This window comes from Kitasatospora sp. NPDC001527 (assembly GCF_040298605.1).
Taxonomy (GTDB): Bacteria; Actinomycetota; Actinomycetes; order Streptomycetales; family Streptomycetaceae; genus Kitasatospora.
The window spans coordinates 1-56,834 of sequence record NZ_JBEPAM010000039.1 but is presented as its reverse complement, the minus strand read 5'-3'; the positions used below and the strand labels follow the sequence as shown (position 1 = coordinate 56,834).

Annotated in this window: 48 protein-coding genes, 1 tRNA gene and 1 pseudogene (1 of these 50 running past the window's edge); 27 read left to right on the top strand and 23 right to left on the bottom strand. The window is 72.8% G+C overall.

What is annotated here, in order from left to right; all coding sequences use genetic code 11:
• From ABT238_RS28460 to ABT238_RS28420, 9 genes are all read right to left on the bottom strand, one after another.
• Positions 1 to 1,304: the 5' portion of a hypothetical protein gene (locus ABT238_RS28460; protein WP_350797952.1), read on the bottom strand. The gene continues 154 nt to the left of window position 1, outside the view; 1,304 of the gene's 1,458 nt are visible here — the first part of the coding sequence; the start codon lies at positions 1,302 to 1,304; its stop codon lies beyond the left edge, outside the window.
• On the bottom strand, positions 1,301 to 1,990 hold the full coding sequence (locus ABT238_RS28455) for an RNA polymerase sigma factor (RefSeq protein WP_350797946.1): 690 nt from the start codon (positions 1,988 to 1,990) through the stop codon (positions 1,301 to 1,303). Before ABT238_RS28455 ends, ABT238_RS28460 begins: the two co-directional genes overlap by 4 nt.
• Before the next feature lie 121 nt (positions 1,991 to 2,111).
• A complete protein-coding gene (locus ABT238_RS28450; protein WP_350797934.1) occupies positions 2,112 to 3,380 on the bottom strand; it encodes a hypothetical protein in 1,269 nt (422 codons plus the stop codon).
• A 207-nt stretch (positions 3,381 to 3,587) separates the two neighbouring features.
• Positions 3,588 to 4,370: a MerR family transcriptional regulator gene (locus ABT238_RS28445; protein WP_350797925.1), complete on the bottom strand. Its 783-nt coding sequence runs from the start codon at positions 4,368 to 4,370 to the stop codon at positions 3,588 to 3,590.
• 54 nt (positions 4,371 to 4,424) lie between these two features.
• Positions 4,425 to 5,606 (bottom strand): hypothetical protein, encoded by a 1,182-nt coding sequence (locus tag ABT238_RS28440; protein WP_350798152.1) that lies wholly within the window; start codon positions 5,604 to 5,606, stop codon positions 4,425 to 4,427.
• Positions 5,607 to 5,852: 246 nt separating this feature from the next.
• Positions 5,853 to 7,175 (bottom strand): LPXTG cell wall anchor domain-containing protein, encoded by a 1,323-nt coding sequence (locus tag ABT238_RS28435; protein WP_350797916.1) that lies wholly within the window; start codon positions 7,173 to 7,175, stop codon positions 5,853 to 5,855.
• Between the two features lie 324 nt (positions 7,176 to 7,499).
• The gene (locus ABT238_RS28430) at positions 7,500 to 8,384 is read right to left on the bottom strand and encodes an NAD(P)-dependent oxidoreductase (RefSeq protein ID WP_350797879.1); all 885 of its coding nucleotides are present in this window, start codon (positions 8,382 to 8,384) and stop codon (positions 7,500 to 7,502) included.
• Positions 8,385 to 8,552: 168 nt separating this feature from the next.
• Positions 8,553 to 8,966, bottom strand: a complete 414-nt coding sequence (locus ABT238_RS28425) for a YunG family protein (RefSeq protein WP_350559062.1) — start codon at positions 8,964 to 8,966, stop codon at positions 8,553 to 8,555.
• Between the two features lie 242 nt (positions 8,967 to 9,208).
• On the bottom strand, positions 9,209 to 9,772 hold the full coding sequence (locus tag ABT238_RS28420; protein ID WP_350559065.1) for a GlcG/HbpS family heme-binding protein: 564 nt from the start codon (positions 9,770 to 9,772) through the stop codon (positions 9,209 to 9,211).
• Between the two features lie 245 nt (positions 9,773 to 10,017).
• Between ABT238_RS28420 and ABT238_RS28415 the strand changes: the two genes are divergently transcribed.
• The 5 genes from ABT238_RS28415 (at position 10,018) to ABT238_RS28395 (ending at position 15,714) form a co-directional block, all read left to right on the top strand.
• Positions 10,018 to 11,301 carry a sensor histidine kinase gene (locus tag ABT238_RS28415; RefSeq protein WP_350559068.1) on the top strand — a complete coding sequence of 428 codons (1,284 nt, stop codon included), beginning with the start codon at positions 10,018 to 10,020 and terminating at the stop codon, positions 11,299 to 11,301.
• A complete protein-coding gene (locus tag ABT238_RS28410; RefSeq protein ID WP_350559071.1) occupies positions 11,298 to 11,942 on the top strand; it encodes a response regulator in 645 nt (214 codons plus the stop codon). The genes ABT238_RS28415 and ABT238_RS28410 overlap by 4 nt, the downstream gene beginning before the upstream one ends.
• A gap of 491 nt (positions 11,943 to 12,433) precedes the next feature.
• Entirely contained in the window at positions 12,434 to 13,084 is a 651-nt protein-coding gene (locus ABT238_RS28405) for a TetR/AcrR family transcriptional regulator (protein WP_350559074.1), read from the top strand.
• Between the two features lie 153 nt (positions 13,085 to 13,237).
• Positions 13,238 to 13,540, top strand: coding sequence for a hypothetical protein (locus ABT238_RS28400; protein WP_350797815.1), 303 nt, complete (start codon positions 13,238 to 13,240; stop codon positions 13,538 to 13,540).
• Positions 13,541 to 14,217: 677 nt separating this feature from the next.
• Entirely contained in the window at positions 14,218 to 15,714 is a 1,497-nt protein-coding gene (locus tag ABT238_RS28395) for a hypothetical protein (RefSeq protein WP_350797805.1), read from the top strand.
• Between the two features lie 541 nt (positions 15,715 to 16,255).
• Here ABT238_RS28395 and ABT238_RS28390 read toward each other — a convergent pair.
• Genes ABT238_RS28390 through ABT238_RS28380 form a run of 3 tightly spaced genes read right to left on the bottom strand, consistent with a single transcriptional unit; the run spans position 16,256 to position 19,659 of the window.
• Positions 16,256 to 18,562: a hypothetical protein gene (locus ABT238_RS28390; RefSeq protein ID WP_350797794.1), complete on the bottom strand. Its 2,307-nt coding sequence runs from the start codon at positions 18,560 to 18,562 to the stop codon at positions 16,256 to 16,258.
• Positions 18,559 to 19,227 (bottom strand): ABC transporter ATP-binding protein, encoded by a 669-nt coding sequence (locus ABT238_RS28385; RefSeq protein ID WP_350797786.1) that lies wholly within the window; start codon positions 19,225 to 19,227, stop codon positions 18,559 to 18,561. Before ABT238_RS28385 ends, ABT238_RS28390 begins: the two co-directional genes overlap by 4 nt.
• Before the next feature lie 36 nt (positions 19,228 to 19,263).
• On the bottom strand, positions 19,264 to 19,659 hold the full coding sequence (locus ABT238_RS28380; RefSeq protein WP_350797773.1) for a hypothetical protein: 396 nt from the start codon (positions 19,657 to 19,659) through the stop codon (positions 19,264 to 19,266).
• A 514-nt stretch (positions 19,660 to 20,173) separates the two neighbouring features.
• On the opposite strand from ABT238_RS28380, the gene ABT238_RS28375 reads away from it, so the two are divergent.
• The 3 genes from ABT238_RS28375 to ABT238_RS28365 all read left to right on the top strand — a co-directional run bounded on the left by ABT238_RS28375 (position 20,174) and on the right by ABT238_RS28365 (position 22,707).
• On the top strand, positions 20,174 to 20,572 hold the full coding sequence (locus ABT238_RS28375) for a hypothetical protein (protein WP_350798145.1): 399 nt from the start codon (positions 20,174 to 20,176) through the stop codon (positions 20,570 to 20,572).
• Between the two features lie 478 nt (positions 20,573 to 21,050).
• On the top strand, positions 21,051 to 22,196 hold the full coding sequence (locus ABT238_RS28370) for a site-specific integrase (protein ID WP_350797762.1): 1,146 nt from the start codon (positions 21,051 to 21,053) through the stop codon (positions 22,194 to 22,196).
• The gene (locus ABT238_RS28365) at positions 22,162 to 22,707 is read left to right on the top strand and encodes a hypothetical protein (RefSeq protein WP_350797744.1); all 546 of its coding nucleotides are present in this window, start codon (positions 22,162 to 22,164) and stop codon (positions 22,705 to 22,707) included. Before ABT238_RS28370 ends, ABT238_RS28365 begins: the two co-directional genes overlap by 35 nt.
• Here the strand turns inward: ABT238_RS28365 and ABT238_RS28360 are convergent.
• Positions 22,664 to 23,455 carry an IS5 family transposase gene (locus ABT238_RS28360; RefSeq protein ID WP_350797733.1) on the bottom strand — a complete coding sequence of 264 codons (792 nt, stop codon included), beginning with the start codon at positions 23,453 to 23,455 and terminating at the stop codon, positions 22,664 to 22,666. The genes ABT238_RS28365 and ABT238_RS28360 overlap by 44 nt on opposite strands.
• Before the next feature lie 1,194 nt (positions 23,456 to 24,649).
• A tRNA-Gly gene (locus ABT238_RS28355) sits at positions 24,650 to 24,723 on the bottom strand.
• A gap of 261 nt (positions 24,724 to 24,984) precedes the next feature.
• On the opposite strand from ABT238_RS28355, the gene ABT238_RS28350 reads away from it, so the two are divergent.
• The gene (locus ABT238_RS28350) at positions 24,985 to 25,221 is read left to right on the top strand and encodes a hypothetical protein (protein ID WP_045938839.1); all 237 of its coding nucleotides are present in this window, start codon (positions 24,985 to 24,987) and stop codon (positions 25,219 to 25,221) included.
• An 82-nt stretch (positions 25,222 to 25,303) separates the two neighbouring features.
• Positions 25,304 to 25,879, top strand: a complete 576-nt coding sequence (gene dcd, locus ABT238_RS28345) for a dCTP deaminase (protein ID WP_350559081.1) — start codon at positions 25,304 to 25,306, stop codon at positions 25,877 to 25,879.
• A gap of 73 nt (positions 25,880 to 25,952) precedes the next feature.
• Here the strand turns inward: dcd and ABT238_RS28340 are convergent, their stop codons facing one another.
• From ABT238_RS28340 to ABT238_RS28325, 4 genes and pseudogenes are all read right to left on the bottom strand, one after another.
• Positions 25,953 to 26,843 carry an alanyl-tRNA editing protein gene (locus tag ABT238_RS28340; RefSeq protein WP_350797705.1) on the bottom strand — a complete coding sequence of 297 codons (891 nt, stop codon included), beginning with the start codon at positions 26,841 to 26,843 and terminating at the stop codon, positions 25,953 to 25,955.
• A 111-nt stretch (positions 26,844 to 26,954) separates the two neighbouring features.
• Positions 26,955 to 27,911, bottom strand: a complete 957-nt coding sequence (locus tag ABT238_RS28335; RefSeq protein ID WP_350559087.1) for a Yip1 family protein — start codon at positions 27,909 to 27,911, stop codon at positions 26,955 to 26,957.
• A gap of 148 nt (positions 27,912 to 28,059) precedes the next feature.
• A pseudogene (manB, locus tag ABT238_RS28330) lies at positions 28,060 to 29,133 on the bottom strand (mannose-1-phosphate guanylyltransferase); the annotation flags it as partial.
• 321 nt (positions 29,134 to 29,454) lie between these two features.
• Positions 29,455 to 31,677, bottom strand: a complete 2,223-nt coding sequence (locus ABT238_RS28325; protein ID WP_350797689.1) for a (Fe-S)-binding protein — start codon at positions 31,675 to 31,677, stop codon at positions 29,455 to 29,457.
• A gap of 300 nt (positions 31,678 to 31,977) precedes the next feature.
• Between ABT238_RS28325 and dnaK the strand changes: the two genes are divergently transcribed.
• From dnaK to ABT238_RS28300, 5 genes are all read left to right on the top strand, one after another.
• Positions 31,978 to 33,828, top strand: coding sequence for a molecular chaperone DnaK (gene dnaK / locus ABT238_RS28320; protein ID WP_350559093.1), 1,851 nt, complete (start codon positions 31,978 to 31,980; stop codon positions 33,826 to 33,828).
• Complete coding sequence (gene grpE / locus ABT238_RS28315; protein ID WP_350559096.1) at positions 33,825 to 34,463, top strand: nucleotide exchange factor GrpE; 639 nt, start codon at positions 33,825 to 33,827, stop codon at positions 34,461 to 34,463. The genes dnaK and grpE overlap by 4 nt, the downstream gene beginning before the upstream one ends.
• 158 nt (positions 34,464 to 34,621) lie before the next feature.
• Entirely contained in the window at positions 34,622 to 35,773 is a 1,152-nt protein-coding gene (gene dnaJ / locus ABT238_RS28310; protein WP_350559099.1) for a molecular chaperone DnaJ, read from the top strand.
• 7 nt (positions 35,774 to 35,780) lie between these two features.
• Complete coding sequence (locus ABT238_RS28305) at positions 35,781 to 36,296, top strand: heat shock protein transcriptional repressor HspR (protein ID WP_350559102.1); 516 nt, start codon at positions 35,781 to 35,783, stop codon at positions 36,294 to 36,296.
• A gap of 203 nt (positions 36,297 to 36,499) precedes the next feature.
• A complete protein-coding gene (locus ABT238_RS28300; RefSeq protein WP_350559105.1) occupies positions 36,500 to 37,558 on the top strand; it encodes a helix-turn-helix domain-containing protein in 1,059 nt (352 codons plus the stop codon).
• Here the strand turns inward: ABT238_RS28300 and ABT238_RS28295 are convergent.
• Positions 37,549 to 37,695, bottom strand: a complete 147-nt coding sequence (locus ABT238_RS28295) for a hypothetical protein (protein ID WP_350559108.1) — start codon at positions 37,693 to 37,695, stop codon at positions 37,549 to 37,551. The genes ABT238_RS28300 and ABT238_RS28295 overlap by 10 nt on opposite strands.
• Before the next feature lie 411 nt (positions 37,696 to 38,106).
• On the opposite strand from ABT238_RS28295, the gene ABT238_RS28290 reads away from it, so the two are divergent.
• Positions 38,107 to 38,733, top strand: coding sequence for a hypothetical protein (locus ABT238_RS28290; protein ID WP_350559111.1), 627 nt, complete (start codon positions 38,107 to 38,109; stop codon positions 38,731 to 38,733).
• A 113-nt stretch (positions 38,734 to 38,846) separates the two neighbouring features.
• On the opposite strand, the gene ABT238_RS28285 is transcribed toward ABT238_RS28290, so the two are convergent.
• The gene (locus ABT238_RS28285; RefSeq protein WP_350559114.1) at positions 38,847 to 39,869 is read right to left on the bottom strand and encodes a LuxR C-terminal-related transcriptional regulator; all 1,023 of its coding nucleotides are present in this window, start codon (positions 39,867 to 39,869) and stop codon (positions 38,847 to 38,849) included.
• A gap of 590 nt (positions 39,870 to 40,459) precedes the next feature.
• Entirely contained in the window at positions 40,460 to 41,572 is a 1,113-nt protein-coding gene (locus ABT238_RS28280; RefSeq protein WP_350797633.1) for a TDT family transporter, read from the bottom strand.
• Positions 41,573 to 41,643: 71 nt separating this feature from the next.
• Between ABT238_RS28280 and ABT238_RS28275 the strand changes: the two genes are divergently transcribed.
• The 8 genes from ABT238_RS28275 to pyrE all read left to right on the top strand — a co-directional run bounded on the left by ABT238_RS28275 (position 41,644) and on the right by pyrE (position 51,926).
• On the top strand, positions 41,644 to 42,672 hold the full coding sequence (locus ABT238_RS28275; RefSeq protein WP_350559120.1) for a LysR family transcriptional regulator: 1,029 nt from the start codon (positions 41,644 to 41,646) through the stop codon (positions 42,670 to 42,672).
• Between the two features lie 72 nt (positions 42,673 to 42,744).
• Positions 42,745 to 45,351: an ATP-dependent chaperone ClpB gene (gene clpB, locus ABT238_RS28270; RefSeq protein WP_350559123.1), complete on the top strand. Its 2,607-nt coding sequence runs from the start codon at positions 42,745 to 42,747 to the stop codon at positions 45,349 to 45,351.
• A gap of 182 nt (positions 45,352 to 45,533) precedes the next feature.
• Positions 45,534 to 46,097, top strand: a complete 564-nt coding sequence (locus tag ABT238_RS28265; protein WP_350559126.1) for a type III secretion system chaperone family protein — start codon at positions 45,534 to 45,536, stop codon at positions 46,095 to 46,097.
• A gap of 139 nt (positions 46,098 to 46,236) precedes the next feature.
• Positions 46,237 to 47,406, top strand: a complete 1,170-nt coding sequence (locus tag ABT238_RS28260; RefSeq protein WP_350797599.1) for a pyridoxal phosphate-dependent aminotransferase — start codon at positions 46,237 to 46,239, stop codon at positions 47,404 to 47,406.
• 466 nt (positions 47,407 to 47,872) lie between these two features.
• Positions 47,873 to 48,400, top strand: coding sequence for a DUF2617 family protein (locus ABT238_RS28255; RefSeq protein ID WP_350559132.1), 528 nt, complete (start codon positions 47,873 to 47,875; stop codon positions 48,398 to 48,400).
• Between the two features lie 136 nt (positions 48,401 to 48,536).
• Complete coding sequence (locus tag ABT238_RS28250) at positions 48,537 to 50,186, top strand: polyamine aminopropyltransferase (protein WP_350559135.1); 1,650 nt, start codon at positions 48,537 to 48,539, stop codon at positions 50,184 to 50,186.
• 105 nt (positions 50,187 to 50,291) lie between these two features.
• Positions 50,292 to 51,359 (top strand): SRPBCC family protein, encoded by a 1,068-nt coding sequence (locus tag ABT238_RS28245; protein ID WP_350797575.1) that lies wholly within the window; start codon positions 50,292 to 50,294, stop codon positions 51,357 to 51,359.
• 30 nt (positions 51,360 to 51,389) lie between these two features.
• Complete coding sequence (gene pyrE, locus ABT238_RS28240) at positions 51,390 to 51,926, top strand: orotate phosphoribosyltransferase (protein ID WP_030304482.1); 537 nt, start codon at positions 51,390 to 51,392, stop codon at positions 51,924 to 51,926.
• 98 nt (positions 51,927 to 52,024) lie between these two features.
• Here pyrE and ABT238_RS28235 read toward each other — a convergent pair whose 3' ends face one another.
• Positions 52,025 to 52,747, bottom strand: coding sequence for a DedA family protein (locus ABT238_RS28235; protein ID WP_350559141.1), 723 nt, complete (start codon positions 52,745 to 52,747; stop codon positions 52,025 to 52,027).
• Positions 52,748 to 53,172: 425 nt separating this feature from the next.
• Between ABT238_RS28235 and fbaA the strand changes: the two genes are divergently transcribed.
• The 3 genes from fbaA to ABT238_RS28220 all read left to right on the top strand — a co-directional run bounded on the left by fbaA (position 53,173) and on the right by ABT238_RS28220 (position 55,811).
• Complete coding sequence (gene fbaA, locus ABT238_RS28230; RefSeq protein WP_350559144.1) at positions 53,173 to 54,195, top strand: class II fructose-bisphosphate aldolase; 1,023 nt, start codon at positions 53,173 to 53,175, stop codon at positions 54,193 to 54,195.
• A gap of 57 nt (positions 54,196 to 54,252) precedes the next feature.
• Positions 54,253 to 54,666, top strand: coding sequence for a DUF3151 domain-containing protein (locus ABT238_RS28225; protein WP_350559147.1), 414 nt, complete (start codon positions 54,253 to 54,255; stop codon positions 54,664 to 54,666).
• Positions 54,667 to 54,995: 329 nt separating this feature from the next.
• On the top strand, positions 54,996 to 55,811 hold the full coding sequence (locus tag ABT238_RS28220; protein ID WP_350559150.1) for a DUF3152 domain-containing protein: 816 nt from the start codon (positions 54,996 to 54,998) through the stop codon (positions 55,809 to 55,811).
• Positions 55,812 to 55,925: 114 nt separating this feature from the next.
• Here the strand turns inward: ABT238_RS28220 and ABT238_RS28215 are convergent, their stop codons facing one another.
• Positions 55,926 to 56,738: a maleylpyruvate isomerase family mycothiol-dependent enzyme gene (locus ABT238_RS28215; protein ID WP_350559153.1), complete on the bottom strand. Its 813-nt coding sequence runs from the start codon at positions 56,736 to 56,738 to the stop codon at positions 55,926 to 55,928.
• Positions 56,739 to 56,834: the final 96 nt, after the last annotated feature.

The window sequence follows — 56,834 nt, the reverse complement described above, 5'->3', positions numbered from 1 at the left end:
GGCCGGACCAGCCGTTCCAGCAGGGAGGTGTCGACCACCCCCCGCCCCGCCTGGTTCCGGGTGACCGGCAGGCTGCGCCGCCCCTCGGTGCCGTACCCGGCCTGGACCATGATCTGGCTGCCCGCCTCCGTGCCGCTCAGCAGGACGGTCGGGAACACCGAGGCCAGCGGCGCCGCACCGGGATTGCGGACGGTCAGCGTGAAGGTGGCGGCCCGTCTGCCGGGCTCGGTGAAGTCCTCGAGGAGTTTGACCGTGAACTCGGGCGCCATCCGGGCGGCGGCGGGAGCCTTGGACAGCCGCAGGGCGGTCAGCACCGACGCCTCCACCAGGCGCTGCGGCGTGGCCGGTGTCAGGGCCAGGGCCTCGATCAACAGCGTCCCCTCCCCGCTGTCGATCGAGGGGTCCAGCCGGTAGCGGACCGTCCGGGAGGCCCCGGGGGCCAGGGGGAACGCCGCCTCGTCGCCCGATGCCAGGTAGTTGCCCGAGGCCTCGGTCAGCGGGACGTCCGTCCAGGCGCCGCCCTCGTCCTCGCGCTGCAGCCGGCCGCGCAGCGACCGGCCGTCGCCGTCCGCGTCGGCGAGCGAGCGGACCGCCACCACGGGGGCCACCTTCCCGTACGTGATCTCGGTGGTGTTGTGCCAGGTCACCGTGAAGGTCACCGGGCCGGCGCCCACCATCGCCTCCCTCCCGGCCAGGCCGTCGAAGCTCAGCTCGATGCCCTGGGGGGAACGGACCACGCCCCCGTTGCCCGCGGGCGGGTCGCCCGCCGCCCGCGTCGCGGCCGCCGTCCCGTCCGGCTGCGGGGAGGCCGCGCCGGTACCCGGCCGGGTACTGCCCGGACCTTGGCCGCCGGAGGAACCGGAGGTGCCGGGGGCGGGCGTTCCGGAGGCGTCGTCCGGGCCCTGCGAGGCGCCCTGGGCCGGGGCCCCGGCCGGGCGGCCGAGCACGTCGGTGGGCCCGTCGGTCGGGGACCTCGGGTCCGGGTCCCGGCTCGGGTCGGCGCTGGTGCTCATCGTGGCCGCCGGTGCGTCGTCGCCCTTGTCGGCGAGGGTGTCGCCGGGGACGGTGAGCACGCCGATGACCGTCGCCGCGGCCAGCCCCATCAGCGGCAGGCTCACCAGGTAGGCGGGCCGGCGGCGGATCCGGGGGCCGCTCGGCGGGTCGGCCGGGCGCAGGTCCTGGGCGGTGATCCGGACGGCGCGGGCCGCCATGGCCTCCCGGAGCAGGCGCTCCACCGGTGACTCGCCGCCGGGGCCCGTGCCGCGGCCCGCCCCGTCGGACGTGGGGCGCCGCTCCTCGCTCATCGGGCGTCCTCCAGCTTCTTCTCGAGGGCGTCCAGAGCCCGGCTGGCAGTGGACTTCACGGTGCCGCGGGACACCGAGAGGATCTCCGCGATCTGCGACTCCGACAGGTCCGACCAGTAGCGCAGCACCAGCACCTCCCGCTGGCGCGCGGTCAGCTCCTGCAGGGCCACCAGCACCCGGCGGTGCTCGTCGTGGAGCACCGCGTGGTCCTCCGCCGACGGCGCGTCCGCCTCGTGGGGCGGCACGTACTCGCGGGCCGTGCGGCGGCGGCGCAGCACCGACCGGGCGCCGTTGACCACGGCGGTGCGCAGATAGGCCAGCGCGTTGTCCAGGTCGTCCAGTTGCTCGCCGTGCCGTTGGTAGAGCTTGGCGAAAGCTTCCTGCACGACGTCCTCCGCCTGGTCCTGGTGGTCGACCAGCAGCACCGCGAGGCGGACCAGGCTGAGCCGGTGGGTGAGGTAGAGGTCGGTCAGCGACGGCCGGCCCTCGTGCGTCCGGCCGCCGCCGGGCAGCAGCAGGAACCCGGCGCGGCGCCGACCGGCCGACTGCGCGGCGACGGGGATGTCGAGCACCTCGCCCCCGCCCTGCGGCGCCTCCTGGGCGCCGAACAGCAGCGTCACCAGTCCGCGCAGGGTCGCCCCCCACCCCCGGCCGGACCCGGCGGCCGGCCCGATGGCCATGGACATCCGTCTTCGCTCTCCCCCCGACGGCGTTCCGGTTCCACGGCGGCGCGTCAGGACATCGTCTTCGGGTGGCCGGAGCGGTCGTGCTGAACGGCCCGGCCCTGCTCTCTCGGTTCTCCGCCCGCTACCAGCCGGCCCTGAGCAGCGGAACGATCGCCGCCCGGTCGGGCAGTGCCCGGCCGTCGACGCCGGCACCCGCCGTCATCAGGACGACCGCCTCGGGCATCCACCCCGACGGCACGTTGAGCCGGAACTCGTAGACCACGCTCTCCCCCGGCCCGAGCACCCGGGTGAGCCCCGTGGTGTCCAGCCGGACCCGGCCCTGCTCGTCGACGGATCCCTGGAGGCGGAGCCACTCGCCGTCGGCCAGCACCTCGGCGATCAGGTCGGCCGGCGACAGGTCGTGCTTGCCGTTCCAGGTCCCCCGGTCGGTCACCGTCAGCGCGGGGGTGACGGTGTGCTGGGCGAAGCCGTCCAGGTTGGCCAGCTCCACCTGTACCTCGGAGGGGAGCCGGCCCCTGGTCCCGTCGCTGGGCTTCGTCATCGAGAACTGGACCGGCTGGTCCACCTTCACGTTCACCTGGGCCTTCGCGCCGCCGGCCCGCACCGCCTTGGCGCTGCGGCCGATCCATCCCTCGGCCTGGACCGGCAGCCGGCCCGACGGGCTGCCGACGGACAGGGTCAGCCGGTAGCGGACCGTCCGGCTCTCTCCGGGGTCGAGCGCGAACGCGCCCGGCTGGGAGCCGCTGCCCACGCCCGGCTGGTCCAGCTTGACCTCGCGCCACTCGTCGAGGTCCTTGCGGTCCAGCATCCCCATGGCCGTCCTGCCGGGGCGGGCGAGCACGGCCGGGTAGTCGTACGGGAGCACCCGCACCACCGGGACGACCTCGTCGTAGCGCTGCCGGGTGGTGTTCCTCCAGGTCACCTCGAAGTCGAGGTAGCTGCCGCCGGCGTGGATCTCCCAGGCCCCGGAGAGCGGGAGCATGGAGACGTCGACGGCCTCGGCGACCGCGCCGGGCATCTCCTCGGGCCAGGACGGGGAGGTGCCGCGCGCCGTGCCGGACCCCGGCGTCGGCCCGGGCGCCGGCGTCCGGTCGGCCGCGGCGACCGGGGCGAACACCGGCGCGCCCCCCTCGGCCACCGGCGCGGTCAGCGCCGACCGCATCCGCGCCGGCCCGGCCGGTGCCGGCTCCCCCGGCACCGCCTCCACCAGTGCCGCACCGACCGGTGCCGTGCCTATGGACCCCGCCCCGGTGGACGCCGCCCCGACCGCCCGTGCCGGGCGGAGCTCCGCGCCGTCCTCGGCGGGGAGCAGCGCGTAGCCGGCCGCACCGGCGACAACGGCCGCCAGCGGAACGGTCCTGACGAGACGCCGGACAGTGGACGGGCGCATGGTGGTTTCCCCGTGGTAGTCGGACTCTGCCTGTGCGGCGAGGCCCGGAACCGGCGCGGTCGGACCCGCGCCGAATCGGCCCTCACCCTTTCAGACGCCCAAGTACCCGCGGGGTTGTGGGGTGTTCGAAGAAAATTTCGTCGTGGCCGGAACGACCCGCCTCCGACGGCGGTGCGGCCCGCCCCCGGGGGGCCGGGCCGCCGTCCGCTACTCCTGCCCGCCGGTGCGCAGCTCCGCGTTGGCGAGCATGGCGTCGTGCAGCCACTGGGCGAGGCCGGGGGCGAGATCCTCGTAGACCTTCGTGAAGCGGGGGTCGGCGAGGTACATCCCGGCGATGCCGCGGTGGATCTCGAAGGTGCAGTCGTAGAAGTTCTCGCGGATGTGCCGGCGGTGCTCCTCGGCGAGGTCCACGGCCCGGCCGCCGTCGGCGGGTTCGCCGGCGGTGAAGGCCTCCACCAGGCGGGCGTTGAGCGCGTCCGTCTCGGCCTTGATCCGCTCCCAGTCGGCCTTCTCGTAGCCGCCGGTGCGACGCTGGGACTCCGCCCAGGCCGCGGTGTCGCCCCAGCGCTGCTCGGCCTCGGTCTCCCACTCCTCGCGGTAGTGCTCGCCGAAGAGCTCGAACTTCTCCTCCGGGGTCAGCTGGATACCCATCTTCTCTGCCTCCATGGCGTGTTCGACGGCCGCGGCCAGTTTCTGGAGATGGGCGATGCGGTCGGTCAGCAACCGGTGCTGGCGCCGCAGGTGCTCCCTCGGACTCACCGAGTCGTCGTCCAGGACGGCCGCGATCTCCTCCAGGGGGAACCCGAGTTCGCGGTAGAACAGGATCCGCTGCAACCGGCCGAGGTCGGCCTCGTCGTACCGGCGGTAGCCGGCCGGCGTGCGTCCCCGGGGGGACAGCAGGCCGATCTCGTCGTAGTGGTGCAGGGCGCGGACGGTCACCTTGGCGATCCTCGCCACCGTGCCGACCGTGTACCCGTCGTCGGTGTTCATCCGGGTTCTCCCTCCGTGCTGACCACGACCCTCCCTCCTCCCGTTGCGTGAGGGTCAAGCCGGTTCCGGTACGGGTCGGTCGGCGGCCGGCCCGCGTTCGGCGCGCCGCCGCGCGCCGTCCTGACCGGCGACCCGTCGCGAGCCGCCGCCGCGCCCGCCGCGCCGCGGCCGGGTGGGCCAGAGCAGCACGTAACCCGCCGAGAGCACCACGAAGGCGAGCCGGACGAACCCGCGCGCCGGGTCGGACGGGAGGAACAGCGTGCCGCTGTACAGGGCGGCCAGCGCTGTCCAGCTCCACCACGGCACCAGCCGCCGCTGGCCGACCGTGTCCCAGAGCAGCGTGCCGAGCAGGATCGACGCCGAGTAGTACGTGTAGACGCTCGGGTCGAGCAGGATCCGGGCGTCCGCCCCCAGCAGGACGACGGCCGGCCAGCGGCCTCGCCACACCGCCAGGCAGCCGAGGGACAGGCCGAGGGCGAACTGCGCCGGGCGGTCCCACCACGGCGTCGCCGGATCGGTCACCCCGAACCAGCGCAGCGCCGAGGCGGGCTGGTTGGGGATGGTGAACTTCGCGGCCGCCATGGTGTCCAGGTCGCCCAGGTAGAACGGCAGCCAGGCGACGGCCACCAGCCCGGCGAACCAGAGCGCCGCCCGCGGCCATCCGGCCCTGGGCAGCGCGAGGACCAGCGGCGCGAAGGCCAGCGCCCAGGGTTTGGCGTCCACCGCCAGCGCCAGGTGCACGCCGACCAGGGCGGCCCGGCCCCGGCTGAGCTCGTACGCGGCGAGGGTGGTGAAGAACAGCGCCAGCACGTCGTCCAGGTGCGCGAAGCGCACGGACACCTCGACCCACATCGGGATGAACGCCAGCCCGGCGATCAGCAGCCGCTGCTGGAGCCGGCGGTGGTTGGTGCCGGTGCCCAGGTAGTACCGGGCGGCGGTGCGGCCGACCAGGACCAGCATCGCCAGGCCCAGTGCGGACATCACCGCCTCGGCGAGCACTTCGCCGGTCCCCGGCGGGAACGGGGCGAAGAGCCGGGCCACCGCCAGGCTGACCGGGCCGATCTGCAGCTCGGGGTGGTGGGCGTAGAGCCCGAGGCCGCCGTCCGGCCGGCCGCTGAAGAGCAGGTCCTCGCCCTGGCGCAGGTAGTGCCAGGAGAACCCGCCGTTCGGCGCGACCAGCAGGAACCAGAGGAGCGTCCAGGCGGACAGCACCACGTGGTGTCTGCGGACCGGCAGGCCCGCGATCCGGCCGGTGGTGGCCGCGTGGTCGGTGCCGGCCCGCGCCGCGTGCCGCGACCGTGCCGGCCCTGCCGAGCGCCCCGCGCCCCTTCCCCGCACCCCGGTACCTCGCCTGCCCCCGTGTCGGCCCCCTCGGACGGTCATCCTAGGCACGGCCCGGGCGGCCCTTCGCACCCGCCCGTGCCCCCGGTGGACCGGGGACACGGGCGGGTGGTGCGCGTCGTGTGGCGCGCCGTCGGCGGATCAGCCGTGCTGCGCGGCGCGACGGCGGCGGAGCACCACCAGGGTGCCGACACCGGCCGCGAGGACGGCGCCCCCGGCGATGGCGATGCCGGTGGTGTCGTCACCGCCACCGGTGGTGGCCAGGGCCTTGTCGGCGTTGGACCGCGCCTGGACGACGGCCTCCGGGGTGATCGGCAGCGGCGCGATGGCCGGCACCTTCACCGGGAAGTCGATCGGCTGCCGGGCACCGGTCTCCTCGTCGTCGCCCGGCGTGCCCGCCGGGGCCGAGGTGACCGGGCCGGAGGCGCTCGGCGACACGCTCGCGCCGGAGGTCGTCGACGCGCTCGGCGACGCGCTGGGGGAAGCGCTCGGCGAAGCGCTGCCCGACGGCGTCGCGCTCGCGCTCGGCGTGGCGGTCGCGGACGGCGTCGTGCTCGACGTGGCGCTCGGCGTCGCGGTGGCGGACGGGGTGCCGGTCGCCGACGGGCTGGTGCTCGCGCTCGGCGTGGCCGTGGCGCTCGGGCTGCCGGTCGGCTGCCCGGTCGGCGTCCCGGTGGCGGACGGCGTGGTGGTCGGCGAGGTGGTCGCCGACGGCGAGGTGGTGGCCGAGGGGCTGCCGGTCGGGCTCGCGCTCGGGCTGGTCGTCTTGGTGGGCGTCGGCGTGGCGGTGGGGCTCGGCTTGCCGCCCGCCACGATCCTGAACCGCTCGGCGCACTCGCCGTCACCGGCGAACTCACCCGGTCCGACCGGCTTGTTGGCCTCCACCTTGGAGGCGAAGACCACCGGCACCACGCCGGCCGTGCCGAGCGGCGCGTCCTTGGTGACCGAGACGCGGACGGTGACGGTGACGCTGTTGCCCTTGTTCACGGCGAGCAGCGAGCTCTTGTAGTCCGGCACCGCGTTGTCGATGAGCTTGGCCAGCAGGAACAGCACGCCCTCGTCGTCGCTCTCGCCGCCGCCCGGCGCGGGCTTGGCAGGCAGCCAGCTCTTGGTCCGGTCCAGCGACTCGGGCAGCTGGTACTCGACCTTGAGGTGCTCCCCGCGCAGGTTGCCCTTGGCGTTCTTGAACTTGAGCAGCGGGTAGTAGACGAAGTCGTGCTTGGTGTTGTTGTCGACCGTGAAGTTGAACAGCTTGGTGTCGCCGCCGGCGACGAAGGTCCGCGGCACCCCGTCCAGGGACAGGTCGAGCGCGCGGGCGGCGGCCTTGTCGGCCTGCGCCGCGGCGGCGGGCGACGATCCGGTGGTGGCGGCTGCCACCGCGCCCTGGGCGCCGGTCAGGGCCATCGAGGCGGCGAGCGCTGCGGCGCCGGCCAGGGCGAGACTGCGAGGTATGGAGATGGACAAGGGAGACCTCACGAGAGTGTCCGGGCGCGGCCCGGGAGCGCGGAAGGACCGAGCGGCCGTCCGAGCCGCGATCCCCCCGCGAAGCTGAAAGTCCGACGGAGACTACCGAAGGCCGCGACGGCGCCGGAAGGCGGGTGCCGGTTTCCGGCGGCGGTCGGAGGAATTCTGTCCGGTTGGCCCAACTCTGCCCCGGCACAGGGCTTTTGCTCCCGACCGCCAGGTGGCGCCGGGGTGACCGGTACACGTCCGCAGGACGGTACCGCACGGCCCCTCGCCCGCGCCGCTCCGTTCCGCCCTCCGCCCGCGCCGTTCCGTCCTCGCGCGCTACTCCGGCAGCCCGGCCCGTCGGCGCGCGACGGCCGCGACCGCCGCCCAGTCCTTCTCGCCGTCCCCGTGCGCCAGCGCGTCCAGGAACGCGTCCCGCAGCACGCTGCCGAACGGCAGCGGCACGTGCTTCGCCTCGCCAGCGGAGAGCGCGAGGCCGACGTCCTTGAGTCCGAGCGGCAGCTTGAACCCGGCGGGCTCGTAACGGCGTTCGGCGACCATCGCGCCGTAGCCGGAGTAGATCGGCCCCGGGAAGAGCGTCCCGCTGAGCATCTCGATCAGGTCGGTCGGCCGGACGCCGTTGGCCTCGGCCAGGCTGCACGCCTCGGCCATCGACTCGATCGCGCAGGCGAGCAGGAAGTTGGCGCTGATCTTGGCGGTGTTGGCCTGGCCCGGGCGCTCGCCGAAGTGCCAGACCCGCCGGCCCATCGCCGCGAACAGCGGCTCGACCGCCGCCAGCGACTCCGCGCTCCCGGCGGCCAGGATGTTGAGCTCACCGGCCTCCGCGACCGGCGGGCGGCCGAGCACCGGCGCGGCGACGTAGCCGATGCCGTACTCGGCGTGCAGGGCCTCGGCGCGCTCGGCCAGGGCGACCGAGACGGAGGCCATGTTGACGTGCACGCCCGCCGTGGCGGCCTCCAGCAGGGCCGGGTCGAGCAGCAGCCGCTCCACGGCGTCGTCGTTGGCGAGCATCGAGACGACCACGTCGGCCGCGAAGACGTCGGCCAGACCGTCGGCGGCCAGGGCGCCCCGGGCGACCATGGCGGCCACCGGCGCGGGCGAGCGGTTCCAGACCCGGACGGTGTGCCCGGCCTTCACCAGGTTGCCGGCCATGCCCTGCCCCATCGCGCCCAGTCCGACGAAGCCGACCGTCATCCCGCTCATCGCGCACTCCCGCTGTCGCCCGGCGGCCGGAGCGGTCCTCCGACCACGATCAACCGACTGTACGTCAGACGCCGGACACCGGAGGCCGGGCGCCGTACGCCGGAGGCCGGACGGTCGTGCGATCGGCCAGGTCGCGCCACCGGGGGCGGGTGCCGGGTGAGCGCCGCGTCAGGCCGCCGCGGCGTGCCGCCCGTCCGCCGAGCCGGCCTCCAGGTGCGCGACGACCCGGTGGCGCAGCAGCTGGTACTGCGCCTGCAGGCGGCCGGGGCGCAGCGGGCGGGCGACCGGCCGGCCGGGGCCGACCCGCTCGTCCGGGCCGAACCGCGAGCGGGTCATGTCGATCTCGGCGCCGGCCGCGGACCGGTTCCACCAGTGCAGGTCCGTGCGGACCCCGTCGGTGGACACCTCGCCCATCATCAGCTCGCCGCCGAGCAGGTCGTGCACCACCAGGGCGGTCGCCCGGCACTGGCCGTGGGCGGGATTGTCGGGACGCCACTGGGCCTGGTCCTCGGGCGCGCAGGTGTCGACACCCCAGGAGGAGCGGATCGCACGTTCGATGTCGTTGAGGGTCCACGCCGTCATAGCGGGAAGCCTGCCACGCGCCACCGACAGCGGCAGCGGCTTTTCGGCGGACGGCCCCGTGTTCTGCGGCGACCGGCGCGACCTTCACCCGTACGGGGAACCCACCGGGGCGGTGGAGTGCGCCGGGGCGGTCGGGGGTCCGCCCCGGCGCGCGCGGGCCGGCCGCGCGCCCTCGCCGGCGGCCGGTGCTCTCGGCGGGTGCTGCTCGGCGGGCGCTCTCGGTGGGTGCTGCTCGGTGGGTGCTACTTGGCGAGCGCCTCGACGCCCGCCTGCGCGAACTGCTCGTCGAGGTCGCCGCTGGGCGCGCCCGCGACACCGATGGCCGCCACCGGCGCGCCCTTGGACTGCACCGGGGCACCGCCGGCCAGGAACAGGGTGTTCGGGATGTCCTTGAGGTTCGGGGCCTGGGCGAGGCGCTTGGCCAGCTCGGAGGTGGGCGCGTTCCAGGAGACCGCCGTGAACGCCTTGCGCACCGCCGACTCCGGCGACTGCGGGCCGGCGCCGTCGCCCTTGAGCAGCACCCGGGTGACGCCGTCGCGGTCGACGACGGCCACCGAGACCCGCTGGCCGGCCTTGGCGGCCGCGTCCAGGGTGGCCTGGGCGGCCTTGGTGGCGGCCTCGATGGTCAGGCCGGTGGTCTGGGCCAGGTTCTTGTTCTGGGCGTCGGCCTTGACCGCGGCGGCGGCGACGGCCGGGGTGTCGGTGGCCTCGGCGCTGGCCGAGACGGCACCGACGGTCGCGGCGGCCAGCGCGGCGGCGGCGACGGTGCCGGTCAGCACCTTGGTGCGAACGGAGGTCTTCTTCATGGTCCGGCTCCTCGTCGGATGGCGGTGGTGGGGACGGGTTCGATCCTGCGTGGACGGCCCCCCGCGCCACATCGGCGGTCCGGACACCGCGGCCGGGCATGATGGACGACGGGCCCGTCAGCCGATCGGTTGATGCGTCCCCGGACCGGACGGGCCACCATCGGAGGATCGCCGCAGCCCGGACCGGCGGCCACCGGCGGCCACCGACGACCGCGACGGCGAGCGGACAGAGCGAGGAGCGGCCCGTGCACCACCCCGGCCCCCCGCCCGCCTCCCCCGGATCCGCCGTCGCCCCCGTCGGCCCCTCCTCCCCCGACCCGGACGCCGGCCGGCTGGCCGTGCTGCTCGACTCGGCGTTCCTCCTCCTGCTCGCCGCCTCGCTCAGCCGCTTCCTCACCCACCACCCCGGCAACCCGCGCATCCCCTGGGTGCTCGGCCTGAGCATCGCCCTGGCCGTCGTCCAGCCGGTCGGCTCCTGGCTCGCCCACCACCGTCCGCCCGCCCCCGGGCAGCGCCGCCGCGCCTGGCCGCTGGCCGTGGTGACCGTGCTCTGGGTGGTCCTGGTGCTGCTCGCGCCGAGCTTCTCCTGGTGCGCCGTCCCGCTGGTCTACACCGCCCTGCGGACGCTGCCCACCCCGGCGGCGATCCCGCTGGTCGCGGCGCTCACCCTGCTGGTGGTCGTCGGCGAGGTCCGGCTGCCGGGCCCGCCGGACGCCAACCTCGTGCTGCTGCCGCCCGCCGTCGCCGCGCTGGCCACCGGCGTCTTCCTCTACATGGAGCGGCAGGCCGAACGCCAGCGCGCGCTGATCGCCGACCTGGTCCGCACCCGGCGCGAACTCGCCGCCACCGAACGGCGGGAGGGCACGCTGGCCGAGCGCGAACGGCTGGCGATGGAGATCCACGACACCCTCGCCCAGGGCCTGTCCAGCCAGCAGATGCTGCTCCAGGCCGCCGACCGCACCTGGGACGGCGACCCGGCGACCGCCCGGGGCCACGTCCGCACCGCCGCCGAGGTGGCCGCCCGCAACCTCGCCGAGGCCCGCCGCTTCGTCCACGACCTCGCGCCCGCCGAGCTGGCCGACGGCCGCACCCTGGACCAGGCGCTGCGCTCGCTCGCCGAGCGGGAGTCCGCCGAGAGCGGGTTGCCGGTCCGCTTCCACCTGGACGGCACGCCGGTGCCGCTGCCGGCGGCCGCGCAGTCGGCGCTGCTGCGGATCGCCCAGGGGGCGCTGGCCAACGTCCGCGAGCACGCCGGGGCCTCGGCCGCCGGGCTGACCCTCTCCTTCCTCGGCGACCAGGCCGTCCTGGACATCGCCGACGACGGCCGAGGCTTCTCCCCCGCCGCCGCGCCCTCACCCGCCCCCGCCCCCTCGGGCCGCGGCCACGGCCTGCCGGCCATGCGCGCCCGGCTGCGCCAGCTCGGTGGCACCCTGACCGTGGAGAGCGCCCCCGGCGAGGGCACCGTGGTCTCCGCCGCCGTCCCGCTCACCCCCGACCGCCCGTCCCCGGGCCCTGGAGCCGTCCGATGAACCCCACCCCCGCCCCGTCCCCGGTCCGGCTGCTGGTCTGCGACGATCACGCCGTGGTCCGGGCCGGCCTGCTCGCCCTGCTGGCCAGCGCCGGCGACATCGAGGTGGTCGGCGAGGCGAGCAGCGGCGAGGAGGCGGTCGACCTGGCGGCCCGGCTGGCCCCGCAGGTGGTGCTGATGGACCTCCAGCTCGGTGACGGCATCGACGGCGTGGAGGCCACCCGCCGGATCACTGCGGCCCCGCACGCCCCGCACGTCCTGGTCCTGACCACGTACGACACCGACGCCGACATCACCCGGGCGATCGGCGCGGGCGCGACCGGCTACCTGCTGAAGGCCGAACGGCCGGAGGAGCTGTTCGCCGCGGTGCACTCGGCCGCGCGGGGGCGGACGGTGCTCTCGCCGCCGGTCGCCTCCCGGGTCATGGCGCAGATGCGGGCCCCGGCACCGCAGCTCACCGAGCGCGAGACGGACATCCTCGCCCAGCTCGCCCAGGGGCTCGGCAACCGGGAGATCGCCCGCGCGCTGTTCATCAGCGAGGCGACCGTGAAGACCCACCTGGGCCGGATCTACGACAAGCTGGGGGTCGACACCCGGGCGGGCGCGGTGGCCGTCGCCAAGGAACGCCGCCTGCTCCGCTGACACCGACACGCCGCTCGATACCGACAGGCCGTTCGGAATGTCGGACTCCGAACAAGCGCCCCCACCGCACCGCGCCCCCGCCCGGTGGCCTCCGAACGACCGGCCTCCACCAGCCCGTTTCCCCGTGGCCGCGCTTCCCCCTTGCCCTCCGGCTCCCCATCCCCGATGGTGGATGCCGCACGGATTCACCATTGACAAACCAACCATGCGGTTTGTTACCGTAATGATCAACGACGCCCCACCTCAAGGGGGCTTGCCGGGCCTGTGCGGAGCGCTCTCGCCGGAGAGCGGCGCCAGGGGGGACGGCGGGAGTCCGGGGCGATCGGGGGGAGCGGCGAAGAGCCGCGCGTCGACGCGGCGCGGAGCGAGTCCGGGGGGACTCGCTCCGCGCCTCCCTGCTTTTCCCTCCGGTCCTCCTCACCCGGTGCCATCGCGACCCCCACGGGTAAACTGCACCGGGTAGTGCAACACCCCGAGGAGGGACCCGCCCGATGAGCACAGTGGACCCGGCACCGACCACCGCCTCACGCCGCATGCCGGAGAAGCGCCGTGCCATCGCCCGCGCGGCGAGCACGGTGTTCGGCCGCGAGGGCTACACCCGGGCCAGTGTCGACGCCATCGCCACCGAGGCCGGCGTCTCCAAGCGCACCATCTACAACCACTTCGGCGACAAGGAGAAGCTCTTCCTCTCCGTCGCCCTGGAGACCGCGGGCGAACTCACCGAGATCGTCGCCGGCCTGGCCGACCGTCACCTGCACAAGATCGTCGACCTGGAGGCCGACCTGACCGCCTTCGCCGTCGACCGCGCCAGGGCCGTCCTGGCCGCCGGCGAGCACTACGCCCTCGGCCGCACCATCCGCGCCGAGGCCGGCAACATCCCGCCCGACGTCCTCGCCGCCTGGCTGGCCGCCGGCCCCCTCGCCTCCCAGCGCGACCTCGCCGACCACCTCGCCCGCCTCGCCGCCCAGGGCCTGCTCACCCTCGACGACCCCGACCTCGCCGCCACCCACTTCACCCTCCTCACCTTCAGCGGCGCGGCCGACCAGTCCTTCTACGGCGCCGTCCCGATCTCCGACGCCGCCCTCCACACCACCGTCACCACCGGCGTCCAGGCCTTCCTCCGCCTCTACCCCCACCCCTGACCAGGGCCCCAACCCTCCACTCCGGCAAGCGAAACGGGTACAGATCCCCCGAACCGGCGACCCCGGCTCTAAACGCGGAACGTCGCGGGCATCCCACCCTCGGTTGCTTCGCAGACGAAGCGACACCCGTGTGACGAGCGAAAGGCCGAAGCCATGAGCCTGCTCCAGACCGGCAAGCTGCAGCTCAACTCCACCCACGCCGCGGAGACCACCGGCGGGGACATCTCGACCTTCACCCAGGTCGCCTTCCCCATGCCCTTCCCCGAGAACACCAACGTGATCGTCGTCCCGTTCGTCCAGACCTTCAATGGCCCCGACACCCCGGGCCTGCGCATCGCCGACGTCACCACCACCGGCTTCAAGATCCGCTTCAACGAACTCGTCGGCACCGGCAGAGCACTGTCCGACGGCCCGCACACCACCGAGACCATCGGCTGGATCGCCACCACCGTCTGACCCGCCCCACCCCGCACAACACGAAAGCCGCAGGTCCAATGACCTGCGGCTTTCGCACTACCGGAGCGGGCGACGAGAATCGAACTCGCGCTCTAAGCTTGGGAATCTCTTCCGCGAGAATCGGCATAACCGCAGGTCAGGGGCCATATGAGGCAACGGGCCTGACGCCCTGAAGCGCGAAATCCTTGACCGCTGTTGACCGTGGTTTACCGCCGTTACCCGTGCACTAGTCGTGCAAGACGCGTTCTGACCGTTTCGATTCGACGGCTGGGCTGCCATCGGCGGCGCCAACCGAAGCTGCTTGGTGATAACCGGCACGGAGGGCCGGGCTCTCGTCGGCCGTCCGGAGGTCGGTTTGGACGTGATCCTGGCGACCGGCCCCAACGGGGTCTCCGACACCGGCATCGGCGCCGCCGACGACATTCGGCGCTTCGAAGTACCGGACGCCACCAGACCCGGGGCAATCCCTGCTCGTGCCGCCTGGCCGAACCTCCGCCGAACAGGCCGGATCGCCTGGGGACGAGCTTCGGATCCGACGACAATCTGGCTGCGGCAAGTAGGACACAGGCTTCAGGTTTCGGTTGCTGCTCGTCCGTACATCACCGCGTACGGTTCGCCGGCCCAACGGCCACCGCCTTCCTTCGGTCCCGCCCACCGCCAGCTGGCAAGCTGCTTGCATGGCGATGATCCCTCCTGCCGATGCCGCAGACTTCACCTTCACGCTGGACGACGCACTCGATGTCCCGGTCCGCGTGCGTTCCGACGGAGATCTGTCGAAGTGGGACCGCAGGAAGGCCCCCAAGGCCGTGCAACCGTGGCCGGCCGCTGACGTGCTGCCGGTGGATGGCGAGTACCTGGCGACGACCACCTGGCGTCAACTCGTGACCGCGGCGGCCGGCGCTGGGCGCGACCTGGCGCCCTGGCTTCGCAAGACGCCGGCCTTTGCCGTCAACGAACTCATCGCTCGCGTCGCGCCGCTGCAGGCGTACCTGTCGCTCAAGGACGTCCCGGCGCCCACGGCTGCGGCGGGGCGTCGTCTGTTCGTGAACGCCGTCTACCGCCACGGCACGGAGCGCAGCGCCCACGCCGCCTTCGGCTACCACCTCGGCATGACGATGGCCCAGTGGTTGACCGTCGGCATGGCCGGACTGCCGGCCACCGTGCATCTGGAGGCGTGCGGGATCCCTGCGCTGACGGACCCGGCGAAGAAGCTCCCCGACCTCTACGGCAACCACGTGGCCGAGGCGCTGCCGTGGCTGATCGAGGCCAAGGCGCGCAAGTCGCTGGGCGCGACCGACATGCGTGGCGGGCAGGCGCAGCTGGATCAGGCGAGCGCGGAGATCGCGGTGCCGCACCGGCAGATGCTCTGCGGAACGGTCCTGCCCGAGCCCGGCCGATGGGAGGACGACCATCTGGTGATGATGGTGCACACCGCTCTCGTCGGCCCGTCCCCGGGTGGCGGCGTCCACTCCCTGCCAGACCCCCCTGGCGGCCCAGGCGTGCCCCCACTGGATGAGTCCCCCGACGAACTGCTGAGCGTCGCACGGGACCAATTGCTCGTGTTCCGGGCCTTGGCGTTCGGCGCGGTGCAGGATCTACGGATCGTGCCGTTGGCGGAGACGGGGGCGGAACCGGCCGGGAGGTATGGGCGAGTGGGCAGGACGTGGCCGCTGGAGTGGGACGCCGGTACTCGTGAGCTGCGTGGCCTGATGCTGGACGAAGGAGTGCCCTACGAGTGGATCCGGCAGCAAGAAGGCCCGGCTGTGCGGGAGTTTGTGGTGGGACGTATCCCTGGCATCGGTGTCCACCTGGGTCTGTCGCGTGGTCTGTACGCGGCCTGCGCCCGCCTGCACCAGGTACAGGCGGAAGTCCCCGCGGAGGAGCCTTTGTTCCCAGCGGACCCCTTCCTCTCGCGGCGCGGCGAGGACGAGGCACGCGAGGAGATGAGCCGCGAGGCACGGCGCACCTACTACGAGCGCGAGCACGAACGTCTGGTGACCGCCAAGCGGGAGATTGCCCGCGCGTATGCGACCCAGGAGGTCCCAACCGGGCTCCTGCACGGCGCTCGCCTCTCGGTGGAGCGGCCCGAAGCCGGCGGGCTGCTGGAAGCAAGGACCGCCGAGACATACGTGGCCGTCGAACCCCCCGACCCGATCCTGCGGGGACGCCGTTGACCCCACCCCCTACCACACCGAGCCGTGCTCAGCCGTCACCGTACGAACCGGACCGAGGCCCGACCCGCTTCGGGAAGACCCACGGCCGGGCCGACTCCGCCATCAGGCGGCGCCCGGCGCGTCGGCCCGGACGGCGGGCCTGAATCCAGGCCCCAGGTGCGGGACGAGGCCGTCCGACAGCCGAGAGCGGGGGACAATGGAAGTCCCCGGTCCACCTCCTGCCGCGGGCCGCCGCGAACGCCAGCAAGACGGTACCGGCCACCGCGAAGCGTGGTACGCCTTCGACCTCAGCCGGAAGGCGGCGCCGGGGGAACGTGCAGATGCCCTTCAGCTCCATCCGCAGATGGCAGTCCGTCCCCGACGTGCCGCGGCGGCGAGTTCGTCCATACCCAGTCCCTCGGGCGGCGCCCTCTGGAGACCTGACGCCTACCAGTCGCTCCACCCCACCCCACCCTCTGCACCACAACGCGGCTCGCTGCCAGTTCGCCAAGGGCCGGCGACACCGGACCATGCTCTCGTGTGCGCGGGCGTCAGCGCTTGGCTACGGCGCTTCGGTAGCGGCCGGCCGTAGGGCGGTGCGGTGGCGTCGGCGCCGGGTTGTGCGCAGGGTGAGTGTGCTGCCAACTGCTGCGGTGACGAGGACGGCGGTGACGCCGCCAGCGGCGGCGAGGAAGTAGGGGAGGTTGCTGTCGAGGTGATCCTCGTTGATGCGTAGGTAGGTGAGGCCGACGGTGGTGGAGGCGAGGGTGGCCAGGGCCATCGTGACGGTGGAGGTGACCAGGGCCTCGGTGAGCTGGACGGCGGTCAAGCGGCGGCGGGCGATGCCGAGGGCGCGCAGGGCGAACCATTCCCGGCGGTGTCCGGTGTCTTCGGCGAGAGTCAGGACGGCGCCGAGGACGGTGATGGCGGCGGCGACGGTCAGCCCGAGCAGGACCCAGCTTCCGGTGCTGTCGAGGACCTGGGACCGTTGGTAGGAGTTGGCCAGCTGGTAGGCGGGTGAGGAGGAGACGACCCAGGTTCGGGCGGTCTCCCAGGCGGCGGTGTCCACGGGGATGCGCATGTAGGTGGAGATCAGGAACGGGGTGCCCAACTCGGCGAGGGCGCCGTCGTCGGGCGGCAGCACCATGAGGGCCTCGATCGGGGCATCCGATCCAGACGGCAGTTCCAGGGTCCCAGCAACGGGCGCAATGCTCGCCTGCCGTGTCCGGTCGGCGGAGCGCAGGATCAGCTCGCCACCCACATCCGGCGCTCCGCCCACTTCTGGTGAGTCAGCGGACCGCAGCATCATCCGGCCGCCGGTGCAGTCGGGGAGGGGCCCGGCCAGGAGGGTTTCCAGTTGGGGGCAGGTGGCGACGAGTGCGGCGTGGGCGGGGCGGGTGGCGGGGTCCTGTCCGGGGGACCACAGGGCGACGGCGGGGACGAGGCCGCGGACGGCGTCCGGTGGCTCGCCGAGCCGCAATGGCACGGCTTCCATGGTCTCGGCCCTGGCGAGGAGGTCGGTGTGGCCGGCGGCCCGGGCCGCTGCGGCCCAGGGCAGGTCGGGCTGGGCCAGCACCTGGGAGACCGGTTGGGCGGCGCCGACGGCGAAGACGGCGATGCCGACCATTCCGGCCACTCGGAAGCGGGTCTGCGGGTCCGCCGCCAGCCGTCGCATCGCCAGCAGCCAGACGACGCCGGCCTCGATGCGGCCCAGGAGTCGGGCCAGCCACTGGCCCGCCCAGGCGGCGGCACTGGGCAGGCCGGTGCCCAGCAGTACGATGGCGCTCCACAACAGCGGGTCGCGGGCCTTGTGCCGGGCGAAGGCCACCGCGAGGAGCAGCAGTCCGGCGCCGAACAGCAGGGCCACCCAGGGGCTGGTGAGCCGGACCGGTTTGAGGAAGCGCACGCTGCGCGAGGCGCGGTCGGAGCCCGCCGCGGTGGCCGCGCCCAGAACCGCGGCAAGAGCGGTGACCCCGAGGACGGCGAGTGCCGACCGTCCGATCGGCACGTGCAGGTCGGCGCCGAACAGGTGGCGGCCGGTGACCGGGAGCGCGAACATGTCCGGCAGCAGGAGGGGCCAGGCGAGCGCGGCCAGCAGTGCGCCGGCGGCGACCGGTGCGGCGCTCTCCAGCGCGCCGGCCAGCCGGGCGTGGGCGGCGGGCAGGCCGAGCAGGCGCAGGGCCTGGTAGCGGGTGGTGCGGACCTGGCGGCCGAAGCGGCTCGCGGTCAGGACGAGGGCGAGCGCGGGCATGACCAGGAACAGCATGCACCCCAGCGCCGGGTACCAGCCGAACCCTGGTCCTCCCCTGTCGCCGAAGCCCGTCAGCGGGCCGTGCTGGGTTCCCAGTTCCTCCGGTGGCACGCCGACATAGGCGAGCAGTTGGCCCGCGCTGCCGACGGCGGTTCGGGGAAGGACCTCGGTGTCCACCGTGGCGAACCACTCGGCGGGCGGGGAGTCCGCGCTGTGAATCAGTTCGTCCAGCGCGGGGCTGACCAGGGCCTTTCCCGGGCGTGGCCAGGCGGAGATCCCCGGCGGGAACGGCCCGCGACCGTCCGGGTCGGCGATCCGGACGATCTTGATGCGGCGGCCGTCGTGGTGGTGCTCCACTTCCGTCCACCCGGTCTCGGCCACCCCCTGCCTGCTGAACACCGGCTCGCCGCCGAAGCCGGGTGGCGGACCGAACACCGGCACCATCGCGCCGGAGCGGGCACTCTCGCGTCCCTGCATCGCCGCCGCGCCGAACGTGGCCAGCACCCCCAGTGCGGCCACCGCACCGACCAGGGTGAGCAGCGCGACCCGGCGCCGCGCCCCACGGGACAGCACCGTGCGCCACGCGACCGCCACGGCCGTCGCCCAGGACGCGCTCACGCGGCTTCCACCACCCGTCCGCCGGCCAGGACCACGGTCCGGTCGGTGCGGGCCGCAAGGAGGCGGTCGTGGGTGACCAGCACCACCGCCGCCCCGTGCTCTCTGGCCTGTTCCAGGAGCAGGCCGAACACCACTTCAGAGTTGTGGTCGTCCAGGGCGCCCGTCGGCTCGTCGGCGAAGACCACGTCCGGGCGGTGCACCAGCGCACGGGCGATCGCCGCGCGCTGCAACTCGCCTCCGGACACCTCCCCCACGGTCCGGCGCCCCAACTGGCCGATCCCGAGCGCGTCCAACTGCTGCGCCGCCCGCCTGCGCGCCTCGCCGGCCCGCACGCCTTGCAGGCGCACCGGCAGCGAGACGTTCTCCAGCAGCGTCAACTCCGGTACCAGGTCACCGAACTGGAAGACGAAGCCGAAGCAGGAACGGCGCAGTTCATCGCGCTGACTGATAGTCATGTTTTCGACCGGTCGGTCACGGTAGAGGACGCTGCCGCTGTCGGCGAGGAGGAGTCCGGAGAGGCAGTGGAGCAGGGTGGTCTTCCCCGAGCCGGAGGCGCCCACCACCCCCACCACCTCTCCGGGGCCGATGCTCAGATCGACGCCCGCCACCGCGGCCGCCGGGCCGTAGCTCAGATGCAGGGCCCGGGCTTGCAGTACTGGTGGCACGCGTTCACTCCTCGCAGCGGCCGGCGAACCGGCGAATCAGGCGGTGGTGCCGAACCACGCGGAGCAGATGTCCGGGTCGTTCTGGCGTTCCTTGCAGACGTGGAACCAGAGGTAGCTGTTGGTCGCCGTGATGCCGTAGTAGCCCCAGTTGGTGTTGATGTCCTGCTGGCGGGAGATCCGGCTGCTGGCCGAGTGGTTCGAGTTGAACGAGTAGTCGACGTAACAGTAGTCACTGTCGTTGTTGTCGACGTCCCGAATGCCGAACCAGTCGGGACCCGAGAGATACTGGGCCTCGCACTGTCCGTTCGAGGCCGATACGACACCGCTGTCGGCCATGGCCTGGCCGGGCATCGCTCCCAGACCCAGGGCCAGCGCCGCAGCGCCGACGGCCCCGCGCCGTATCCAGCGCCCGGTCCGCTGAGAACTCTTCATGAAATCCCCTCCGAAGTCGCCCATGTGATTCATGGGTGCGTACACACGCTATGCACCCCCAAGGGGAACTACAGGACGCTTTCAAGTCATTCCATTCAGTCACTATGGATACGTAGGAAGCAGGCGAAATAGGTGTACATCGATCACATGAAGAGAGATGGGGGACAACTGCGGCAACTACCCGCACCTGGCCGTAGCAGCAGCCCACTAGGTTCCGATCAGCGGCTCTTCTGACCTGAACCCGCCTACAGTTCCGGTGCGCGCCTCGCCGAGGAAGGAGTCGGGAGGCGAAGCACGACTGGGCCCAGCCTCGCGCTTTCACGATGCGGCTCGTCCGACGGGCGGTCAGGAAAGCAGAAAGTGCCTCTGACCAGCAAGAATAAGGATTGTCGAGGTCCTTGTTCCTGCCACTGTCGGAGGCACTTCCCAGGTGAGTCAGCATAGCGGGTCGTACCCGCGTGTCCGGGTCTCGGGTGGTGGCGTCGGGGTCGTCTCGCAAGCCGGCCGGATGCTGCTGGTCGAGACGGTCCGCCAGCCCGGCGGCCGATGCGACATCAAGACCCTCGCCATCGAGGCCGCCGTCGGCCGCACCGCCTTCTACGGCACCCGCCCTTACACCAACCTGCGCGAAGAGTTCGAACGCCGCCTCCAAGCCCTGCAACAGGCCGGAGAGGTCACCGACCCGCGAGAAGCCCAGATCACACGCCTGAAAGCCGAGGTCACGGCGCTGAAGGAGCGGCTGGCCCGCCCCGCGGAGACCATCGACGAGCTCGCCGACTTCCGGGCCCGGGCCCTCGCCCGGCTCGCCGCCCAGCACGACGAGATCATCCGCCTGCGCGGCACTGCCGACGCGGCCAGCCGCGTCACCCGAATCCCAACAGCCCGCACAACCACGATCGGTTCTTGCAGCTAACGGCGAGTGGGCCAGGGGCGTCTCGCTGAGCCCGACCTCGGTTCAGTTTCCGCAACCTTGGACATGGGCCACCACGATTCGTCGACTCGGATGCCACCGTGATCGCGGTCGACCAAGACGGGCGGTCGGCGGGCCACACACCGCCGCGAACGAGCCCCAGCAGCCCTGCAGCCACCCGTCGGCGTACAGCCGGCCCGCGGCCCGCAGCAGATATGGTCGCCGCCGAAGCTCTCGGCCGATGCGTCGCTCAGGTGGCGCGACGGCAAGCTCGCGGGGCTCGAAGGCCGCCGAGCCGAGGCATCCGCACCGTGCCTATGAGGTCCAGACTGGTCGCAGAAACACCTATCCGTAGCCGCGGGCTCGACGACCTGAAGATCACAGCACGACCCGTGAAACGGCCGTGCTACCGATCCGGCGACGCGACGATCCTCCGCCTCCGCGCTCGACCTGCGGTTGCCGTCCGCCGAGGAGGACCGCCATGACCCGCAAGCCGAAGAAGACGCGGCGCGGCTTCGGCAACATCCGCCAGTACCGCTCCGGCCGCTGGAGCGCGACCTACACCGACCGTAACGGCCAAACGCAGCGGTCCCCCGAGACCTTCGACACCGAACTCGACGCCATGACCTGGCTCGCGCTCGTCCGGGCCGACCTCGCCCACGGCCGCCGCACACCGAGCGCCTCCCCGCTCAAGGGCGTCCTGTTCAAGGACTACGCCAAGGACTGGATCGACAACCGCCCCCTGATGCCTACCACCCGTGGGCTCTACCAGCGCCTGCTGCACGCACACCTCCTGCCCGCCTTCGGCAACGTACCCGTCCCCCGCATCACCTACGCGAAGGTCCGCGCCTGGAACACCGAACAGCGCGGCACGACCGGGCCCTCGGTCGCCGCCAAGACCTACCGGCTGCTGAAGGCCATCATGGAAACCGCCGTCGCCGACGACGAGACCATCCTCCGCAACCCCTGCCGCATCCGCGGCGCCGGCAGCGAATACCCCGCCGAACGCGGCGTCGCCACCATCGCCCAGGTCTTCGCACTTGCCGACCATGTCGGCGACCGATGGCGGCTCCTCGTCCTGCTCGCCGCGTTCGCCACCCTGCGGCCCGAGGAACTCGCCGCCCTGCGCCGCGAGGACATCGACCTCGCCCGGCGCCTGCTCAGGATCCACTCCGCCTCACCGGAACTCGCCAACGGCAGACGCGCCACCGGACGCCCCAAATCCAGAGCCGGAACACGCACCGTCCACCTGCCGGCCTCCCTCGACGACGCACTCCGCCTGCACATGGACCACTACGCCGAACCCGGGCCCCTCGGACTCGTCTTCGTCGGAGAGAAAGGCGCCCCCTACCGGCGCTCCACCTTCGACCGAAAGTTCCACGAGGCCCGCGCCCGCGTCGCAGGCCTGCCGACGAACTTCACCTTCTACGACCTGCGCCACACCGGGAACACCTTCCTCGCCCAGGAGAACACCAGCCTTAGTGGCTGTTGTCTTTCTGGGCTTGAGTGCTGCGTTTCCGCAGTTCAGGTCTGGGGTCGGCGGTGTCGGGGAGTGGTGACCTGTCGTGTTGTCGCTCTGCTGGAGGTCGGGGATGCCGTCGGTCGTGGGGCTGCTGGAACAGCGTGAGCTGACCGCTCGCCGTCGTGTGGACGCGCTGCGGGAGGAGGCGGACCGTATCCAGGCCGAGCTGGTCGTGGCCGAGCGGGAGTGGAACGAGTGGGTCATCGCCCGTTCACGCGTCGGCGAGGTGCTGTCCCCGTGCGCAGAGAACGTCGCCGGCCCGGATGCCGCCGACGAGTCGTCGGATCGCGGTGAACCGCCCGCGCTTCCTGCGTCTTCGCAGGCGGCGAAGCCGAAGTCGGTGGTGCCGATATGGCGTGCGGGTCTGGCCCGGTCGGCACTGTCGGCGGACTACCAGCGCATCGTGCAGGCTCTCGCGGACCGAGTCCGGCTCGGTCAAGGCCCGCTGACCTGCCAGGAGATGGCCGACTGCTTCGGCCTGGAACCGGTGCCCGCGAAGATCGAGGCGTTGCGGTCGAAGGCGAAGCGGCTGACCGCGCGCGGGTGGCTGGCCGAGCCGGCGCCGGGCCGGTTCACGCTCGCGAAGAGCCTGGCCGGGCAAGGCGGCGGGTCATGAGCTGCGTCATCGACCAGTAGACCATCGCCTCCGCGCTGCCGGTGGACCGCTCGAAGTCCCGCACGAGGCGGCGGCTTCGCATCAGGTGGGCGAAGAACCGCTCCACGATCCAGCGCTTGGGCAGCACGACGAAGCCGCGCATGTCGTCACTGCGCTTGATGATGGCCAGGACCAGAGCGAGGACGGTGAGGCCGTACTCGACGAGGCTGCCCGTGTAGCCGCCGTCGGCCCAGACCAGCGCCAGCCGGTGATGCGCGGCAGCCACCTGGGCGAGCAGAACCTGCCCGGCGGCGCGGTCGCCGATGTCCGCGGCGGTGACCATCACCCCCAGCAGCAGGCCGAGGGTGTCGACCACGGCGTGCCGCTTGCGGCCGTTGATCAGCTTGCCGCCGTCGAAACCGCGGCTGTCACGGCCGACGACGGCGTCCGCCTTGATGGACTGGGAGTCCATCACGCCCGCGCTCGGCTCCGGATCCCGCCCGGCCTGCTCGCGGACCTTGGGGCGGAGCCGGTCGTGGAACTCCCGGACCAGACCGTGGTCGCGCCAGCGGCGGAAGAACGTGTAGACCCGGTCCCACGGCGGGAAGTCGGCCGACATGGCCCGCCACTTGATGCCGTTGTCGACGAGGTAGCGGATCGCGTCCAACATCGCGCGGTGGCAGTACGCCTCCGGCTGCCCGCCCCGCCCGCGCAGCCAGCCCGGCACCGGCAGCAGCGGCCGCACCACCGCCCACTCCGCATCGGACATGTCCGTCGGGTAGCGGCGCGCACGGACCCCGTGGTCGGCGGCGTTCCCGAACCGGTGTGCCAGGCAGTCACACGCGAGAGTGACCGAAGTGGACCCCGCTCCCACGATGCCGTAGAAATGCGACAACAGAGCCTCCTGGACCGCTCTTTGGCGTAGACACCCTTCGAGCTACCAAGAGGCCTTGCTTTCATGCACGGCGTCCGCCGGACTCACCCGATCGAGCCTCCCGTTCGACCGGCACCCCTCAAGATATGACCGGTGCCGGTCACTGAGCTCGTGAGTCCAAGGTGCCGGGCGGGGTTCAGCGGGTAGTCGTCATCGCCGGAAGAGCTGAGGGTAGGGACAGGCGTCCAGGGGCCCCGCAGGCCGGTCCGCCCAGTGCCACCAGATGTGACCCGCCGAACACTTCCAGGCATGACGGCACACGCGCTGTTGGTCCTCGTCGCGGAGAGACAGGACCAGGCCCAGGCTCCTCAGCGGTTGCCCGCAGTCGGGGCAGGTCAGCAGCTCAGGAGTGTGGTCCACGGCGCACAGGCTAGCCCACCCGATCCAGACTCCCGTTCGATCAACACTCCTCAAGATCGGAACGACAACAGCCACTAAGGTCGCCAGCCTGTCGGGGCTACATCAGGTACGGCTGCCAGATGACTCGGCCGAGACAGACATGGGCCGTGGGTGGCAGGCGGTAGCTGCCGCCCGTGGCGTCGGCAGCAAGAACCGATCGGCAGCCGGGACCTGGCACTGCCGCGCATTGCACCCGACCAGAAGCGAACGTGGCCCCTAAACTCTGAGCCTGGAAGGCTCAGAGCTCCGGATCGGGCACGGAGGCGGCGGGACACGGGATCCGCTGCCGGCGGCGGACCCCTTGCGCTACTCGTGCGCTACTCGTGCACACCGACGACCAGGCCGCTTTCACCCACCCGCCAAGGGCCGAACCGGGACACGCGCGGAAGTGGACGTGCGCCGGCGAAGCCTGGGAACCCCTCGAAGAGTCCGGTCAAGTCCCTATCCAGAAACGGCATGTGGCGTGGATACAGGTCCGGCCTCAGAAGCCTCCGGGGCCCGGAGTCGGCGACACCGACTGCGAGGCTCGTGCCGCACCCTGGAGAAGCGGAGAAAACCAAGCTCATAGCTTACGCCCGCATTGGTCTAGACAACGAACAAGCCCCAGGCCTCTGACCTGGGGCTTTACGCTGGAGCGGGCGACGAGAATCGAACTCGCGCTCTAAGCTTGGGAAGCTCATGTTCTACCATTAAACTACGCCCGCCTGATGAGCCGTCAGAAACCGCTCGATCTGTCCCTCACTGTACCCCATCCGTGACGCCAGCCGCACAGGTGGGTGGTGGTTGTGGCGCGGCGGCGGGGGTGGGGGCGGGGGCGTACTGTGTGGGCCGCGTGAGAGTGCCCCGGCGGGTGGGCGCGGGCGGCGAGCCTTGGTGTGGAATGTCCGGTACATCCCCTAATGTGACGCTGGTCCCGGGGGCTCCGCCGTTCGGGGCGACGAGTACGGGTGAGTACTGGGGTAAGGATGGGAAGGGGATCGATGGAGCAGCGCGCCGTCGTTCGTTGTGCCGAGGGGCACCTGTTCAGCACCACCACGTTCCCGATGCAGAACCTCGGACCCGGTCGGCTGGGGCCCGGCCGGCTGATCAGGTGTCCGCAGTGCGGACGGCTGCGGAGTTCGGTGCTGGCCGACGTACGGGAGCTGTCCGAGCCGCAACTGGCCCGGGCGCTGCGGCTGGAGGCCGCGGAGTTCCTCGCCTGACGAGGGCGGACACGGGAGAGAAGTGACAGGTGCGGCCCCGGGCGATTCGTCCGGGGCCGCGTCGTGCACGTAACCTCGAAGCGTGCTGCTCTCTGACAAGGACATCCGGACCGAGATCGACAACGGCCGGGTGGTGATCGATCCGTTCGACCCCGCGATGATCCAGCCGTCGAGCATCGACGTGCGACTGGACCGCTTCTTCCGGGTCTTCGAGAACCACCGCTACCCGCACATCGACCCCTCCGAGGAGCAGCCGGACCTGACCCGGCTGGTCGAGCCGGAGGGCGACGAGGCGTTCATCCTGCACCCGGGCGAGTTCGTGCTGGCGTCGACCTACGAGGTCATCACGCTGCCGGATGACGTCGCCTCGCGGCTGGAGGGCAAGTCGAGCCTGGGCCGGCTCGGGCTGCTGACGCACTCCACGGCCGGCTTCATCGACCCGGGTTTCAGCGGGCACGTCACGCTGGAGCTGTCGAACGTCGCGACGCTGCCGATCAAGCTCTACCCGGGGATGAAGATCGGGCAGCTCTGCCTGTTCCGGCTCTCCTCGCCGTCGGAGCACCCGTACGGCTCGGAGCGGTACGGCTCGCGGTACCAGGGGCAGCGCGGTCCGACGCCGTCGCGCTCCTACCTGAACTTCCACCGTACGGACGTCTGAGCAGGACGAGGACAGGACGAAGAGCGCACGGTGCGGGCGGTCACCCTTCCGGGGGTGACCGCCCGCCGGCGTCTCAGGCGCGCTTCGGGCGGGTGACCGCGACCAGTTCGCTGCCGTCCTCGGAGAGGTTCAGCTCGGTGCGGAGCCCGGCCAGCTCGCCCAGGTGGTGCAGGTGGGTGCCGCCGCAGAAGATCTGCGCCGCGCCCTCGGGCAGCTCGCAGTGCCACTGGCGGCGGGCGGTCAGCTCCGGGCCGGGGACGTCGATGCGCACCGGGGCGTCGGCGGCGACCCAGGAGGCCAGCCGGCTGTTGACGGCCTCGGTGAGCCCGGGCAGGGCGTCGGCGAGCGCCGGGAGGTCCTCGGTGGCCTCGGTGGTGAAGCCCTTCTTGCGCAGCGACTTGCCGAGCCGGTAGGTGTCGGTGCTCGCCTCGGTGTCCATCACCGAGCTCGCCATGGCGAGGCTGTCGAAGTCCGGGTGGCCGAAGGCGTCGGAGCGGCCCGGGTCCTTGCGCCAGCGCGGCGCGAGCGCCTCGTTGAGGGCGAGGGCGAGCAGGTGGCAGCCGCTGTGCGAGGCGCTCAGCGCGGCGCGGCGCCCGGCGTCCACGGCGAGGACGGCGGTGCGGCCGACGAGGTCGCCCGGGTCGGCCGCGAGGACGTGCAGGACCAGCCAGGACCACTCCTCGTCGCCGCGCCGGACCGGGATGTCGGCGCCGACCAGCGGCGCGCCGCCGTCCGGGCCCACCGCGCCGGTGAGGCAGTCGACGACGGCCAGCTCGACGCCGTCCACGGTGAGGGTGCCGAGGTCGGCGGGCTGGTCGGGCCAGGTGTGGTCGAGCGGGTGGAACGGGGTCGCCCCGGTGACCACGGCGTAGCGGCCGTCGCCCATCGGGTGCACCGCGAGCACCGTCGACTCGCCGGTCACCGCCCCGGCCGGGAAGCTGACGTGGGTGGTGGGGAGGGTCATGCCTGGCTCCGTGCGGGTGAGGGTGAACAGGTGGAAGAGGTGGAAAAACGGAACGGGCCCCGCGAGGCGAGGCCCGTCCCCATTGTCGCCGAGAGTCGGCCGCCGCCGAGGTCAGCCGAGGGTCGGCAGCTTGATCAGCACCAGCAGGGCCAGCAGCTGCAGCGCGGCCGCGCCGGCCGCCTTGCCCCAGGGCAGGTCGTGCACCCGGCGGACCATCGCGGCCAGCAGGTAGCCGCAGAGCAGCCAGGTCGCCCAGCCGACGACCTGGACGAGCAGGTTGTCGGCGGGCAGCACCAGCGCCAGCAGCAGCCGGGGCGCGTCGGTGACCCAGCCGATCAGCACGGCGAGGCCGACGGTGGACTGCCAGGGGCCGTCGCCGCCGAACTGCCGGGCCAGCCCGTACGTCACGGCTCCGAGCATCGCGCCGGCCAGGGTGAAGCCGATCGCGGCGGCGAGCATCGCGGTGAGCGCCACCGTGAAGGTCGAGTTGACCACGTCGTCGCGGGTCAGGCCGATGCCGAGCACGGCGAGGGCGCCGTACAGCAGGGAGACGGTGACGGCGGGCAGCCAGACCTGGTGGTCGCGGGTGCGGTCGAAGATCGCGGTGGGGGTGCGGAACAGGCCGGTCAGCAGCTCGCGCCAGGTCGGCCGGGGGCCGGTGACCTGCGGCGCGGACTGCCCGCCGGCCCGGTAGACGGCGACGTTGTCCTGGCCGTAGGCGTCCGGGTGCGAGGGCTGCTCGTACCCGTACGGCGCCTGGCCGTAGGAGGACGGCTCGCCCGCGTAGGGGTCGCCGCCGGCCGGGAAGGCCCGGGTGTGGCCCGGGTTGTCGGCCGCGTAGGGGTCCTGGTGCGGGGCCTGGTGCGGGGCACGCGGACCGTACGGGTCGTACGGCGCTCCGTACGGCTCCTGGTGCGCCCCCGGGTGCGGCCCCTGCTGCGGCCCGGTGAAGTACTCCGGCCCGTCCGTCGGCCCGTACCCCCCGGGCGCCGCCTGCTGCTGCGGGGGCGCCGACCACCCGCCACGGGGGTCGGCGCCCTGACCGCTGTCGTATCGATTGCCAGCCACGTTCCGAAGGTACCCGCCCGGCGGGCACCGCGGCGGGCGGGCACCGGACCAGGGCCGGTTTGCAGCGAGCCTGTTACCGCCGCGCGCCGACCTTCGGCCCGTGCACCGCGGCGGCGGCGCTGGTGCCGGCCGGGCATCCGCCCGGACCGGCCGAGGTGCGCACCGCGCCGACCGGCAGCAGGGTGCCGCAGGCGATCCGCACGCCGTTCGGCAGCTCGTTGTCGGACTCGACGATCGCACCGTCGCCGATCACCGCGCCGTCCAGCGCGGTGCGGTCGCCGATGGTCGCGAAGGCGCCCACGATGGAGTCCTTGACCAGGGTGTCCGGGCCGATGACGGCGCCGGGCAGGATCACGCTGCCCTCGACGATCGCGCCGGCCTCGACGACCGCGCCCTCGGAGACCACCGTGCCGCCGCTGAGCACCGCCCCGTGCCGCACGGTCGAGCCGGGCAGCAGCAGCGCGTCGCCGGTCGGGCCGGGGACGGCGGGCGAGTCGACCTTGCCGAGCACCAGGTCGGCCGAGCCGCGCACGAAGGCGGCCGGGGTGCCGAGGTCGAGCCAGTACGAGGTGTCGACCACACCGCGCAGCAGCGCGCCGGTGGCCAGCAGCTCGGGGAAGGTCTCGCGCTCGACGGAGACCTCGCGGCCGGCCGGGATGCGGTCGATGACCGAGCGGGTGAAGACGTAGCAGCCGGCGTTGATCTGGTCGGTGACGATCTGCTCGGGCGTCTCCGGCTTCTCCAGGAACTCCAGCACCCGCCCGTCGGCGTCGGTGGGCACGAGCCCGAAGGCGCGCGGGTCCTCGACCCGGGTGAGGTGCAGGGTGACGTCGGCCCCGGCGGCCACGTGGCCGTCGCGCAGGGCGGCGATGTCGACGCCGGAGAGGATGTCGCCGTTGAACACCAGGACCGGCTCGTCGGGGCCGCAGGTGAGCCCGGTGGCCGCGTTGCGGATGGCGCCGCCGGTGCCGAGCGGCTCGCGCTCGGTCAGGTAGACCAGCTCGATGCCGTAGGGCGTGCCGTCCTGGAAGTGGTCCTCGAAGACCTCGGCGAGGTAGGAGGTGGCGAGCACCACGCGGGTGACCCCGGCCGCCGCCGCGCGGGCCAGCTGGTGCGCGATGAACGGGACGCCTGCCACCGGCAGCATGGGCTTGGGGGTGTGGGTGGTCAGCGGACGCAGTCGCGTGCCCTTACCACCGACCAGCATGATCGCCTCGGTCATGGTCTGCGCTGTTCCCCTTGTGGTCTCTGCGGCCCGGCCCGCGGGCCGATACCTCCGTCGGTGTGCTGGACGCCGTTCCGGGGGCCGGAACGGATCGACCGGCTCGCGGCCGGTCCGGCGCCTACTGTATTTCCTTCCGACCGAGCGGCCCCCCGGCGGCCCGGTGGTCGGCGCCCCGGCCGGTGCCCGCGCCGCGGCCGCCGGAGCGGAAAAGCCCGGCCCGGGCGGGCGCTGGCGGCGCCCCCCGGGCCGGGGTGGTTGTTGCAGAACTGTCGAACAACCGGGCCGGTTCCACGGCCCCGTCGGTGTGTCGGGCGCGCCTCAGGCGTCGACGGTCTGCGGCTCCTCGGCCCCGGCCGGCGGGATCGCCTTGACCGAGTCGAGCAGCAGCTGGGCGACGTCGACGACCTTCAGGTGCTCCTTGGCCGCGCCCTCGTTCTTCTTGCCGTTGACCGAGTCGGAGAGCATGACGAGGCAGAACGGGCAGGCGGTGGAGACGATGTCCGGGTTGAGGGACAGCGCCTCGTCGACGCGCTCGGTGTTGATCCGCTTGCCGATGCGCTCCTCCATCCACATCCGCGCGCCGCCGGCGCCGCAGCAGAAGCCGCGCTCCTTGTGGCGGTGCATCTCCTGCTGGCGCAGCCCCGGGACCTTGTCCATGATCTCGCGCGGCGGGCTGTAGACCTTGTTGTGGCGGCCCAGGTAGCAGGGGTCGTGGTAGGTGATGAGGCCCTCGACCGGGTTGACCGGCACCAGCTTGCCCTCGTCGATGAGGTGCTGCAGCAGCTGGGTGTGGTGGATGACCTCGAAGTGGCCGCCGAGCTGCGGGTACTCGTTGGCGATGGTGTTGAAGCAGTGCGGGCAGGTCGCCACGATCCGCTTGACCGGGGCGTCCTCGAGCGCCGCGTTCAGGGTCTCGACGTTCTGCGCGCCGAGCATCTGGAAGAGGAACTCGTTGCCCAGGCGGCGGGCGGAGTCACCGGTGCAGGACTCCTCCTTGCCGAGGATCGCGAACTTCACGCCGGCGGTGTGCAGCAGCTCGGCGAAGGCCTTGGTGGTCTTCTTCGCGCGGTCCTCCAGGGCGCCGGCGCAGCCCACCCAGTACAGGTACTCGACCTCGGCGGGGTCGATGTCCTCGCCGATCACCGGCACCTCGATGCCGGTCTCCTTCTTGAGCTCCTTGACCCAGTCCAGACGGGCCTTGGTGGCCATGCCCCAGGGGTTGCCCTTGTTCTCCAGGTTCTTGAGCATGGTGCCGGCCTCGGTGGGGAACGAGGACTCGATCATCACCTGGTAGCGGCGCATGTCGACGATGTGGTCGATGTGCTCGATGTCGACGGGGCACTGCTCGACGCAGGCGCCGCAGGTGGTGCAGGACCACAGCACGTCGGGGTCGATGACGCCGTTCTCCTCGGCGGTGCCGACCAGCGGGCGCTCGGCCTCGGCCAGGGCGGCCGCGGGGACGTCCTTGAGCTGCTCGGCGGTGGCCTTCTCGGTGCCCTCCATGTCCTTGCCGCCGCCGGCGAGCAGGTAGGGGGCCTTGCCGAAGGCGTGCTCGCGCAGGCTCATGATCAGCAGCTTGGGCGACAGCGGCTTGCCGGTGTTCCAGGCCGGGCACTGCGACTGGCAGCGGCCGCACTCGGTGCAGGTGGAGAAGTCGAGGATGCCCTTCCAGGAGAAGTGCTCGACCTGGGAGACGCCGAAGACGGCGTCGTCGGCCGGGTCCTCGAAGTCGATCGGCTGCCCGCCGCTGGTCATCGGGCGCAGTTCGCCGAGCGCGGTGGAGCCGTCCTCCTCGCGCTTGAAGTAGATGTTGAAGAAGCCCAGGAAGCGGTGCCAGGCGACGCCCATGGAGGGGTTGATGCCGATGGTGATCGCCCAGGCGAAGGAGATGCTGATCTTCAGCATCGCGAAGAGGTAGACCAGGTTCTCCAGGGTGCTGTGGGACAGGCCGCGGAAGGCCACCACCAGCGGGTAGGAGATCAGGTACGTGGCCTCGTAGGAGCCGACGTTCTCCAGCGCGCCCTCCAGGCCGCGCAGGATCATGATGCACAGGCCGATGCCGAGGATCGTGTACTCGACGTAGAAGGCCTGCCAGGCGATCGAGCCGGCGAAGCGGGACTTGCGGCCCGCCCGGCCGGGCAGGCTCAGCAGGCGGATCACGATCAGCGTCGCGATGCCCAGCGTGGTGAGGGTGCCGACCAGCTCGGTGAACAGCTCGTACGGCAGCCAGCCGCCGAGCACCGGCAGCACGAACTCGGCGTCGAACAGCTGGAAGAAGGCGGTCAGCAGGGTCAGGCCCAGGGTGAAGAAGCCGACCGCGACGAACCAGTGGGCGATGCCGACGATCCCCCAGCGGTTCATCCGGGTGTGGCCGACGAACTCCACGGCCACGGTCTTCACCCGCTGCGCGGGCTGCCCGAAGCGGGTGGCGTCCGGCTGGCCGGTGCGCACCACCCGGTAGATGTACAGCGCCGCACGAGCGGCGAGCGCGGTGCCGACCACGAATGTGACCAGCGAGATGACGATCGCTGCTAGCTGCATCGGCTCTCCGTCTCCTGCGGCTTGCGTGTTACGGGTGTGCGGTGTCCCCGAGGGGCAGTGTACTCGTCGGTAACTTCCAGGGCCGACGGCCCGGACATTACCGTTCGCCAACACTTCTCCTGAAGATGCTCAAGGTATGGCGGCAGTCACGCGCGCGCACGCGCGGCCCGGCCGGCCCGTCGCATCCGGAGGAACGGCTCAGCAAAGTTGAGCGAACCGGACTCATCCCTGTTGACGGCACCTACTTGGTCATGCATCCTTGAGCCCGTAAAGCTCAACTCTTCCGTGGAGGTATCTACGATGGCACGCGCGGTCGGCATCGACCTCGGCACGACGAACTCGGTCGTCAGCGTTCTGGAGGGTGGCGAGCCCACCGTCATCACGAACGCCGAGGGCGCGCGGACCACGCCGTCCGTCGTCGCCTTCGCGAAGAACGGCGAGGTGCTCGTCGGCGAGGTGGCCAAGCGCCAGGCGGTCACCAACGTCGACCGCACCATCCGCTCGGTCAAGCGCCACATGGGCACCAGCTGGAAGATCGGGCTGGACGGCAAGGACTTCAACCCGCAGCAGATCAGCGCCTTCGTGCTGCAGAAGCTGAAGCGGGACGCCGAGGCCTACCTGGGCGAGCAGGTCACCGACGCCGTCATCACCGTTCCGGCGTACTTCTCCGACTCCGAGCGCCAGGCCACCAAGGAGGCCGGTGAGATCGCGGGCCTCAACGTCCTGCGCATCGTCAACGAGCCGACCGCGGCCGCCCTGGCCTACGGCCTGGACAAGGACGACCAGACCATCCTGGTCTTCGACCTCGGCGGCGGCACCTTCGACGTCTCCCTGCTGGAGATCGGCGACGGGGTCGTCGAGGTGAAGGCCACCAACGGTGACAACCACCTCGGTGGTGACGACTGGGACCAGAAGATCGTCGACCACCTGGTCAAGGTCTTCCAGGCCGGCCACGGCGTGGACCTGTCCAAGGACAAGATGGCCCTGCAGCGTCTGCGCGAGGCCGCCGAGAAGGCCAAGATCGAGCTGTCCTCGTCCTCCGAGACCTCGATCAACCTGCCCTACATCACGGCCTCCGCCGAGGGCCCGCTGCACCTGGACGAGAAGCTCACCCGGGCCCAGTTCCAGCAGCTGACCTCCGACCTGCTGGAGCGCTGCAAGATCCCGTTCCACAACGTGATCAAGGACGCCGGCATCTCGCTCTCCGAGATCGACCACGTCGTCCTCGTCGGCGGCTCCACCCGCATGCCGGCCGTCGCCGAGCTCGTCCGCGAGCTGACCGGCGGCAAGGACGCCAACAAGGGCGTCAACCCGGACGAGGTCGTCGCCATCGGCGCCGCGCTCCAGGCCGGTGTCCTCAAGGGCGAGGTCAAGGACGTCCTGCTGCTCGACGTCACCCCGCTGTCCCTCGGCATCGAGACCAAGGGCGGCATCATGACCAAGCTGATCGAGCGCAACACCACGATCCCGACCAAGCGCTCGGAGATCTTCACCACGGCCGAGGACAACCAGCCGTCCGTGCAGATCCAGGTCTACCAGGGCGAGCGCGAGATCGCCGCGTACAACAAGAAGCTCGGCATGTTCGAGCTGACCGGCCTGCCGCCGGCCCCGCGCGGCCTGCCCCAGATCGAGGTCACCTTCGACATCGACGCCAACGGCATCATGCACGTCGGCGCGAAGGACCTCGGCACCGGCAAGGAGCAGAAGATGACCGTCACCGGCGGCTCCGCGCTGCCGAAGGACGACATCGAGCGCATGATGCGCGAGGCCGAGCAGTACGCGGAGGAGGACCACAAGCGCCGCGAGGCCGTGGAGACCCGCAACCAGGCCGAGCAGCTCGTCTACTCCACCGAGAAGTTCATCGCCGACAACGCCGACAAGCTGCCGGCCGACGTCAAGACCGAGGTCGAGACCGCCATCGGCGAGCTCAAGGAGGCCCTGAAGGGCGAGGACATCGCGAAGATCCGCGAGGCCTCGGAGAAGGTCTCCACCACCGCCCAGAAGCTCGGCCAGGCGCTGTACGCCAACGCCGACGCCGCCGGTGCGGCCGGTGCGGGCGCGGGTGCCCCCGGTGACGCCGGTGCCAAGGACGACGACGTCGTCGACGCCGAGATCGTGGACGACGAGAAGCCCAAGGGCGGTGCGGCATGACGGAGAAGCCGCAGGGTGCCCAGCCCGGCGACGACTCCGCCGCCGAGGAGGCCGTGATCAAGGCGGCCGAGGAGGCCGCCGCGGCCGGGGCCGAGGGCTCCGCCGCCTCCGGCACGGAGGCGCTGGCCGCGGCCAAGCGCGAGCTGGCCGAGCGCACCGGCGACCTCCAGCGCCTCCAGGCCGAGTACCAGAACTACCGCAAGCGGGTCGAGCGCGACCGGCTGACGGTCCGCGAGATCGCCGTCTCCAACATCCTGGAGTCGCTGATCCCGGTGCTGGACGACATCGGCCGCGCCCGCGACCACGGCGAGGTGACGGGCGGCTTCAAGTCCGTCGCGGAGTCGCTGGAGACGGTCGTCGCCAAGCTGGGCCTGCAGCAGTTCGGCAAGGAGGGCGAGCCCTTCGACCCGACCATGCACGAGGCACTGATGCACAGTTACTCCTCGGAGGTCACCGAGGACACCTGCGTCCAGATCCTCCAGCCCGGCTACCGGATCGGCGAGCGGATCATCCGCCCGGCGATGGTCGCGGTCGCGGAGCCCCAGCCGGGCACCCAGAGCACGTCCGGCCCGGACGCCGACCCGGCCAAGGGCGGGGACGGGAAGGACCAGGCCGACGGTGGCTCGGACAGCTGACCGGCGGTGACAGCTGACAACCCCCGCGCTGCGGAGTCGTACGCCGGCCAGTACGGCGGCCGGCTCCGCAGCGCGTTGTCGATCTGCCCGGGCACGGACCACCGTGTCCGGCGCGTTGACAGCACAGTGACGATGGACCTCGGGAGGTGGCGCCGGCCATGAGCGGCAAGGACTACGTGGAGAAGGACTACTACAAGGTCCTCGGCGTGCCCAAGGACGCCAGCGCCACGGAGATCAAGAAGACCTACCGCAAGCTGGCGCGCGAGTTCCACCCCGACGCCAACAAGGGCGACACCAAGGCCGAGGAACGCTTCAAGGACATCTCCGAGGCGTACGACGTCCTCTCCGACGAGAAGCGCCGCAAGGAGTACGACGAGGCCCGCAGCCTGTTCGCCAACGGCGGCTTCCGCCCGGGCGGCCCCGGCGGCACCGGCAGCTACAGCTTCGACTTCGGCGACCTCTTCAGCGGCAGCCAGGGCGGCGCCGGCGGCGGGATCGGCGACGTCTTCGGCGGCCTGTTCAACCGCGGCGGCCGGCAGGCCCAGCCGCGCCGCGGCGCCGACGTCGAGACCGAGGTGACGCTCTCCTTCGAGGAGGCCGTCGACGGTGCCACCGTCCCGCTGCGGATGACCAGTCAGGCCCCCTGCCGGCTCTGCAACGGCACCGGCGCCAAGTCCGGCACCACCCCGCGGGTCTGTCCGACCTGCGTCGGCTCCGGCACGGTCAGCCGCGGCCAGGGCGCCTTCGCGCTCTCCGAGCCCTGCCGGGACTGCCGCGGCCGCGGCATGATCGTCGACGACCCGTGCCCGGACTGCCACGGCAGCGGCCGCGCCAGCTCCGCCCGCACCATGCAGGTCCGGATCCCGGCCGGCGTCCAGGACGCCCAGCGGATCCGCCTCAAGGGCAAGGGCGCCCAGGGCGAGCGCGGCGGCCAGCCCGGCGACCTGTACGTCACCGTCCACGTCGACCCGCACCCGGTCTTCGGGCGCAAGGGCGACAACCTGACCGTGACCGTCCCGGTCACCTTCCCCGAGGCCGCGCTCGGCGGCACCATCGAGGTGCCGACCCTGAACGGACCGTCGGTGAAGCTCAAGCTGCCCCCGGGCAGTGCCAACGGCCTCACCCTGCGGGCCCGCGGCAAGGGCGCCACCCGCAAGGACGGCACCCGTGGCGACCTCCTGGTCACCATGGAGGTCGTGGTCCCCCAGCAGGTCACCGGCGACGCCCTGACCGCTCTGGAGCAGTACCGCGAGGCGACCGCCTCCGACGACCCGCGAGCCGCTCTCTTCCGGGCGGCGAAGGGAGCGTGACGACCAGATGACCCCCGACGACCCCATCGGCCCCGGCCTCGGCGACGGCCTCCCCGGTGGCGGCGGCCCCCGCCGCACCACCCGGCGGACCGCCCCGCAGCCCCAGTACGTGCTCACCGAGGAGACCCCGGTCTACGTGATCTCGGTGGCCGCCGAGCTCTCCGGCCTGCACCCGCAGACCCTCCGTCAGTACGACCGGCTCGGCCTGGTCAGCCCGGACCGCACCGCCGGCCGCGGCCGCCGCTACTCCGCGCGCGACATCCAGCAGCTGCGCGAGGTCCAGCGGCTCTCCCAGGACGAGGGCATCAACCTGGCCGGCATCAAGCGGATCATCGAGCTGGAGAACCAGGTCACCGCCCTCCAGTCGCGGATCGCCGAACTGGTCGACTCGCTGGAGGGCGCCGCCACCGCCCTGCAGCAGCGCGAGGCCACCATCCACGCCTCCTACCGCCGCGACCTCGTCCCCTACCAGCCGCCCACCCCGCACTCCAGCGCCCTCGTCGTCTGGCGCCCCAAGCGCTGACGGCCGGCCCGCCGCCGCGCACCGCTGCCGGTACCCGCCGTACAGCGGGTACCGGCAGTATCGTTCCAATGCGAAGGTTCAGCGAGCACGGAACCGGCCGAACACCGCGCGCCGGCCGGTACGGGGGCCGCGGCGCCTAGGATGCCCACGGCGGACCCGGTCCGCGCAGTTCACCCGGTCCAGCCAACGGCGAGGAGCCGCAGATGAGTGCCGGACAGAGGTCTGGAGCCGCCCCCGAGGAGGTACTGTCTCCCGAGGCCCGCGGCCTGTACCAGAAGGCCCTGCGCCACGACGGGCCGCTGTCGGACGAGCGGGGCTGCCCGCTGTCCCCGGAATCCGACCACGAACCGCTCCAGGAACTGCTGCGGCTCGGACTCCTCAATCCCGAGGTCGGCCCTCCGGGGACATTTGCCGTGAAAGACCCCCGGCAGCTCGCGGAATCGGCGTCGAACAACCTCCAGATGCAGGCCGCCGACCTTCTCCGCCGCTCCATTTCGCTGCACGCGACGCTTCAGGAACTCGGCCTCGAATACCAGGCCCACACCACCGGACCGGAACCCGGCGGATCAATTGAGTACGTCCAGGGCCGCGGCACGATAAACCAGCTCCTGGAAACGCTGTTGGAGAACGCCTCGCGCGAGATGCTGACCGCGCAGCCCGGCGGCGGACGGGCGGCCGACGCATTGCGGATCGCCATCGACCGGGACATGAGATTCGTTCAGCGCGGCGGCACCATCCGGACCCTTTACCAACCGGGTGCGCGCTATTCCAATCCGACGGTCGACTACGTCCGGGAAATCACCCAGGCCGGCTGCCAGGTGAGAACCATCGACGAGGCGTTTGCCAAGCTCATCGTGCTGGACCGCAAGGTCGCCGTGGTGACCGTGGGCGGCGAGGAGAATCGCGACCGGGCGGCCTTCATCCGGGACGAGGCCGTGATCAGCTACATCGTGCACGTGTTCAGCAGCCAGTGGGAGCGGGCCATCCCCTTCACCGGGAGCCACGAAATCCCCCGCCAGGTCGTTTCGAGCATGCGTCAGCAGATCATCCGCATGATGCTCCAGGGAGCCGGCCACAGAACGATCGCCCGCCGTCTCGGACTGAGCGAGCGCACGCTGGCCCGCCATATAGCCGAACTCCGCGAGGAACACGAAGTGGAGACGCTCTTCCAGTTGGGCTGGAAACTCGCGCAACTGGAAGAAGGACCGATGCTGCCCGATGCATCGGTCCTTCCTCTTGACGGCCCAAACTCCTACCAGTGACTGTCCATGTCGAGCATGGCAACCTGCCGCTGTTCGGCCCCCCAATGGGAGTCTTCAGCGGTGGCCGAGCCCACTCCAATGAGCATGGCGATGCCCAGGAGGAATGCAGAGACAGCAATACGGCGCGCCTTCAGCACAACATCACTCCTTTCAAGACAACTTACTGCGAGCATCGACTCATCGGGCGACGGTCGCACTAATGCGACCATATGATGACCCATGGAGGGCCTGCGTGTCACGCCCCAGTACACCCGCAGAAGCGCTGGAGAGGGCTGGCAGGAGCACGCCGTCGGCGTCTAGTCTCGCCCCGAACAAGCCCACCTGATGTGAGCACATCCAACGTACCGGCCCGTACGCTCAGAAGCGTGTCATCTGACTGCCTGGCAGTCAGATGCCAGCACGACGCTGTGGACGCCAAGACCCGTCTCATTGGACGATCAACCCGCCCGTCGCAATAACCTACGTTGATTGTTCAGGCAGGACGGAACAGCACCTCGGAGCAGCGGTGCCATGTCTTCTCGCCTGACCACCACTTCCCCGGAGTCGTCATGAGCGAGCCCTATCTGCGCGACCTCCCCACGCAGGCCCATGAGGGCCGGCGTGCACGCGTGTTCCTGGCCGCGCCGCTGATGCGGTTGACCGGGCCGGCGGACAGTGTGGTGACCCTCGCCAGCCGGACGCGGCTGACGACCCTGCGCACCACCCTCCTCCGCAGCGGCGCCGCCGTCTACAGCGCCCATCACAGTGACGCCTGGACCGTCGCCGGGCGCGCCCCCGAGCCCCGTGTGCCGTCCGACTTCCGCGCGCTCCAGTCCGCGGACCTGGTCTTCGCCTACGTCGGCGCGCCGCTCTCCGCCGGCGTGAGCCTGGAGCTCGGCTGGGCGTCGGCACTGCGCAAGCCGATCGTCCTGCTGGTCGACGAGGCCATCACCCACAACCCGCTGATCGCCACCATCGAGCAGGTCGCCCCCGTCCTGCCGCTGGTCTTCGACGACACCTGGTCCCAGGAGGCCCTCCACCACACCGTGGAGACCGCCCTCGACTGGGCCGGCATGGCGCTCTCCCTTCGCGAGGGCTTCTGGACCGCCCCCGGCGAGCAGTTCACCGTCCCCCGCCAGCAGCCCCCCGCCGTCGGCCCGTCCGGCTACTGGCCCACCGGAGCCGCGACCGGCTGACCCCCGTTCAGCCACGCCGCGGGACCCCGCGTCCACCGGTTCCCGGGTGACGGCCCAGCGCGGTCCCGGCCGGGCCGTCAGGAGCCCTTCCCGGGCCTCCCGGACCGGCCGGGTCATCCGCCGTCACGGCCGCCCCGCATCAGCCAGCCGAGCTGGAAGAGGGTCTGGGCGCCGTAACGGTCCCGCAGCCGCGAGATGTGGGCGGCGACGGTGCGCTCGCTCAGGCCCAGGCGGGTGGCGACGGCGCGCTGGGTGAGGCCCCGGGCCAGCAGCCGGCCGACGCGTTCGGGGGCGCTGTGGGCGGGGCCCTGGCTGAGGACGGCGGACCAGTCGGTGGCGTCGGCGCGGGACCAGTCACGGTCGAAGGCGTTGACGATGAAGGCGATCGCGGCCGGGTCGGTGATGAACGCGGCGGTGCTGTGGTCGTCGCTGGCGGAGATGACCGCGACCGCGCGGTCGAAGACCATCAGCCGCTGGAAGGGCTCGTCCAGGATCCGGATCAGCGAACCGCGCCGGGTGACCTCCTCGGCGTAGGCGAGCGCGGGGGGCTCGGAGAACGCGACGGGCTGGTAGACGGTGCGCAGCGAGCAGCCGCGCTGGAGGAGCTGGACGTCCTGCTGGATGGCGATCTTGAGCGCGTCCGCCGGACGGGCGCCGGGCTGGGCGGTGAGGACCTCGGTACGGCAGTCGGCGACCAGCTGGGAGATCCGGTGCCGGATGTGGATGTGGCCCTCGATGTAGACCGCGCCGCCGGAGCGCTCCGGCGGGCGGGGCATCGCGTCGTAGGCGCGGGTGAGGGAGTCCAGGGCGCCGGGCAGGTTCTCGGCGCGGACCAGCAGACGGGTGGCCTCGCTGCGCAGTTCCGCGCCCAGGCGGTCGCTGACCGAGCGGGGGCTGACGGCCGTGTAGCAGGCGTCCATCGGATTGGGCATCAGCAGGCCGATGGAGACGAGCTGGCGGACGCCGTCGCGGTCGGACTCGGGGACGTCGGCGAACCGGACGCGGCCGCCGTCGGCGAGGATCGCGAGGTAGACGCGGCGGGCGGCCTCGTCGGGCTCGCCGGCCGCCGCGGCACCGGCCGCGCCGTCGCCGGCGCCCTGGGTGGTGCTCGGGTCGGCCGTCGCCTCGAAGCTCACGTCGAACCGCTCCCTGCCGGATGCTCTCGGGTGGTGGTGCTCCGCGCGCCGCGCGGGGCGGCCGGCGGTGATCACGGTACTGGGGACCGACGGTCCCCCGGACCTCGGGTGCCGTCGCACGCGGGTCCGGGGGCCGCCGGTGTACGCCATGTCCCAGCGCTTCCGGCGAGGCGGAGCAGCAACGCCTCGCCGGCTCCGGTCCCGGGGGCCATCACCACACATGGCGTCCCGGCCGGCGCTCTTCCCCCCGATATGCAGGCACGTGCGGACGTGCCGGTCGCATCCAGCAATGAAGAGCAAGTCGCCGTCATCGGGCTGCGGTGGCCCGGACGACCTGGCGTGACTCCACCCTCACAGCGTGACGGCCGGTGAACAAGTGCCACCCTGCTGCATGTTCTCGCAATTGCATGAACCTGCACCGCCGGCCCGGCGCGGCCTCGCGCGGCTTGCTTCCGGTTTCTGCTAACCCGCAGGTCAGCGCGGTGCAGCGGGGCTTTTCCGACCGTCCGTCCGGTCGGTCGCGGAGTCGCGTGTTCCGGAACCCGGCCGGTTCCCGGGAGCAGCGGCAGCCCCCATCGGGCGAACGGACCTCAGCGGGCGAGCAGCCGGCCGCCGGCCAGTGCGGTCACCGTGCCGCCCGCCGCGAGCGCCCAGCCGGCCAGCAGCAGGACGAACAGGCCGGCGGCGAGCCCGGTGAAGCCGGCGAACCCGGTGTGCCGGGCGAGCGCCGCCGCCCCGGTGACGCAGGTGCCGACCGGGAAGGTGAAGGCCCACCAGGTCATCGCGAACCCCATCCCGGCCCGCCGGGCGCGCAGGTTGGCGGCGACGGCGAGCAGCAGCCAGAGCATCGCGACGCCGAGCGCCGCCACCCCGAACAGCTCGGCGAGGGCGAGCGCCACGGGCGCCAGGCCGGGCAGGACCGTTCCTGCCGCGTCGGCGAGCTGGTGGACGGCGGTGGTGGACTGGCCGAGCGGGCCGAGCACCAGGAAGAGCGTCGGGGTGAGCGCCAGGGCCGGCAGCTTGCTGTGCACCAGGCCGGTGAACACCACCGGCAGCAGCGCCAGGGTGGCCAGCAGGCCGATCCCGAACAGCGCCGCGCAGCCGTACAGCAGCGCCTCGCGGGCGGCGCCGGCCGGCAGGTGCGGGACGAGCGCCGGACCGGTGGCGGAGGCGACCAGCGGGGCGACCACCGGCAGCAGCCAGGTCGGGTTGGCGGCGAGCGGGGAGACGGCGTGCCGGGTGATCATCAGGTACGGGATGCCGGCCGCGACGGCGAGCGCGTACAGCGTGCCGGCCGTCCAGAGCACGAGGTCGAGCGCGACGGCCGGGTCGGTGCCGATGACCCGGGAGCCGACGGTCAGGGTGCCGAGGCCGACCGAGAGCAGCGCCATCGGCGGGCAGCCGTAGAAGACCGCGGTGGCCGGGTTGTCCAGCAGCTGCTCGCGGGCGGCCGCGCGGTGCCGGGTGAGGTGGACGGCCCGGCCGGCGCCGACCACCAGCAGGCCGGCCAGCCCGAGTGCCCACATCACCTCGGCGAAGCCGATCAGCCCGGGCCACCGGACGGGCAGGGCGGCCGCGCCGTTGGCCGTGATCGCGGTGCCCATGACCGCCGCGTACCAGTTGGGGCCGAGCTGGCCGGGGTCGAGGCGGCGGACGCGGGTGGACGGGCGTGGGCGGGGCGCGGTGCTGAGCAGGGTGGCCATGGCACCCACCGTCGCCCGGGGCGGCGGGCGCCGGTAGCGCCGCCCGCTCTATGAGGGCATAGCCTGAGCCTATGGCCCTCTCTCCGCGCGTCCCCGAACTCGGTGCGCTGGAGCTGCTGCTCGCGGTGGCCCGGCTCGGCAGCGTCGGCCGGGCGGCCGCCGAACTGGGGGTGAGCCAGCCGACCGCGAGTGCCCGGATCAAGGGCATGGAGCGGCAGATCGGCGTCTCGCTGCTGGAGCGCTCCCCGCGCGGCTCGCGGCCCACCGAGGCGGGCCGGCTGGTGGTCGAATGGGCGCGGCAGGTGGTGGAGGCGGCGCAGGCGCTGGACGCCGGGATCGACGCGCTGCGCGAGCGCCGGGACGCCCGGCTGACCGTGGTGGCCAGCCTGACCGTCGCCGAGTACCTGATGCCGGGCTGGCTGCTGGCCCTGCACGCGGTCAGCCCGGGCACGGCGGTGACGCTGCGCACCGCCAACTCGGCGGACGTGGCCGGTCACGTGCTGGCCGGGGACGCCGACCTCGGCTTCGTCGAGGGGCCGCTGCCCCCGGCCGGGCTGGCGGGCGCGGTGGTGGCGGCCGACCGGCTGGTGGTCGTGGTGGCGCCGGACCATCCGTGGGCGCGGCGCCGCTCGCCGCTGTCCGGGCGGGAGCTGGCGGCGACCCCGCTGGTGCTGCGCGAGCCGGGCTCGGGCACCCGGGAGGTGCTGGAGATGGCGCTGGCGCCGTACGGGGGCACCGCGCCGCCGCGGCTGGAGCTGGCCTCGTCGACGGCGCTGAAGGCGGCCGCGATGACCGGCGCCGGGCCGGTCTGCCTGAGCGAGCTGGCGGTGGTGGAGGAACTGGCCACCCGGCGGCTGGTGGCGGTGCGGCTGGTACCGGAGCTGGACCTGCGGCGGCCGCTGCGGGCGGTCTGGCCGGCCGGGCAGCGGCCGACCGGCCCGGCCCGGGAGCTGCTGGCGCTGACCCGGCGGACGGCCGGCACCCACCAGGCGCGGATGGCGCAGGCGCGGACCCTGCCGCCGAAGGCGGCCCGCAAGCCCGCCGGCCCGCCGGAGCGCCCCGCGCTGCGGGTCCGCCCCGACCGTTCATCCAAAAGTTGAGCGGAATAGACTCAAGTTAGTGCATGCTGTAGACAGCAGACATCACGCACGACGAGGGAGGACCCCCCAGCAGTGGACGCCAGCAAGTTCACCACCAAGACGCAGGACGCCCTGTCCGCCGCGATCCGGCAGGCCGGGGCCGTCGGCAACCCGGACGTCAAGCCGGTGCACATCCTGATCGCCCTGCTGGAACAGCCCGAGGGCATCGCCAGGCCGCTGCTGGAGGCGGTCGGCGCGGACGTGTCCCGGCTCGACGCCGAGGCCCGCCGCCAGCTCACCGCGCTGCCCAGCGCCTCGGGCGCCACCGTCGCCGCGCCGCAGCTGGCCCGCGACACCCTGGCCGTGCTGACCGAGGCCGGCAAGCGCGCCGACGACCTCGACGACCAGTACGTCTCCACCGAGCACCTGCTGGTCGGCCTGGCCGCCGAGGGCGGGACGGTCGCCGAGCTGCTGGTGCGCCAGGGCGCCACCCCGAAGGCGCTGCTCTCCGCGTTCAAGGACGTCCGGGGCAGCGGCCGGGTCACCTCGCCGGACCCGGAGGGCACCTACAAGGCGCTGGAGAAGTACGGCACCGACCTCACCCAGGCCGCCCGGGACGGCAAGCTCGACCCGGTGATCGGCCGGGACCAGGAGATCCGCCGGGTGGTCCAGGTGCTCTCCCGCCGGACCAAGAACAACCCGGTGCTGATCGGCGAGCCCGGCGTCGGCAAGACGGCCGTGGTCGAGGGCCTGGCCCAGCGGATCGTGGCCGGCGACGTGCCGGAGTCGCTGCGCGGCAAGCGGCTGGTCGCCCTGGACCTCGGCGCGATGGTCGCCGGCGCCAAGTACCGCGGCGAGTTCGAGGAGCGGCTGAAGGCCGTCCTCAACGACATCAAGCAGAGCGACGGCCAGGTCGTCACCTTCATCGACGAGCTGCACACCATGGTCGGCGCGGGCGCCGGCGGCGACTCCGCGATGGACGCCGGCAACATGCTCAAGCCGATGCTGGCCCGCGGCGAGCTGCGGATGGTCGGCGCCACCACGCTGGACGAGTACCGCGAGCGGATCGAGAAGGACCCGGCCCTGGAGCGCCGCTTCCAGCAGGTGCTGGTCGGCGAGCCCAGCGTCGAGGACTCCATCGCCATCCTGCGCGGCCTCAAGGGCCGCTACGAGGCGCACCACAAGGTGCAGATCGCGGACGCCGCGCTGGTCGCCGCGGCCACCCTCTCGAACCGGTACATCACCTCCCGCTTCCTTCCCGACAAGGCGATCGACCTGGTCGACGAGGCGGCCTCCCGGCTGCGGATGGAGATCGACTCCTCCCCGGTCGAGATCGACGAACTCCAGCGCGCCGTCGACCGGCTGCGGATGGAGGAGCTGGCCCTGGAGAAGGAGTCGGACCCGGCCTCGGTCGACCGGCTGGCCCGGCTGCGCCGCGACCTCGCCGACAAGAACGAGCAGTTGAGCGTGCTCACGGCCCGCTGGGAGCAGGAGAAGAAGAGCCTGAACCGGGTCGGCGAGCTCAAGGAGCGGCTGGACGACCTCCACGGCGCGCTCGAACGCGCCCAGCGGGACGGCGACTTCGAGCGCGCGTCCAAGCTGATGTACGCCGAGGTCCCGGCCGCCGAGAAGGAGCTCGCCGACGCCCAGGAGCGCGCCGCCGGCGAGGACGCCTCCGCCTCGATGGTCAAGGAGGAGGTCGGCCCGGACGACGTGGCCGACGTGGTGGCCTCCTGGACGGGCATCCCGGCCGGCCGGCTGATGGAGGGCGAGAGCGCCAAACTCCTGCGCATGGAGGAGGAGTTGGGCCGCCGCCTGATCGGCCAGGCGGAGGCCGTGCAGGCCGTCTCGGACGCCGTGCGGCGCACCCGCTCGGGCATCGCCGACCCGGACCGCCCGACCGGCTCGTTCCTCTTCCTCGGCCCCACCGGCGTCGGCAAGACCGAACTCGCCAAGGCCCTGGCCGACTTCCTCTTCGACGACGAGCGGGCGATGGTCCGCATCGACATGAGCGAGTACGGCGAGAAGCACTCGGTCTCCCGCCTGGTCGGCGCCCCGCCCGGGTACGTCGGCTACGAGGAGGGCGGCCAGCTCACCGAGGCGGTCCGCCGCCGCCCGTACAGCGTGGTGCTGCTGGACGAGGTGGAGAAGGCCCACCCCGAGGTCTTCGACGTGCTCCTGCAGGTGCTCGACGACGGCCGGCTCACCGACGGCCAGGGCCGCACGGTGGACTTCCGCAACGCGATCCTGATCCTCACCTCCAACCTGGGCAGTCAGTTCCTGGTGGACCCGACCACCCCGGAGGAGCGGAAGAAGGACCTCGTACTGGAGTCGGTGCGGGCCGCCTTCAAGCCGGAGTTCCTCAACCGGCTCGACGACATCGTGGTCTTCGAGCCGCTGGGCACCGCCGAGCTGACCCGGATCGTCGACCTCCAGGTGGCCCGGCTGGGCGACCGGCTGCGCGAGCGCCGGCTCACCCTGGAGGTCTCCGGAGCCGCCCGTGACTGGCTGGCGCTCACCGGCTACGACCCGGCGTACGGTGCCCGGCCGCTGCGCCGGCTGGTGCAGTCCGCGATCGGCGACCAGCTGGCCCGGGCGATCCTGGCGGGCCAGGTGCACGACGGCGACACCGTGCTGGTCGAGCGGGACGAGGACGGCGACCGGCTCACCGTCCGTGCCCGCGGACCGCTGGAGAAGTAGCCGCCCGTCACACCCGGACGATCATGGTCCACTCCCGGGGTTCACCGGGGGTGGACCGCGCTCCGGCCGTGCCCCGCCCGGTGGCTGCCACCCCTGTGAGGCGAGCCCCGGATGAGGCAGGATGGACTCGGAAGGGCGGCCTCTCATTGCCGACCACCACGTGCACTGAGGAAGAGGACCCCATGAGCATCGACCCGTCGTCCATCCCGTCGTTCGGCATGCCCCAGGGCGGTCAGCCCGGAGGCCAGGGCGGGCGTCCGGCCGGCCCGCCGCCGATCATCGTCCCGGACCAGAACCTGGTGGGCCAGCTCCTCGACCAGATGCAGCTCAAGCACGGCGTCGACGAGGAGGGCGACCTCACCGCGCCCTGGGAGGGCTTCCGCGTCTACTACATGTTCCGCGGCGAGCAGAAGGAGCTCTTCGCGGTCCGGGCGTTCTACGACCGCCCCTACCCGCTGGAGAAGAAGGGCGAGATCCTCGACCTGATCGACGAGTGGAACCGGGAGACCCTCTGGCCCAAGGTCTACACCCACACCCACGAGGACGGCGTGGTCCGCCTGATCGGCGAGGTCCAGATGATCGTCGGCACCGGCGTGAACCTGGACTACTTCGTCACCACCACCGCCAACTGGACCCAGGCCGCCGTGGGCTTCGAGCAGTGGATCGTCGAGCGCCTCGGCCTGCAGGACGACATCGAGGGCGAGGACGGCGAGGGCAAGCCGTCCGACGGCTCCGACGAGGGCTGACCGCTCCCCGGGGGGCGTCCCCGCAGGGCCCCGAACGGCCCGCCACCGGCACCCGGTGGCGGGCCGTCCTTGTCCCCGGCCGCCCCCTGGCCCCAGGATGGGCCCGACCGCCGCCGACACCGAGGTGCGAGGAGCCGTGATGGGTACGAGGCCACTGTTGAACCGCCGGCTGGCCGGCCTGGGGACGACGATCTTCGCGGAGATGTCGGCCCTCGCCACGGCCACCGGTTCGATCAACCTCGGCCAGGGCTTCCCGGACACCGACGGCCCCGAGGAGGTCCGCGAGGCCGCCGTCCGGGCCCTGCGCGAGGGGCGCGGCAACCAGTACCCGCCGGGGCCCGGCGTCCCCGAGCTGCGCACCGCGATCGCCGCGCACCAGCAGCGCCGCTACGGCCTGGCGTACGACCCGGACACCGAGGTGCTGGTCACCGCCGGCGCCACCGAGGCCATCGCCGCCGCCCTGCTCGCCCTGCTGGAGCCCGGCGACGAGGCGATCGCCCTCGAACCCTTCTACGACTCCTACGCGGCCTGCATCGCCATGGCCGGCGCCGTCCGCGTCCCGCTCACCCTGCGCGCACCGGACTTCCGCCCCGACCTCGACGAGCTGCGCGCGCTGGTCACCCCGCGCACCCGGCTGCTGCTGCTCAATTCGCCGCACAACCCGACCGGCCTCGTCCTCACCCCCGACGAGCTCGCCGCCGTCGCCGAACTCGCCGTCGAGCGCGATCTGCTGGTGGTCACCGACGAGGTCTACGAGCACCTCGTCTTCACCGGCGCCCACCACCCGATCGCTGCCCTGCCCGGGATGCGCGAGCGCACCGTCTCCATCTCCTCGGCCGGCAAGACCTTCTCCTTCACCGGCTGGAAGGTCGGCTGGGTGACCGGCACCCCCGAACTGGTCGCCGCCGTCCGCACCGCCAAGCAGTACCTCACCTACGTCAGCGCCGGCCCCTTCCAGTACGCCGTCGCCGAGGCCCTGCGGCTGCCCGACGCCTACTTCGACGGCCTGCGCGCCGACCTGCTGCGCAAGCGCGACCTGCTCGCCGCCGGCCTCGCCGACGCCGGCTTCCGGGTCTTCCGGCCCGAGGGCACCTACTTCATCACCACCGACATCACCCCCCTGGGCGAGAAGGACGGCATCGTCTTCTGCCGCACCCTCCCCCAGCGCTGCGGCGTCGTCGCCATCCCCAACGCCGTCTTCTACGACGACGCCGAGGCCGGCCGGAGCCTGGTCCGCTTCACCTTCTGCAAGCAGACCGCCGTCCTGGAGGAAGCGGTCGAGCGGCTCTCCCGGCTGGCCCGCACCTGACCCGTCGACGGAACCTCTCGCACGTTCCGACGATTCGTCAATTGCCCTGACAGATCCCATGGTTGCCGCCTGCCGGGCCGTTCCTTCGGCCTGCCCGGCAGCGGCGCCCGGGGTGGTGCGCCCGGGGCAGGAGGGACAGGGGCGCAGGGAGGTACGGACGGCGCGTGGACGGCGCACACGGCGCGCGGGCCGGGGTGAGGGGCGCGCGCTGTGCAGAGTCGTACACCGGGTCGATCAGAGCAGGGAAGCAGGTGTGCTCGAAACGGTGAATGCTTGACAAAGTTGGGTAAATCACCGACGGACCCGGCGTATTCGTGCTTCTCTGCTGCTGAATCTCCAGCCGGAATCCCTCCTTCCACGGTCGGCCGCGCCCTGGACCGTACAGCCACGAACAGCCTCGCCCAGTGCCCAGGCCTACTCGCTGCTGCTCGGCGGGCGCGCACGGAGCTGAAACGCGGAGCCGAGCATGCTCACCACTTTGCAGACCTCCTACACGGACACCCGCGCGGGTGACCTGGCCTGGTGCCTGGGCGGCGAACCGCTGCCCGCCCTCGCGGTCCGCGACCTGAGACTCGACGGCCCCGGCCACCCCGGACCGTCCGGCACCCTCCAGCTGCGCCTGCTGGGCGCCTCCCACCAGGTACTGATCGCCGCCGGGCCGGGCCAGTGCCTGGAGACCGTCGCCTGCCTGCCCGGCCGCCGCACGCCGCTGCCCGCCCGGGTGGCCAAGCAGGTGGACGGCTGGGAGTACGAGTTCGCGGCCCGGATCGAGGCGCTGCCGCCGCACGACTTCGCGGCCCGCGCACAGGAGTTGCTGGCCCTGGTCGAGGGGCACCCGCGCGGGCTGGCCGGCGTCTTCCCCGGCGACCCCAGCGCCTTCACCGCGCTGGTCACCCAGGGCGGCACGGACCGGCTGCTCTGGCGCACCTGGCACGCCTACCCGCAGGAGGGGCAGCTGGTCTGCACCCGGTCCTCGCTGGTGCTGTCCCGGTGACCGGCGCCGAGGAGCTGTCCATAGGCCGGCCCAGCGGATTCCATTCGTACGCAGGAACGATTCGTCAACCTGCCATATCGCACTGTCCGTCGAATGGGCGCAGCCGTCCGTCCCGCACGTCGCCTAGCGTTTGTTCGTGATCAATCATCCGGCCGGTCCGCCGCCCGCACAGCCGAGCCCCGACCTCGACGACGGCAGCCCGCCCCGGCCCGCACGTAGCCCGACCCCGCTGCCCGCCCGCCGCCGCTCCCGGCTGCGCGCCCACCCCGAACTCGCCCGGCTGGCCGTCCTGCTGGCCGCGTTCGTCTGCGCGGCCTGCGGACTCGTCTACGAGCTGGAACTCGTGGCCCTCGGCGACTATCTGCTCGGGGACTCGGTCACCCAAACCTCGGTCGTGCTCTCCGTCATGGTGTTCGCGATGGGCCTCGGCTCGCTGCTCGCCAAACGGTTCACCCGCCGCCCCGCCACCGCCTTCGCCCTGGTCGAGTGCGCCCTCGCGCTCACCGGCGGCCTGTCCGTCCTGGCGATCTACGCCTGCTGGGCCTGGGTCGGCCACCACCAGGCCGTGATGGTCGGGCTGACCTGCCTCATCGGCATCCTCATCGGCGCCGAGATCCCACTGCTGATGACCCTCATCCAGCGGATCCGCCGCGAGGACGCCGGACACGCCGCCGCCGACCTGTTCGCCGCGGACTACGTCGGCGCGCTGATCGGCGGGCTCGCCTTCCCGTTCCTCATCCTGCCCGTGCTGGGCCCCGGCAGCGGCGCGCTGGTCACCGGCGCGGTCAACACCGTCGCCGGTGCCGCCGTGGTGCTCTGGCTCTTCCGCGAGGAACCGGCGCCCCGGGCACGGCTGCTGCTCTGGGGCGGCTGCGGGCTCGTGCTGGCGCTGCTCGCCGCGGCCGCCGCCTGGTCCGACGCGGTGGAACGCGCCGCCCGGCAGGCGCTGTACGGCGGGCAGGTCCGCTCGGTCAGCCAGGGCCGCTACCAGGAGATCGTGCTCACCGGCCCCGCCGAGGGCCCGCTGCGGCTCTACCTCGACGGCCGGCTGGCGGTCTGCGGACCCGACGAGTACCGGGGCAGCGAGGGCCTGGTCCACCCCGCGATGGCCGCCGGTCCGGACGCCCGGGTGCTGCTGCTCGGCGGCGGGGACGGGCTGGCCCTGCGGGAGGTGCTGCGGCACCGCGGGGTGCGCTCCGTGCTGGTGGTCGACCGCGACCCGGCGCTCCCCCGGCTCGCCCGCACCGACCCCGGCCTCGCCGCGCTCTCCGGCCGCTCGCTGGACGACCCCAGGGTGCGCACCGCCCAGGCCGACCCGCTGGAGTGGCTGCGCACCGTGCGCCCCGCGCCCGGGGAGTCCTTCGACGTCGTCCTCGCCGACCTGCCCGCGCCCGCCGACGGCGGACCGGTGACCTTCCACTCCCAGGAGTTCTACGGCCTCACCACCCGGCTGCTGGCCCCCGGCGGGCGGCTCGCCGTCCGCGGCGGCGACGAGCAGCACGGGTGGCAGGGCCTGTGGCAGGCGGAGTCGGGGCTGCGGGCCGCCGGGCTGCGGACCGTTCCGTACGCGGTCGCCGGCAGCGCGACGGCCAGCTGCCGCCCCGGGCCGGAGGGCAGCCAGAGCTTCCTGCTCGCCGCCGCCGCCCAGCCGCCGCTCACCCTCGCCCCGGACGCGCCGCCGCCGCGCGCCCTCACCCCGGACAGCCTGCGCGGCTCCGCCGCCCGCCTCACCGCGCTGCGCCCGCTCCACCCGCCCGCCGCCCTCACCCTCCTCGGCCCGCACTGAGGGCGGACCGGGGCGGGTCCCGGGGCGGGACCGCTCCGGGACCCGCGGCGACAGGTGGGGGACAGGGCGGGGCCGGGAGGGGGTTCGGTCGGTAGGCTCCGTGGCATGGAGCATGAGGTTGTCGTCCCGATGCCGGCCGGGCAGGTCCGGCAGGCCCTGCAGGATCCCGCGCTGCTGGCGCGTTCCGTGCCGGGGCTGAGCACCGAACCCGCCGCCGTCGGCAGTCGCGGGGCGGAGGAGATCGGCGGGCGGTTGAAGCTGCGGATCGGCACCTCCACCATCACGTACAAGGGCGTGCTGTCACTGATCGAGGGCCGCGAGGGCGTGCTGACCGCGTTCGCCGAGGGCCAGGAGGCGCGCGGCAGCGGCGAGGCCACCGCGACCGTCCGGATCAGCGTCGCCGAGGGCGCCGAGGGGACCGCGGTGGTCCGCTTCACCGGTGACCTGAGCGCCACCGGGCGGCTCACCGAGTTCGACGGCGAGACGCTCGACGCGGCCGGCCGCCGGCTGCTGGACCGTTTCACCGCCGCCCTGACCTCCCAGGGGGACCAGGCCGAGGCCGACGAGGACGAGGCCGGGGGCGAGGACGGCACCGGGGCCGAGGACGCCGGCGAGGCCGGCCAGGACGCCGCGGCGGAGGAGAACACCGCCGGGGAGGGCACCGTGGTGTTCCTGGAGAACCGCCAGGAGGACCGCGAGGACGAGCCCGGCGACGACCTCGACGACGACCTCTCCGACCTCATCGCCTTCTCCGACGCCGACGCCGAGCGCTTCGGCCTCCCGCTCGGGAACGCCGACGCGGACGCCGACGACGTCGAGGAGCCCGCCGGCGCGGAGGAGACCGCCGCGGCCGAGGAGGAGGTCTCCGCCGAACTCCCCGCCGAGCTGCCGTTCGGTTACGAGCAGGAGCCGGCGCTCGGCGGCCCGGTCCGCCGCAGCATCGTCGGCCGCTCCGCCGAGGAGGTCGACCACGCCCCGCCGCGCGGCCCGTACGCGCCCGCCCTGCCGGCCCGCAGCGCCCGGGCCCGGGCGGCCTCCCGCTGGGGCGGCGACGCCGGCGGCATCGTGGTGCCGGGCGTCGGCGGCCGCAGCACGGTGCCGTGGATGATCGGCGGCGGGGTGGCCCTGCTCGGCGGCGCGGTGGTGCTGGTCAGGGCCCTGCGGCGGCGCTAGCGGGCTCCGGAGGACCTAGACTGGACGCTCATGAGCAACGACCGCGACGCCCTGCTGGCACAGATCAAGGACAAGGCCGTCGTCCACGGCAAGGTCACCCTTTCCTCCGGCAAGGAGGCCGACTACTACGTCGACCTGCGCCGGATCACGCTGGACGGCCAGGCCGCCCCGCTGGTCGGCCGGGTGATGCTGGACGCCACCGCCCACCTGGAGTACGACGCCGTCGGCGGGCTGACCCTGGGCGCCGACCCGGTCGCCGCCGCGATGCTGCACGCCGCCGCCGCGCGCGGCCGTGAGCTGGACGCGTTCGTGGTCCGCAAGGCCGGCAAGGCGCACGGCCTGCAGCGCCGGATCGAGGGCCCGGAGGTCAAGGGCCGCCGGGTGCTGGCCGTCGAGGACACCTCCACCACCGGCGGCTCGGTGCTGACCGCCGTCGAGGCGCTGCGCGAGGCGGGCGCCGAGGTGGTCGGCGTCGCGGTGATCGTCGAGCGCGGCGGCGCCGCCGCGGTCGAGGCCGAGGGCCTGCCGTACGTCACCGCGTACACCCTGGAGGACCTGGGCCTCTGAGCCCGGCCCGCACACCCCCGAACACGGCGAACGGCCGGGGCCCGGTGTTTCACGTGAAACACCGGGCCCCGGCCGTTGCGGCGGAACGGGAACGGGGATCAGTCGCGCCGGTGCCGGCCGCCGCCGGCCTGGACGGCCTCGCCGCTCTCGGCGGCCTGCACGCCGCCGGCCTTCTTCTTCTTGCGCTCGCGCAGCACCTCGAAGATCATCGGCGAGATCGAGAGCAGCACGATCAGCAGCACCGCCGGGATCAGGTACTTGTCGATCACCGGGGCGAGCGCGTCGCCGAAGAAGTAGCCGATCAGCAGCATCGACTCGGTCCACAGGACGCCGCCGACCACGTTCCAGAGGAAGAAGGTCTTGGCCGGCATCTCCAGGGTGCCCGCGACCGGGTTCAGGAAGGTCCGGACGATCGGCATGAAGCGGGCGAGCACGACGGCCTTGCCGGGGCCGAAGCGGTTGAAGTACTCCTCGGCCTTCAGCACGTACTCGCGCTTGAAGATCTTCGATTCGGGCTTGTCGAACATCCTCGGTCCGACCTTCACGCCGATCTGGTGCCCGAGCTGGGCGCCGGCGATGGCCGCGAGCGGGGCCCCGATCAGCAGGGTCGCGAGCGGCAGCCGCGCACCGTCGCCGAGGACCGACGAAGCGGCGCTGGAGGAGGCCACTCCGGCGATGATGAGCAGCGAGTCACCCGGGAAGAAGAACCCGACCAGGAGGCCGGTCTCCGCGAAGATGATCGCGATCAGCCCGATGGCACCGAGGGACGAGATCAGTGATTTGGCGTCGAGCAGATTGACGGCCAGCTGGTTGTAGTCCACACGGCGCAGGATAGCGGGCCCGTCTTTACCAGGGCTTCGCACCGGGGGGCGAGCGGGCCCTCATCCTTTCGTCGCACCCCGCTCCGCCCCGCGGGGAGCACCGCGCAGAACACCGCGCAGAACACCGCGCGGAACACCGCGGGGACCCCCGGCGGGAGCACCGCGGGGAGCTCTCCGGGCCCGCCGTCCCGACTGGCGGGCCGCATGGTGGAGCCGGTGGGCATTCTGGGAAGATGGCACCGGCGTCCGGCCCGCAGTGGCGAACACCCTCATCGCCGCACCGCGGCCGCTGCCTCGAACCTTGGTACCGGTCCGCCGCACCGCAGAGCCGCGCACCGGCCCCGGTACCCCGGAGTCGTCACAAGGCGTACACAGCGTCGGACAGCACCGTCCGTACGCCGCAAACCCGACAGGAGCGGATTCGCATGCCCATCGCAACTCCCGAGGTCTACAACGAGATGCTGGACCGGGCCAAGGCGGGCAAGTTCGCCTACCCGGCGATCAACGTGACCTCGTCGCAGACCCTGCACGCCGCGCTCCGCGGCTTCGCCGAGGCCGAGAGTGACGGCATCATCCAGATCTCGACCGGCGGCGCGGAGTTCCTGGGCGGCCAGCACAACAAGGACATGGTGACCGGCGCCGTCGCGCTCGCCGAGTTCGCGCACATCGTCGCCGCCAAGTACGACATCACCGTCGCGCTGCACACCGACCACTGCCCGAAGGACAAGCTGGACGGCTACGTCCGCCCGCTGCTGGCGGTCTCCGCCGAGCGCGTGGCCAAGGGCCAGAACCCGCTCTTCCAGTCGCACATGTGGGACGGCTCCGCCGAGACCCTGAGCGACAACCTGGCCATCGCCCAGGAGCTGCTCGCCCAGGCCGCCGCCGCCAAGATCATCCTTGAGGTCGAGATCACCCCGACCGGCGGCGAGGAGGACGGTGTCACGCACGAGATCAACGACGAGCTGTACACCACCGTCAACGACGCCGTCCGCACCGCCGAGGCGCTGGGCCTGGGCGAGAAGGGCCGCTACCTGCTGGCCGCCTCCTTCGGCAACGTGCACGGCGTCTACAAGCCGGGCAACGTCGTGCTGAAGCCGGAGCTGCTGCGCGAGCTGCAGGACGCGATCGGCAAGCAGTACGGCAAGGCCGACCCGTTCGACTTCGTCTTCCACGGCGGCTCCGGCTCGACCGCCGAGGAGATCGCCACCGCGCTGGAGAACGGCGTCGTGAAGATGAACCTGGACACCGACACCCAGTACGCCTTCACCCGCCCGGTCGCCGGCCACATGTTCGCCAACTACGACGGCGTGCTGAAGGTCGACGGCGAGGTCGGCAAGAAGAACACCTACGACCCGCGCACCTGGGGCAAGCTCGCCGAGGCGGGCATGGCCGCCCGCGTGCTCGAGGCCGCCCAGCAGCTGCGCTCGGCCGGCAACCGCCTGAAGTAAGGCCCGCGTCCCGTACGAGGTCCTGCGTCCGTGCCCCCCGGTGGTTCACTGGGGGGCATGACCATTCACGAGAACCTCCTCGGGGGTCCGCCCCCCACGCACCTGCCCGCCGAGCCCGCTCCGCTGGAGCTGCTGGCCGGCGGCGCCTCCCCGGCCGAGGTCGCGGCGAAGTTCCCGACCTCCTCGTTGGCCTGGGCCCAGCTCGCCGACGACGCCTTCGCGGCCGGCCGGGTCGTGGAGTCCTACGCCTACGCCCGCACCGGCTACCACCGCGGACTGGACGCGCTGCGGCGCAGCGGCTGGAAGGGCCACGGCCCGGTGCCGTGGGAGCACGAGCCGAACCGCGGCTTCCTGCGGGCGCTGCACGCGCTCGGCCGGGCCGCCGCCGCGATCGAGGAGAAGGAGGAGGCGGAGCGCTGCACGCAGTTCCTGCGGGACAGCTCGCCGACCGCCGCCGCCACCCTGGGCTGACCGCCGGACCCCGCTGACCGACGAACGGTGACCGGTGACCGGACCGACCGCCGACGCCGCCCCTGGTGCCCGAATCGGGCAGCGGGGGCGGTTCTCGTCCGTTCCGTGCGCACCCGGGTCCGTGGACATTCACCACTCCGCCGTGTCAGGGTGGGCCCGCGAAGGGGGAGCGCACGTCAGTTCGAGGGTTCGCGGCCCCACCGGTCGACAGAGAGCCCAGCGTGCCCGCACCCAGTCCCGCCCGCCGACGATCCCGTGGCGCGGCACGTCCCCGGCCCCGCACGGTCTCCCGCCGCCGGCGCCCGCCGCGCCGCCGGCTCGGGCCCGGCATGCTCGCCGCCCTGATCACCTCGGTGGCGATCCTCGGCGGCACGCTGTTCGTGCTGAACCGCCCCGACGCGCTGCCCGGCGCGGACCGGACCGCCCAGGCCCGGGTCACCCCCTCCGAGGCCGGCACCACGCCGCCCGCCGCGGCTCCGGCGCCGTCCTCCGCGGCTCCGCTCCCGACCGCCACCGCCGTCACCTCCTCCCCCGCTCCCACCGCCACCGCCACCGCGCAACCGAGCGGTCCGGAGAGCACCTCCACCAAGGGCACCGGCACCTTCACCGTCGCCCAGGGCTCCGCCGACCCGGTCGGCCAGGGCAGGATCCGCCGCTACCGGGTCGAGGTCGAGGACGGCATCGGCGTCGACGCGGCCGCCTCCGCCGCGCAGATCCAGGCCGTCCTGGCCGACCGGCGCGGCTGGACCAACGACCGGAAGAACGGCTTCCAGCTGGTCGCCGGCGGCGGCTACGACTTCACCGTGAAGATCGCCTCCCCCGCCACCGTCGACCGGATCTGCGGCGCCGCCGGGCTCGACACCCGCGGCGAGGTGAACTGCAACGTCGGCAACCAGGTGCTGGTCAACGTCAAGCGCTGGACCACCGGCTCGCCCCAGTTCGACGGCCCGATCGAGGAGTACCGGGCGCTGGTGATCAACCACGAGGTCGGCCACCGGATCGGCCACGGCCACGAGACCTGCCCGGGGCCCGGCAAACCGGCGCCGGCGATGATGCAGCAGATCTACGGGCTCAAGGGCTGCAAGCCCAACGCCTGGCCGTACGGCAGCGACGGCCGCTACCTGAGCGGACCCTCGGTCGCCTGAACCGGTCCTTCCCCGGCCGGAGTCGAGACCGTCCGGCGCCCCCGGAACACCGGGCGGACCCGGATCGCCCCCGGGCACGGGGCCGATGGGCCTCGCCCGGCTGCGGCCGTGGGCTCAGCCGAGCAGCGGCAGGTACGTCCGCAGGTCGCTGCGCTCGCCGCTGGCGGACACCGCGGCGGTGTCGACCGCGTCCGCCCAGCCGGTGCGGCCGGTGGCCAGCCGGATCCAGGTCAGCGGGTCGGTCTCGACCACGTTCGGCGGGGTGCCCCGGGTGTGCCGAGGCCCCTCGACGGCCTGCACCACCGCGTACGGCGGCACCCGCAGCTCGACCGCGCCGCCGGGCACCCGGTCGGCGAAGGCGTCGGCGAGCATCCGGGTGACGGCGGCCACCGCCTGCCGGTCGTGCGGGAACGGCTCCGGGCCGAGCGCGTCGGCCAGGTCGTCGGCGTGCACCACCGTCTCGACCAGCCGGGTCACCAGGAACTCGGTGAGCGCCATCGGGCCGAACCGCATGGCGACCGGGCGTCCCGGCGCGTCCCCCGCCGTGCCGTCCAGCGCGGCCCGCGCGACGTCCACCGACCGGCCGAAGCGGGCGGCCGCCTCCTCGGGCGGGCCGGCGAACGCGGCCGCCGCGTGCTCGGTCACCGCGGTGTCGACCACCTCGGCGACCGTCGCGGGCAGCTCGGTGAAGCGGCTCAGCGAGAGCGGCGGCCCGTCCGGCGCCGGATCGGCCAGCTGGGACGGCAGCAGGTCCAGCAGCAGGCTCAGATGGGCCACCAGCTCGCGCACCCGCCACTCCCCCAGCCGGGTCGGCCGGTCCAGGTCGGCGGCGGTCAGCCGGTGGACGGCCGCGCGCAGGGCCTCGGTCTGCGCCGACAGCGCGGCGCGCACCCTGGCGGGCTGGTAGGTACGGGACTTGGCAGGCATAGCCCCCAACATACGCCCGGGGGCGGACGGTTCCGCGGAACCGTCCGCCCCCCGGGGGGGTCACGGGGGCCAACACCGAGGCCGGGGCCGGGAAGG

Excerpts from the sequence above, each read along its gene's own strand:
- ABT238_RS28350 (WP_045938839.1), top strand. The coding sequence starts at position 24,985 with ATGGGAAGGGGATCGATGGAGCAGCGCGCCGTCGTTCGTTGTGCCGAG.
- ABT238_RS28275 (WP_350559120.1), top strand. The coding sequence starts at position 41,644 with ATGGCCCTCTCTCCGCGCGTCCCCGAACTCGGTGCGCTGGAGCTGCTG.
- ABT238_RS28450 (WP_350797934.1), bottom strand. The coding sequence starts at position 3,380 with ATGCGCCCGTCCACTGTCCGGCGTCTCGTCAGGACCGTTCCGCTGGCG.
- ABT238_RS28215 (WP_350559153.1), bottom strand. The coding sequence starts at position 56,738 with ATGCCTGCCAAGTCCCGTACCTACCAGCCCGCCAGGGTGCGCGCCGCG.
- ABT238_RS28455 (WP_350797946.1), bottom strand. The coding sequence starts at position 1,990 with ATGTCCATGGCCATCGGGCCGGCCGCCGGGTCCGGCCGGGGGTGGGGG.
- ABT238_RS28300 (WP_350559105.1), top strand. The coding sequence starts at position 36,500 with ATGAGTGCCGGACAGAGGTCTGGAGCCGCCCCCGAGGAGGTACTGTCT.
- dnaK (WP_350559093.1), top strand. The coding sequence starts at position 31,978 with ATGGCACGCGCGGTCGGCATCGACCTCGGCACGACGAACTCGGTCGTC.
- ABT238_RS28280 (WP_350797633.1), bottom strand. The coding sequence starts at position 41,572 with ATGGCCACCCTGCTCAGCACCGCGCCCCGCCCACGCCCGTCCACCCGC.
- ABT238_RS28370 (WP_350797762.1), top strand. The coding sequence starts at position 21,051 with ATGACCCGCAAGCCGAAGAAGACGCGGCGCGGCTTCGGCAACATCCGC.
- ABT238_RS28260 (WP_350797599.1), top strand. The coding sequence starts at position 46,237 with ATGGGTACGAGGCCACTGTTGAACCGCCGGCTGGCCGGCCTGGGGACG.
- ABT238_RS28445 (WP_350797925.1), bottom strand. The coding sequence starts at position 4,370 with ATGAACACCGACGACGGGTACACGGTCGGCACGGTGGCGAGGATCGCC.
- ABT238_RS28400 (WP_350797815.1), top strand. The coding sequence starts at position 13,238 with ATGAGCCTGCTCCAGACCGGCAAGCTGCAGCTCAACTCCACCCACGCC.
- ABT238_RS28245 (WP_350797575.1), top strand. The coding sequence starts at position 50,292 with ATGGAGCATGAGGTTGTCGTCCCGATGCCGGCCGGGCAGGTCCGGCAG.
- ABT238_RS28360 (WP_350797733.1), bottom strand. The coding sequence starts at position 23,455 with ATGTCCGATGCGGAGTGGGCGGTGGTGCGGCCGCTGCTGCCGGTGCCG.
- ABT238_RS28395 (WP_350797805.1), top strand. The coding sequence starts at position 14,218 with ATGGCGATGATCCCTCCTGCCGATGCCGCAGACTTCACCTTCACGCTG.
- ABT238_RS28220 (WP_350559150.1), top strand. The coding sequence starts at position 54,996 with ATGCTCGCCGCCCTGATCACCTCGGTGGCGATCCTCGGCGGCACGCTG.
- ABT238_RS28380 (WP_350797773.1), bottom strand. The coding sequence starts at position 19,659 with ATGAAGAGTTCTCAGCGGACCGGGCGCTGGATACGGCGCGGGGCCGTC.
- fbaA (WP_350559144.1), top strand. The coding sequence starts at position 53,173 with ATGCCCATCGCAACTCCCGAGGTCTACAACGAGATGCTGGACCGGGCC.
- grpE (WP_350559096.1), top strand. The coding sequence starts at position 33,825 with ATGACGGAGAAGCCGCAGGGTGCCCAGCCCGGCGACGACTCCGCCGCC.
- ABT238_RS28410 (WP_350559071.1), top strand. The coding sequence starts at position 11,298 with ATGAACCCCACCCCCGCCCCGTCCCCGGTCCGGCTGCTGGTCTGCGAC.
- ABT238_RS28265 (WP_350559126.1), top strand. The coding sequence starts at position 45,534 with ATGAGCATCGACCCGTCGTCCATCCCGTCGTTCGGCATGCCCCAGGGC.
- ABT238_RS28420 (WP_350559065.1), bottom strand. The coding sequence starts at position 9,772 with ATGAAGAAGACCTCCGTTCGCACCAAGGTGCTGACCGGCACCGTCGCC.
- ABT238_RS28325 (WP_350797689.1), bottom strand. The coding sequence starts at position 31,677 with ATGCAGCTAGCAGCGATCGTCATCTCGCTGGTCACATTCGTGGTCGGC.
- ABT238_RS28425 (WP_350559062.1), bottom strand. The coding sequence starts at position 8,966 with ATGACGGCGTGGACCCTCAACGACATCGAACGTGCGATCCGCTCCTCC.
- ABT238_RS28255 (WP_350559132.1), top strand. The coding sequence starts at position 47,873 with ATGCTCACCACTTTGCAGACCTCCTACACGGACACCCGCGCGGGTGAC.
- dnaJ (WP_350559099.1), top strand. The coding sequence starts at position 34,622 with ATGAGCGGCAAGGACTACGTGGAGAAGGACTACTACAAGGTCCTCGGC.
- ABT238_RS28365 (WP_350797744.1), top strand. The coding sequence starts at position 22,162 with ATGCCGTCGGTCGTGGGGCTGCTGGAACAGCGTGAGCTGACCGCTCGC.
- ABT238_RS28430 (WP_350797879.1), bottom strand. The coding sequence starts at position 8,384 with ATGAGCGGGATGACGGTCGGCTTCGTCGGACTGGGCGCGATGGGGCAG.
- ABT238_RS28405 (WP_350559074.1), top strand. The coding sequence starts at position 12,434 with ATGAGCACAGTGGACCCGGCACCGACCACCGCCTCACGCCGCATGCCG.
- ABT238_RS28225 (WP_350559147.1), top strand. The coding sequence starts at position 54,253 with ATGACCATTCACGAGAACCTCCTCGGGGGTCCGCCCCCCACGCACCTG.
- ABT238_RS28290 (WP_350559111.1), top strand. The coding sequence starts at position 38,107 with ATGAGCGAGCCCTATCTGCGCGACCTCCCCACGCAGGCCCATGAGGGC.
- ABT238_RS28305 (WP_350559102.1), top strand. The coding sequence starts at position 35,781 with ATGACCCCCGACGACCCCATCGGCCCCGGCCTCGGCGACGGCCTCCCC.
- ABT238_RS28340 (WP_350797705.1), bottom strand. The coding sequence starts at position 26,843 with ATGACCCTCCCCACCACCCACGTCAGCTTCCCGGCCGGGGCGGTGACC.
- pyrE (WP_030304482.1), top strand. The coding sequence starts at position 51,390 with ATGAGCAACGACCGCGACGCCCTGCTGGCACAGATCAAGGACAAGGCC.